Consider the following 57,671-nt stretch of genomic DNA (forward strand, 5'->3'; position numbering starts at 1 on the left):
TTGCCCTTTTGCCGGGGTGGCGGAATTGGCAGACGCACAGGACTTAAAATCCTGCGGTCAGTGATGACCGTACCGGTTCGATCCCGGTCCTCGGCATTTAACTTAATAATGATTATGCACCCATAGCGCAATTGGATAGAGTGTCTGACTACGAATCAGAAGGTTGTAGGTTCGACTCCTACTGGGTGCATTTTTGTTGCTTATAGATTTTCTATAGGCAGACTCGGGAAGTAGCTCAGCTTGGTAGAGCACCTGGTTTGGGACCAGGGGGTCGCAGGTTCGAATCCTGTCTTCCCGATTAACCGGTTAGCGGTTAGTGAACTAAATAGATTGATTATCGGGAAGTAGCTCAGCTTGGTAGAGCACCACGTTCGGGACGTGGGGGTCGCAAGTTCAAATCTTGTCTTCCCGATTTTTTAATCCTAAATCTACATATTATATACTGACAAATCATTGACGTCGGTCTTCCACCTAATTGTTTGGAAGCCGGCGTCTTTTTTGGTACTATAGATTACCAGGAGCTATCCTGGTACGGCAAGTCAATCATGCGAGACTAGGGACTGAAAAGACTAATCCATTGCATTTTTGAGGGAAGTTCGTATAATATTAGTCAACATTAGTCAAAAGAACTGCCGAAAGGGGGACGCGAATAATGGAGAATCAAAATATTTCAGATATTATTGAAGCTTACCTCAAGCAGATTCTAGCAGAATCCCAAGAAGTTGAGATTCGGCGTTCCGAGATTGCCAATCAATTTAATGTCGTCCCATCCCAGATCAATTACGTGATCAAGACCCGGTTTACGATTCAGGACGGTTACGTAGTGCGGAGTAAGCGGGGCGGCGGTGGCTACATTCGCATCGAGAAGGTCAAGTTATTGGATAACCTGGACTTTATCGATTCGCTAGTAGCGGCCGTGGGGGACCATATCACCCGACATGACGGATTAGCAGTTGTGCGGAGCTTATTTGAAGCGGGAACCATTAATCGGCGCGAGGCCAACATTATGTTAGCGGCGATCGATAAGACCGCTTTAAATACCGGAGATCGAGACTTAGACGAGCAAATTCGCGCGCAGATTTTAATCTCGATTTTAGATCATTTACGTTACGAGAGTTGAGAAAGTGAGGAGTTGCAATGGATAACCTATTTACGCCTAGTGCTAAGAGCGTATTAGTTTTGGCACAGGAACAGGCCAAGTATTTTAAGCATCAAGCGGTGGGTACGGAACACTTGCTGCTGGCCCTCACCATTGAAAAAAACGGGATTGCCAACAAGGTGCTCCAGCAGTTTTCCGTGACCGACGACGATGTTCGCGAAGAAATCGAACGGTTTACCGGTTACGGCACCCTGGAAAACACGGATAAGGATAGTTACTTGCCCTATTCCCCGAAAGCTAAGGCCATGTTAGCCTTAGCTGGCGACGAAGCCAAGCGGTTAGGGGCCACCAAGATTGGGACGGAACACTTATTGTTAGCGTTACTGAGTGACGAGACGATTCTGTCGTCACGGATCTTGAAGAACTTGAACGTTGAATTGACCAGTGCCCGGAAAGTTGTCCTCCGGAAGCTGGGGATTGCGGATACGCCTAAGCGCCGGAACGAAGGCCGCGCACGGCGGGCGGCCCAAGGCGGGACACCCACGCTGGATTCCTTGGCTCGGGATTTAACTCAAGCGGCTAAGGATGGCAAGATGGATCCCACGGTGGGCCGTGACAAGGAAGTTAAGCGGGTCATCCAGATTCTGAGTCGGCGGACCAAGAATAACCCGGTCCTGATCGGAGAGCCCGGTGTGGGGAAGACGGCGATTGCGGAAGGCTTGGCCCAACGCATCGTGGCCGGTGACGTGCCCGAAGATATGCAAAATAAGCGGTTGATGATGCTCGACATGGGCTCATTGGTCGCGGGGACCAAGTACCGGGGCGAATTTGAAGACCGGCTGAAGAAAGTGATCGAAGAAATCTACAACGATGGTCACGTGATCCTGTTCATCGACGAACTCCACACCTTGATTGGTGCCGGGGGCGCTGAAGGGGCTATTGACGCCTCGAACATTTTGAAGCCGGCGTTGGCCCGGGGCGAACTCCAAACCATCGGGGCCACCACGTTAGACGAATACCAGAAATATATCGAATCCGACGCTGCGTTGGAACGGCGGTTTGCGACCGTGCAAGTCGACGAACCAACTAGTGAGGAAGCCCTAGAAATCTTGAAGGGCTTACGGCCGCGCTATGAAGATCACCATCACGTCAACATTACGGACGAGGCTCTGGAACAAGCGGTCAAACTCTCCGTGCGTTACATTAGCGAACGCTTCCTGCCCGACAAGGCCATCGACTTGATGGACGAAGCTTCCGCGAAGGTCCGGATTGACCAGATGGATAAGCCAACGGCCACCAGTAAGTTAGCGGCCGACCTGGACCAATTGGCCAAGGACAAGGATACCGCAATCGAAAAACAAGACTTCGAACAGGCTGCGCAATTGCGGACCCAAGAGATCACACTCCGTGAAAAGTTAGCCACCCAGAAGGCGAAAGCCGCTGCGAAGGCGGACCAGGCCGACCAGCACTATACGTTAAACGTCACCGGTGAAGACGTGGCCCAAGTGGTCGCGGAATGGACCGGGGTACCGTTGACCCAGTTGAAACAAACCGATGCGGACCGGTTGGTCAACCTCGAAAAGATCTTGCATCAACGGGTGATCGGTCAAGACGAAGCGGTCTCGGCCGTGGCCCGGGCCATTCGACGGGCCCGTTCCGGGTTGAAGGACCCGAACCGGCCAATTGGGTCGTTTATGTTCTTAGGCCCAACCGGGGTCGGGAAGACCGAATTAGCCAAGGCGTTAGCCGCCGCGATGTTTGGGTCGGAAGACAACATGATTCGTGTCGACATGAGCGAATACATGGAGAAGTATTCCACCAGTCGTCTGATTGGATCGGCCCCCGGTTACGTGGGGTACGACGAAGGTGGTCAGTTGACCGAAAAGGTTCGGCAGAAGCCTTATTCCGTAGTCCTCTTCGATGAAGTTGAAAAGGCCCACCCGGACGTCTTTAACCTGTTATTGCAAGTGTTAGATGATGGGTACTTGACCGACTCCAAGGGACGGCGGGTCGACTTCCGGAACACGATTCTGATTATGACCTCGAACTTGGGGGCCACGAAGCTGCGGGACGAAAAGACCGTTGGGTTTGGGGCCGAAGACCTGGCCAACAGTTACCGGGCGATGGCCGACACCATCCGGCAAACGTTGAAGCAGTCCTTCCGGCCAGAATTCCTGAACCGGATCGATGAGACCGTGATCTTCCACTCGTTGAAGAAACCGGAACTACACCAGATCGTCAAGTTGATGGCGCAAAACATCGTCAAGCGGGTCGCGGACCAAAACATCAAGTTGAAGTTCACGCCGGCCGCCTTGGATGCCATCGCTCAGGCGGGCTACGATCCGGAATACGGTGCTCGGCCACTCCGGCGAGCATTGCAGAATCAGGTCGAAGACCAACTGAGTGAAGCCATGCTTTCGGGTGAAGTTAAGGCCAACGAACAGGTCACGATTGGGGCTACGAAGGGCAAGGTCACGATTAACGCCAAGCCCGCCACGTCCCGTAAAGCGGTCACCAGTAAATAACGACTGGCGACGCTAACGGTTAACCTGATGACTTAAACTAGTTTTAGGATGAGCAGTGCCACTGAGTAACAATCTCGGTGGGGCTGCTCTTTTGGTTGGTCCGGAGGTGTGGTACACTGACATTAATTTAGAATGAAGGGAACGGACAACGGGATGAAAAGAAAAGAGCAACTAACCCAAACGCATGCGGCGATTTTAGCGGCGGCCCGGGAGCAATTCTTGTCACGCGGGTATCAGGCCACGTCGACTCGGGAGATTGCTCGGCAGGTCGGAATTACGCAGCCGGCACTCTACCATCACTTTAACGACAAGGAGGCCATCTTCTTAGCCGTGGTGGAGGAGGTGGGTCACGAGACCCAAACCGGGATTACGCAGGTTAATGCTCAGGTTCAAGCCGGGACGTTGACGGACCCCGTAGAAGCCTTAGCGGCGGTGACCGAGGTCCTCTTGTCCGTTCATCCACGGGACGTGTTCAGTGTGTTGCACGGTAGCTTTCGGTATTTGGCTCCGAGCAATAAGGGTCAGCTCGGACAATTGCTGATGCAGGATTACCTGGGCCCGTTAGCGGCGTTCTTTGACTTAGGCCTCGTCACGTTGCGACCGCATTTGTCGGCGCAGGAGGCGGCCTCGTTTTATCTGACCAGTCTGAGCCCCTTGTTTAACAACTTCCATCAGGTGGGACCGGCGGATGCGTCCAAGCACGAGCAAATCGTCATTTTGCTGCGCTTAATTTTATTTGGGATTGCCACGGAAAAGTAAGCATAATATCTTGACAATCCGGCATTAGTTTTGTACTATATCATCTGTATGCAACTGTGAACTGAAATTGGGGTAGCCGATCTATTGTCCGGTGCACCCACTATAAGAAGCCAAAAGCAAATTTTGATTTGTTTTTGGATTTTTTTTGCCAAAAAACCGAGAAAAGATGCATTTGTAACCTAAATGTAATATTCGGTTTGGCCAGTCACAGAATAAATAGGAGAGGTGAACAACTTGGCAGGACACTTAGTGAAATACGGGAAACACCGTACGCGTCGTAGCTATTCACGGATCAAGGAAGTTCTGGACTTACCTAACTTGATCGAGATTCAAACCAATTCCTATAATTGGTTCCTCGATGAAGGGTTACGTGATATGTTCGATGACATCATGCCAATCGAGGATTTTCAAGGAAACCTTTCGTTAGAGTTTGTTGATTATCAATTATTAGAACCTAAATATTCGGTGGACGAAGCGCGGGAACATGACGCGAACTATTCGGCACCGTTACACGTCACCTTACGACTAACGAACCACGAAACGGGCGAAATCAAGTCTCAAGATGTCTTCTTCGGCGACTTCCCATTAATGACTCACCAAGGAACTTTCATTATTAATGGGGCAGAACGGGTAATTGTTTCCCAATTAGTTCGTTCGCCAGGCGTTTACTTTAATGAAGATACCGATAAGAACGGCCGGACCATCTTTGGTGCCACGGTCATTCCTAACCGAGGGGCTTGGTTGGAATTCGAAACCGACGCCAAGAACATTTCCTACGTCCGGATCGACCGGACCCGGAAGATCCCAATGACCGAATTAGTTCGGGCCTTAGGGTTTGGCTCCGATGACGAAATTCTGGACATCTTGGGCGATAACGAAAGCCTGATGGCCACGTTGGAAAAGGATATCCACAAGAATACCGACGACTCACGGGTCGAAGAATCCTTGAAGGACATCTACGAACGCTTGCGGCCAGGTGAACCGAAGACGGCTGACTCTTCTCGGAGTCTGTTGACGGCCCGGTTCTTTGACCCGAAGCGTTACGACATGGCACCCGTTGGTCGTTACAAGACCAACAAGAAGCTGAGCTTAAAGACCCGGTTACTGGGTCTGACCTTGGCCGAAACGCTGGCTGATCCGGATACCGGTGAAGTTATCGTGCAAAAGGGCACCATGGTGGATAAGGATGTCATGAAGAACTTGGCACCTTACCTGGATCGCGACGACTTTAAGATGGTGACTTTCCAACCATCTGACGAAGCCGTGGTCACTGAACCATTGAAATTACAAATCATCAAGGTACAATCCCCTGACGATCCAGAACAAGAAGTGCCCGTTATCGGGAACGGCAACATTGACTTGAAGCTGAAGCACATTCGCCCAGCCGACATCATTGCTTCCATGAACTACTTCTTCGATCTGCAGATCGGCATCGGTAACACCGACGATATTGACCACTTGGGGAACCGGCGGATTCGTTCCGTGGGTGAATTGCTCCAAAATCAATTCCGCATCGGGTTATCCCGGATGGAACGGGTGGTTCGTGAACGGATGTCCATTCAAGACGCCGCCACGGTAACGCCACAACAACTGATCAACATTCGACCAGTTGTGGCTTCCATCAAGGAATTCTTTGGGTCTTCCCAACTGTCACAATTCATGGACCAAACCAATCCATTGGGTGAATTGACGCATAAGCGTCGGTTGTCCGCCTTGGGACCTGGTGGGTTGACGCGTGACCGGGCCGGTTATGAAGTCCGGGACGTGCACTACACCCACTACGGTCGGATGTGCCCAATTGAAACCCCTGAAGGCCCGAACATCGGGTTGATCAACTCGTTGTCCAGTTACGCACGGGTCAACAAGTACGGGTTCATCGAAACGCCATACCGGCGGGTTTCTTGGGACACGCATAAGGTAACCGACAAGATCGATTACTTAACGGCCGATGAAGAAGATAACTACGTGGTGGCTCAGGCCAACACGCCATTGAAGGATGACGGGTCGTTTGATACGGATACAATCATGGCCCGGGCTAAGTCCGAAAACATTGAAACCACCGCTGACCGGATCGACTACATGGATGTCTCGCCTAAGCAAGTTGTTGCTGTGGCCACGGCATGTATTCCTTTCTTGGAAAACGATGACTCCAACCGGGCGCTGATGGGGGCCAACATGCAACGGCAAGCTGTGCCATTGCTGGACCCACACGCACCTTTGATTGGGACCGGGATTGAATACAAGGCCGCCCATGACTCTGGGGTCGCCATGATCAGTCAACACGACGGGACCGTTGAATACGTTGATGCTCGTGAAATCCGCGTACGGCGTGAAGACGGGGCGTTGGACACTTACAAGTTAATGAAGTTCCGCCGGTCTAACGGTGGGAAGAACTACAACCAACGGCCAATCGTTAAAGTCGGCGACCACGTCGATAACGACGAAGTAATTGCCGATGGGCCTTCCATGGAAAATGGGGAATTAGCCTTAGGGCAAAACCCATTAGTGGCCTTCATGACTTGGCAAGGGTACAACTTCGAAGATGCCATCGCCATTAACGAACGGTTAGTGCGTGAAGACGTCTACACGTCAATTCACATTGAAGAATACGAATCCGAAGCCCGGGACACCAAGCTCGGACCGGAAGAAATGACGCGTGAAATTCCTAACGTGGGTGAAGACGCCTTGAAGAACTTGGACGAAGACGGGATTATCCGTGTCGGTGCCGAAGTTCAAGACGGCGACATCTTAGTTGGGAAGGTCACGCCTAAAGGGGTCACGGAACTCTCCGCCGAAGAACGGCTGTTACACGCCATCTTTGGTGAAAAGGCCCGTGAAGTCCGTGATACGTCACTGAAGGTTCCTCATGGTGGCGGCGGGATCATCCAAGACGTGAAGATCTTTACCCGTGAAAACGGGGATGAATTATCTCCTGGTGTGAACATGATGGTTCGGGTCTACATCGCCCAAAAGCGTAAGCTGCAGGTCGGTGACAAGATGTCCGGTCGTCACGGGAACAAGGGGACGGTCTCCATCGTAATCCCACAAGAAGATATGCCATACCTGCCAGACGGGACGCCGATCGACATCATGTTGAGTCCCATGGGTGTGCCTTCCCGGATGAACATTGGGCAAGTGCTCGAATTGCATTTAGGGATGGCCGCACGGAAGTTAGGAATTCACATGGCAACGCCAGTCTTCGATGGGGCCCAAGATTCTGATATCTGGGACGCCGTTAAGGAAGCCGGCATGGCCTCTGACGCCAAGACGGTCTTATACGATGGCCGGACCGGTGAACCGTTTGATAAGCGGGTTGCCGTTGGGGTCATGAACTACCTGAAGTTGGCCCACATGGTCGACGACAAGATGCACGCCCGTTCCATCGGACCTTACTCCCTGGTTACGCAACAACCCCTTGGTGGGAAAGCGCAATTTGGTGGCCAGCGTTTCGGTGAAATGGAAGTTTGGGCTTTGGAAGCCTACGGGGCAGCTTACACGTTGCAAGAAATCTTAACCTACAAGTCCGATGACGTTGTCGGCCGGGTCAAGACTTACGAAGCTATCGTGAAGGGCGATCCGATTCCAAAGCCAGGCGTACCAGAATCCTTCCGCGTGTTAGTGAAGGAACTTCAATCCCTTGGTTTGGATATGAAGGTCTTGAACGGTAACAACGAAGAAATCGAATTACGTGACATGGACGATGAAGACGATGACGTCGTAAACGTTGATGCGTTGAGCAAGTACGCCCAACAGCAAGAAGAACAACGTAAGGCCCAAGCTAGTGATAGCAAGGATGCCAAGACGGCAGCGCCACAAAATGAGAGTCAACCGAATACGCAAGATTAATTCATAAGGGAGGTCGCTTCTTTGGTCGATGTCAATAAGTTCGAAAGCATGCAGATCGGACTCGCCTCACCCGATAAGATCCGTAGTTGGTCTTACGGTGAAGTCAAAAAGCCAGAAACCATTAACTACCGGACGTTGAAGCCGGAAAAAGACGGTCTGTTCGACGAACGCATCTTCGGTCCTACTAAGGACTGGGAATGTGCTTGTGGGAAGTACAAACGTATCCGTTACAAGGGTGTCGTTTGTGACCGTTGTGGGGTCGAAGTTACCCGTTCTAAGGTCCGCCGGGAACGGATGGGCCACATTGAACTGGCTGCCCCAGTTACGCACATCTGGTACTTTAAGGGAATCCCTAGCCGGATGGGCTTGGTTCTGGACATGAGTCCACGGGCGTTGGAAGAAATTATCTACTTTGCTTCCTACGTGGTCTTAGATCCTGGTGATACCGCTTTGGAACGCAAGCAATTGCTGTCCGAACGGGATTACCGTGATAAGCTCGCCGAATACGGCTCCAAGGCCTTCAAGGCTGAAATGGGTGCCGAAGCCATCAAGAAGTTATTGATGGCCGTAGATTTGGATAAAGAAGTTAAGGAATTAAAGGAAGAATTGAAGGAAGCCACTGGCCAGAAGCGGACGCGGGCCGTTCGACGGTTGGACATCTTGGAAGCCTTCGTCACGTCGGGTAACCGTCCGGAATGGATGGTCATGGACGCGATTCCGGTCATTCCGCCTGACTTGCGGCCGATGGTCCAGTTGGAAGGGGGACGTTTTGCGACGTCCGACTTAAACGACCTGTATCGTCGGGTCATCAACCGGAACAGCCGGCTCAAGCGCTTGCTTGATTTAAACGCACCAGGCATCATCGTACAAAACGAAAAGCGGATGTTACAAGAAGCCGTCGATGCGCTGATCGATAATGGGCGGCGGGGTCGTCCAGTTGCTGGTCCTGGTAACCGGCCACTGAAGTCCCTGTCACACATGTTGAAAGGGAAGCAAGGACGGTTCCGGCAAAACTTGCTGGGTAAGCGGGTCGACTACTCTGGTCGTTCCGTTATCGATGTCGGTCCTTCGTTGAAGTTCAACCAAATGGGTCTGCCAGTCCCAATGGCTTTGGAATTATTCCGGCCATTTATCATGAAGGAACTGGTTGCCCGGGGGTTAGCTTCCAACATCAAGAACGCTAAGCGTCAAATCGACCGTGAGGAAGACGACGTGTTTAACGTTTTGGAAGACGTCATCAAGGAACACCCTGTGCTGTTGAACCGGGCCCCTACGCTTCACCGGTTAGGGATTCAAGCGTTTGAACCCGTACTGGTAAGTGGGAAGGCCATGCGGCTGCACCCACTGGCCTGTGAAGCCTACAACGCCGATTTCGATGGGGACCAAATGGCCATCCATGTGCCGTTGTCGGACGAAGCACAAGCCGAAGCGCGGTTACTGATGTTAGCGGCGCACCATATCCTGGCACCGGCTTCTGGGAAACCAGTTGTGGCGCCATCTCAAGATATGGTTATCGGGAACTACTACCTGACGATGGAAGAAAGTAACCGTGAAGGTGAAGGCATGATCTTCACCGACTTAAACGAAGCGGTGCTGGCTTACAGAAACGGGCTAGTTCATTGGCACACCCGCGTTGGGGTCCAAGTGGCCTCGATGCCGGACAAGCCATTTACCGACGAACAACGCCAAAAGATCATGGTAACGACCGTTGGGAAGTTGATTTTCAACAACATCCTGCCGAAGTCGTTCCCATACTTGAACGAACCAACCAGTACCAACTTGAACGGCTACGTGCCGGACAAGTACTTCCTGGCACCGGGTGAAGATATTCACGACTACCTGCAAAATGCCGAACTCATTGGGCCTTTCAAGAAGGGCTTCTTGTCCGACATTATCGCGGCGGTTTACCAACAATACAAGGTGACGGCAACGTCCGAATTGTTGGACCGGATCAAGGACTTAGGGTACGACGAATCCACCAAGTCTGGGTTGACGGTCGGAATTTCCGACATCACCGACTTGAAGGAAAAGCCAGTAATCATCGACGAAGCCCACAAAAAGGTTAAGACGGTCACCAAGCAATTCCGGCGTGGGCTGATTACCGACCACGAACGTTACGAACGGGTCATTGGAATCTGGAACGATGCCAAGGACGACATTCAAAACGCCTTGATTCACAGTTTCGAACAACAGAACCCAATCTTTATGATGAGTGATTCTGGTGCCCGGGGGAACATTTCTAACTTTACGCAGTTAGCCGGGATGCGGGGCTTGATGGCCGCGCCTAACGGTGAAATCATGGAACTGCCAATCACATCTAACTTCCGTGAAGGTCTTTCCGTGATGGAAATGTTCATTTCAACCCACGGGGCTCGTAAAGGGATGACCGATACGGCCTTGAAGACTGCCAACTCAGGTTACCTGACTCGACGGTTGGTTGATGTGGCGCAAGACGTGATTATTCGGGAAAAGGACTGTGGGACTGACCGTGGTTTGAAGATTCGGGCCATCACTGATGGAAACGAAATGATCGAACCATTGTACGACCGGATTTTAGGTCGGTACACCCAGAAGTCCGTCATTGATCCGCAAACCGGTGACGTGATCGTACCGAAGAACCAAATGATCGTTGAAGACACCGCGCAAAAGATTGTCGATGCCGGCGTTCAAGAAGTCACGATTCGTTCCGCCTTTACTTGTAACACGGAACACGGGGTCTGCGAACACTGTTATGGTCGGAACATGGCTACCGGTGACGAAGTTGAAGTTGGTGAAGCTGTCGGAACCGTTGCCGCACAGTCTATCGGTGAACCAGGGACGCAATTAACCATGCGGAACTTCCATACCGGTGGTGTGGCTGGTAACGAAGATATCACCCAAGGGCTTCCTCGTGTTCAAGAATTATTTGAATCCCGGAACCCTAAAGGGAAAGCGGAAATTACCGAAGTTACGGGGACGGTTGAATCCATTGAGGAAAACCCGGCCGAACGGACTAAGGAAATTACCATTAAAGGTGAAGCCGATACGCGGAGTTACACGTTACCAATCACGGCCCGGATGCGGATCACGGAAGGTGACTTCATCCACCGTGGGGCAGCGTTAAACTACGGGTCGGTTGATCCGAAGGAATTACTGCGGGTTCGGGACGTGTTGTCAACGGAAACCTACATTTTAGGTGAAGTTCAACGTGTTTACCGGATGCAAGGTGTGGCCATCAGTGATAAGCACGTGGAAATCATGGTTCGCCAGATGCTACGTAAGGTCCGGATCATGGATCCAGGTGACACTGATGTCTTACCAGGGACCCTGATGGATATTCAGGACTTCCGTCGTGCTAACTACCAGACGTTGATCTCTGGTGGGATTGCGGCGACGGCGCGTCCGGTGATCCTCGGGATTACCAAGGCGGCTTTGGAAACTAACAGTTTCTTATCCGCCGCTTCCTTCCAGGAAACGACGCGGGTTCTGACCGACGCGGCTATCCGCGGCAAGAACGACCCGTTAGTTGGGCTGAAGGAAAATGTTATCATTGGGAAGATTATTCCTGCCGGGACTGGGATGCCAGATTACCGTCAGATCAAACCCAAGGAAGTCGGCAGTGCTTCAACGGAGGGCGTTTACTCAATCAGCGACCTCGAAAAGCAAATGCAAGAAGACTCCCAAGCTTAATCTCTGTGTGAGTGCGAGCCGATAAAAGAGTCACCCGCCATGATGGTGCGGGTGGCTCTTTTTGCGTTAATGACCGGGGAGAAGCCACCAGATCCAGGCGCTGACTGTCAGGGCGGGAATGAAGGGTAGTCGTTGGTGAGGCGTTTGCCAATGAGCCAAGAGGGCGAGTAAACACGCCAGACTGAGCCAGCGGCTGGTGGCTAAGGGACCCAGTGCGATGCCAAAACTACTGATGAACTCGAGATCGCCATCCCCAATCCAGGGACGGGACCAACGCGACCAGCCCCAACGAATCGCCGTGGTGGTGAGGAGGAGCCCGAGAGTTGTGGCCAGGGTGATAGGGTGGGGCGCTAAAACCAGGTTGACCAGGCCGACCCAGGCCGGAAAGCTTTGGGTCCGTGCATCGCAGAAAGCGGCGTAACTCCAGAGAAATAACCAGGCGAGCGGTTGGGTGCTCGCAGGACCGTGCCAGGTCGTGAGGAGCAAGCCACCGCCCAGTTCGGCAATCAGGGTGTCCACGGGAATCGGGGCCTGACAATAGGCACACCGCCCCCGTAAGCACCAATAGCTCAGCCCGGGAATGAGTTGCCAGTAAGCGAGCGGCGTTTGGCACCACTCGCAGTGGGATGCGGGGAACAGTAGGGATTCTTGAGTGGCGTAACGACTAGCGGCGGCACACAGGAAGGACCCCAGACAACAACCATAGATGAATAAGATTCCGGATAACATGTCGATCACCTCGTCGACAACTCCGCAAAGCGCGGCTGAAAAGTTTGCGCTTTTTCTAAACCGCGAGTTGACAAGGGCGAAGGGGGCATGTTATTCTATTCAAGGTGCTTTTCGCAGACAGGTCTCAGGTACTTTACCGGACATGCTGACTGGACGGCGAGGAGGACACTTCAATTGACACCTTTCTCGGTGGCTTTTTTCTTTAAGAAAAAATGAACCACCTGGATGTGTGGACTTAAATTTAGCAGATATAGAAAGGAGGACTATTTAGATGCCTACTATCAACCAATTGGTGCGTAAAGGTCGTAAATCTAAAAGTTCGAAATCAGATGCCCCAGCTTTAAACTACGGGTATAACAGTTACAAGAAGGTTCAAGTTAAGAATCCAGCTCCCCAAAAGCGGGGCGTGGCCACTCGTGTTGGTACGATGACGCCAAAGAAGCCTAACTCAGCCTTACGGAAGTACGCGCGTGTACGTTTGTCCAACTTAATTGAAGTGACTGCTTACATCCCAGGGATTGGCCACAACTTGCAAGAACATAGTGTTGTGTTAATCCGTGGGGGCCGGGTAAAGGATTTACCTGGGGTTCGTTACCACATCATCCGTGGTGCGCTTGATACGGCCGGTGTGACTGACCGTCGTCAGGGCCGTTCTAAGTACGGGACTAAGAAGCCTAAGGATTAAAAAGAATCAGTGCGGTAGCTGCACGGATGCCGTCAGCTATCCAGCATAGTTACTTCAAGGAGGATATTATACAATGCCTAGAAAAGGAAACGTACAAAAGCGTGAAGTCCTTCCTGATCCAATCTACAACTCAAAGTTGGTTACTCGTTTGATTAACCACACGATGATGGATGGGAAACGCGGGACTTCCACGAAGATTATCTATGGTGCATTTGACATCATCAAGAACGAAACTGGTAACGATCCAGTTGAAACTTTTGAAGAAGCAATGAAGAACGTTATGCCAGTCTTGGAAGTTAAGGCACGCCGGGTCGGTGGGTCTAACTACCAAGTGCCAATCGAAGTTCGGCCAGACCGTCGGACCACGTTGGGCTTACGTTGGATCGTGCAATACGCACGTCTGCGTGGCGAACACACCATGGTTGAACGGCTTGCTCGTGAAATCATGGATGCTGCTAACAACACTGGTGCGGCAGTTAAGAAGCGTGAAGATACGCACCGGATGGCAGATGCCAACCGTGCCTTCGCACACTACCGTTGGTAATCAGGCAGTTTTCGCCCTGCTTTACCGCCAATGTGCTAAAATACTAGGGCGGAATACGGTTACCGTATTCATGTCACTAGTTTAAAGGAGCAATCCTTTAATTAGAGGTGGCTACTAAATCAATAGATGATGGTAGTCACCTTTTGTTAAATCGACGATCATTTTTGAGAGGAGTTACACATTAATCATGGCTAATACTCGTGAATTTCCGCTTGAGAAGACGCGTAACATCGGTATCATGGCCCACATCGATGCCGGGAAGACGACGACTACTGAGCGTATCCTGTATTACACTGGTAAAATCCACAAAATTGGTGAAACCCACGATGGGGCTTCCCAAATGGACTGGATGGAACAAGAACAAGAACGTGGGATCACGATCACTTCCGCAGCCACTACGGCCGAATGGAAGAAGCACCGGATCAACATCATCGATACTCCCGGACACGTGGACTTCACTGTTGAAGTTGAACGTTCTCTGCGGGTCTTAGATGGTGCCGTTGCCGTTCTGGATGCCCAAGCTGGGGTGGAACCTCAAACCGAAACGGTTTGGCGTCAAGCTTCCGACTTCGACGTTCCCCGTATCGTGTTCGTTAACAAGATGGATAAGTTGGGGGCCAACTTCGACTTCTCCGTTAAGTCATTACACGAACGTTTGGATGCCAACGCGGTAGCCTTACAAATGCCAATCGGGGCCGAAGATGAATTCGCCGGTGTCGTTGACTTAATCGAAATGAAGGCTTACATCTACGACATGGATGACCTGGGTTCCAAGTGGGACACGGTTGACATCCCTGACGACATGAAGGATGAAGCTCAAAAGCGTCATGAAGAAATCATCGAAGCCGTTGCCGACGTTGATGACGAAATCATGGAAAAGTACCTTGAAGGTGAAGAAATCTCCAAGGCCGAATTAAAGGCCGCTATCCGGCGGGCAACCCTGAAGCTGGAAATGTTCCCAGTCTTCGCTGGTTCTGCCTTCAAGGATAAGGGTGTGCAGATGTTGATGGACGCCGTTGTGGACTACTTACCATCTCCATTGGATGTTAAGCCTTACAACGCCACTAATCCTGATACGGACGAAGCCGTTGAATTACGTGCCGATGACGACGCACCATTCGCTGCGTTGGCCTTCAAGGTGGCCACCGATCCATTCGTTGGTCGTTTGACCTACATCCGGGTTTACTCCGGGACTTTGGAAGCCGGTTCTTACGTCTTGAACTCTACCAAGGACAAGCGTGAACGGGTTGGTCGTTTGCTGCAAATGCACTCCAACCACCGTCAAGAAATCCCAGAAGTCTTCTCTGGTGATATCGCCGGGGCCATTGGGTTAAAGAACACCACGACTGGTGATTCCTTAACTGACCCTGATCACCCACTGCACTTGGAATCCATGGACTTCCCAGATCCAGTTATCCAGGTTGCCGTAGAACCTAAGACTAAGGCTGACCAAGACAAGATGAACACTGCCTTACAAAAGCTTTCTGAAGAAGACCCAACTTTCAAGGCTGAAACTAACCCTGAAACTGGTGAAACTCTGATTGCCGGGATGGGTGAACTTCACTTGGACATCATCATTGACCGGATGAAGCGTGAATTTAAGGTTGAAGCCAACATCGGTGCCCCTCAAGTGGCTTACCGTGAAGCCTTCACTAAGGCTACCAAGGCTCAAGGTAAATTCGTTCGCCAGTCTGGTGGTAAAGGTCAATATGGTGACGTTTGGATCGAATTTACCCCTAACGAACGTGGTAAGGGTTACGAATTCGAAGACGCCATCGTCGGTGGGGTTGTTCCTCGTGAATTTATCCCTTCAGTTGACCAAGGACTGCAAGAAGCTATGGCTAACGGTGTCTTAGCAGGCTACCCATTAGTCGACGTTAAGGCTAAGCTCTATGATGGTAGTTACCACGAAGTCGATTCTAGTGAAGCAGCCTTCAAGGTTGCCGCTTCCTTGGCTTTACGGAACGCCGTTAAGAGTGCCGGTCCAGTGATCTTGGAACCAATCATGAAGGTTGATATCCAAGTTCCTGAAGAATACATGGGTGACATCATGGGCCAAGTTACCGCACGTCGTGGTAAGGTCGATGGGATGGAAGCTCGTGGGAACGCACAAATGATTCATTCATACGTGCCACTTTCCGAAATGTTCGGTTACGCAACCACCTTACGGTCTGCTTCGCAGGGTCGTGGGACGTTTACCATGACGTTCGACCACTACGAACCAACGCCTAAGAGTGTGCAAGCTGACATTATCAAGAAGAACGGTGGGACTCCGGTCGAAGACTAGAGAACTCGGTTCTAACATCAGTCATTAAATCGTTAGATTGAAAACTGCTAAAACGACGCTTGATCAGCAATGATCCGGCGTCGTTTTTTGTTTGGTTTGAAACGGAGCCCCAGTCCTGATAGGCCGGCGGTTGTGAGCATTAGTCGGGGTGAAAATGGCCTCCAAAGCTACTATTATAATAGCGGGTGATAGCCATGCGAATGAGTGAGGGGCACCTTCAGTGATGAGTGAAGCGGTGAGCCACAAGTTACTTACTAAAATAAAGCATCAAAATAATTGACAGGGCACCCTAATTCGCGGTATTCTAATACGCGAGTTTTCAGAAGTTTTTTAGGTGACCGACCTAGCCAAATTCGGCGGGCCGTCTTAATAAAATTTAGGGAATTCAGCGAAAACCCTTGTCATACGGCGTTTTATTTAGTATGATAGTTAAGTGCTGATTTTCAGGGGTGTTTTTTGCACTTCTGATCCCGGCTCAAAAGTTTAAGCGATGATGTGGGAGATTGCGACACGCCCGGCCGCTTTGCCATGAGGGCGTGGCGGGAATTCACACGGAGTTAGTCTTATTTTTAAAATAGACGAAGGAGGGAACACAATGGCAAAACAAAAAATTCGGATTCGGTTAAAGGCTTACGAACACCGTATCTTGGATCAATCAGCGGACAAGATCGTTGAAACGGCAAAGAGAACTGGTGCCACTATTTCAGGCCCAATTCCATTGCCAACTGAACGGACGGTCTACACCGTGTTACGTTCACCACACAAGTTCAAGGACTCGCGTGAACAATTCGAAATGCGGACGCACAAGCGTCTGATTGATATCGTTAACCCAACGCCAAAGACGGTCGACTCATTAATGAAGCTTGACCTGCCTAGTGGTGTGGACATCGAAATCAAGTTATAATTTCTAGTTTCAAAATATAAAAACATTAAATCGGAGGTGTACTCATGACCACAAAAGGAATCTTAGGGAAAAAGGTCGGGATGACGCAAGTCTTCACTGATGCTGGCGAATTAATCCCCGTTACTGTTGTCGAAGCAACGCCAAACGTTGTGTTGCAAGTTAAGACGATGGAAAACGACGGTTACGAAGCCATCCAACTTGGTTACCAAGACAAGCGTGAAGTACTTAGCAACAAGCCCGAACAAGGTCATGTAGCAAAAGCAAACACGACTCCTAAGCGCTTCATTCGTGAATTCAAAGATGTTGAGCTGGGAGATTACAAGGTAGCTGACGAAGTTAAGGTTGACGTCTTCCAAGCAGGCGACATCGTTGATGTCACTGGTGTCACTAAAGGTCATGGATACCAAGGTAACATCCATAAAGACGGTCAAAGTCGTGGTCCTATGGCTCACGGTTCTCGTTATCACCGTCGTCCAGGTTCTCTGGGTGCCATCATTAACCGGGTTTTCCCTGGTAAGAAGCTCCCAGGTCGGATGGGTAACAAGCAAGTTACGATCCAAAACCTGCAAATCGTTAAGGCCGACGTTGACAACAACGTTCTGCTAATCAAGGGTAACGTGCCAGGTGCTAACAAGTCACTCGTCGTTGTGAAGAGTGCTGTTCGTCCTCCACGTCCTAAGCAATCTGAAAAATAAATCGGAAGGGAGGATAATTAAATGACAAGCGTAGCATTATACAAACAAGATGGTAGCCAAAACGGCGATGTTACTTTGAATGCTGATATCTTCGGCATCGAACCTAACGAAAACGTCGTCTTCGACACGATTTTGATGCAACGAGCTTCCTTACGCCAAGGAACGCACGCCGTTAAGAACCGGAGTGCTGTCCGCGGTGGTGGTAAGAAGCCATGGCGTCAAAAGGGTACTGGTCGGGCCCGTCAAGGTTCCATCCGTTCCCCACAATGGGTCGGTGGTGGTGTGGTCTTTGGCCCTACCCCTCGTTCCTACAGTTACCGCCTTCCTAAGAAGGTTGGTCGTTTAGCACTTAAGTCCGTTCTTTCCCAAAAGGTTCTGGATGAAAGCTTAGTTGTCGTAGACGCTTTGGCTTTCGACGCACCTAAGACGAAGGAATTTGCTGCCGTGCTGACTGGTTTGAATGTCACGACGAAGACGTTAGTTGTCTTAGAAGACGACAACACGACGGCTGCTTTAGCCGCTCGTAACTTAGCTAACGTTAAGGTTATCCCAGCCAAGAGCTTAAACGTGCTTGACGTTGTCGATGCTGACAAGTTAGTGATTACTCAACCAGCTCTTTCTCAAGTAGAGGAGGTGCTCGCATAATGGAAGCACGCGACATTATCTTACGTCCCGTTGTCACTGAAGCTTCAATGGCAACCATGGACGACAAGCGTTACACGTTCGACGTTGATGTTCGAGCAACCAAGACGCAAGTCAAGCACGCAATCGAAGAAATCTTCGGCGTGAAGGTTGTTAAGGTCAACATCATGAACTTAAAGGGTAAGAAGAAGCGTCAAGGACGTTACGAAGGCTACACTAAGAAGCGTCGTAAGGCCATTGTCAGCTTATCTGCCGACTCAAAAGAAATCAAATTATTCAACGAAGAATAATAATCTGATAAATATAGGAGGGAAATAACGTGGCGATTAAGAAATACAAACCAACAAGCAATGGTCGTCGTAATATGACGAGCTTGGTTTACAAAGACGTCATCACTAAGACGACTCCTGAAAAATCATTGCTGAGTTCACAAAGCCACACCGCTGGGCGGAACAACGCCGGTCATATGACTGTGCGTCACCGTGGCGGTGGTAACAAGCGCCAATACCGGATCATCGACTTTAAGCGGATTAAGGACGATGTTCCCGCAACGGTTAAGGCCATCGAATACGATCCTAACCGGACTGCTAACATTGCTTTATTAGTTTACGCTGATGGGGTTAAGTCCTACATCATCGCACCTAAGGGCTTAAAGGTTGGCGCTCAAGTGCAATCTGGCCCTGATGCTGATATCAAGGTTGGGAACACTTTACCATTGAAGAACATTCCTTTCGGGACTGTGATTCACAACATCGAATTAAAGCCAGGTAAGGGTGGCCAATTGGTCCGCTCCGCTGGGACTTCCGCACAACTTTTAGGTAAGGCTAACGATGACAAGTACGTCTTGGTTCGTTTGTCTTCCGGTGAAGTTCGGATGATCTTAAACGTTAACCGGGCAACCATCGGTGCCGTTGGTAACGAAGAACACGAATTAGTTAACGTTGGTAAAGCCGGCCGGAACCGTTGGGCAGGTCAACGTCCTCACGTTCGTGGGTCAGTTATGAACCCTAACGATCACCCTCATGGTGGTGGTGAAGGTAAAGCACCTGTTGGGTTACCATCTCCTCTGTCCCCATGGGGTAAGAAGACGGTTGGTAAGAAGACTCGTAAGAAGAAGAACCGGACCGACAAGTTTATTGTTCGTCGTCGTAAGGGTTCTAAGATGTAATCATCCGTTTTTTGGATGATTCGATACCCGGTGATCATCGTATTAAACGATGCGCCACAAGTAGAGGAGGTTTCATAAATGGGTCGTAGTTTGAAAAAGGGACCTTTTGCCGATGCGCACTTACTGAAGAAGATCGATGCGCAAAAAGACAATGACAAGAAGGCCGTTATCAAGACCTGGTCTCGCCGGTCTACTATTTTCCCTAGCTTTATTGGTTACACCATCGCTGTTTATGACGGACGGAAGCATGTCCCAGTTTACATTCAAGAAGACATGGTAGGCCACAAGTTAGGCGAATTCGTTCCAACGCGGACATTCCGTGGCCACGGTGGCGACGACAAGAAAACTGCACGATAAGGAGGATTAACTAATGGCTGAACAAGTTACATCAGCACAAGCGACTGCTAAGACGGTTCGGATTGCTGCACGCAAGGTCCGTCTGGTTATCGACCTTATCCGCGGTAAGAGCGTCGCTGAAGCGCTGGCTATCCTTAAGTTCACACCCCGCGGTGCTTCACCGGTTGTGGCTAAGGTTTTAAACTCTGCAATTGCAAACGCAGAAAACAATTTTGACTTAGATCGTCAAGATTTAGTTGTTAGCGAAGCTTACGTCAACGAAGGACCAACCCTCAAGCGGTTCCGTCCTCGTGCCAAAGGCTCTGCTTCACCAATCAACAAGCGTACGAGTCACATTACGGTTGTTGTATCTGAAAAAGAGGAGGGATAACGCGTGGGTCAAAAAGTAAATCCAACCGGATTACGTGTCGGGATTATTCGTGACTGGGAAGCAAAGTGGTATGCTGAAAAAGATTTTGCTGCTTACTTACGAGAAGACCTTCAAATCCGTAAATTCATCGAAAAGCGTCTGGAAGATGCTTCTGTTTCCACTGTTGAGATTGAACGGGCTGCAAACCGCGTCAACATCTCAATCCACACTGCTAAGCCAGGAATGGTAATTGGTAAGGGTGGTTCCGAAGTTGAAAACTTACGTAAAGAATTAAACGCTTTGACTGGCAAGCGAGTACACATCAACATTGTGGAAATCAAGAAGCCAGACTTAGATGCTAAGTTAGTCGGCGAAAACATCGCTCGTCAATTGGAAGGCCGGGTTGCCTTCCGTCGGGCTATGCGTCAATCCATGCAACGGACCATGCGTTCCGGTGCTAAGGGGATTAAGACGCAAGTTGCTGGTCGGTTAAACGGTGCTGATATGTCCCGTGTCGAAAGCTATGCTGACGGTACGGTTCCTCTGCACACGTTACGTGCTGACATCGACTATGCTTGGGTAGAAGCCCACACCACTTACGGTTCTTTAGGTGTTAAGACCTGGATCTACCGTGGTGAAATCCTACCTGAAAAGAAAAATAACGGACAAGGAGGGAAATAAGCATGCTGGTTCCTAAGCGAGTAAAGTTCCGTCGTGTCCACCGTGGTAAGCTCCGTGGCGAAGCCAAGGGTGGCAAGAGTGTCGCTTTCGGTGACTACGGTTTGCAGTCGTTAGATTCCCATTGGATTTCTAACCGGCAAATCGAAGCCGCACGTATTGCGATTACGCGTTACATGAAGCGTGGTGGGAAAGTTTGGATCAAGATTTTCCCTCACAAATCCTACACTGAAAAAGGTGTTGGGGTCCGGATGGGTAATGGTAAAGGTACGCCAGCTGGCTGGGTAGCCCCAGTTAAGCGCGGTAAGGTCTTATTCGAAGTTGGCGGTGTTGATGAAGCAACCGCTCGCGAAGCCTTACGTTTGGCTGCCATGAAGCTTCCCGTTCGTACCAAAGTTTTGACCCGAGAGGAAGTAGGTGGCGAATCTAATGAAGACTAAAGACATCAATGAATTAACCACTGCTGAAATGCTCGATAAAGAAAAGAGCTACAAGGACGAATTATTCAACTTGCGGTTCCAATTAGCTACCGGTCAATTGGAAAACACCGCTCGGTTGAAGCAAGTTCGCAAGAACATTGCGCGGATTAAAACCGCTCTTCGCCAACAAGACTTGAACAAGTAGAATACGATAAAGGAGGCCATTAATACATGAGTGATGTACGTAATCACCGTAAGGTATATCGCGGTCGCGTAGTGTCCGACAAAATGGACAAGACGATCACGGTCGTCGTAGAAACGACGAAGACTGACGCACGGTACGGCAAGCGGGTCAAGTACTCCAAGAAGTACAAGGCACATGATGAAAACAACGAAGCCCACACTGGCGACATCGTTGAAATCATGGAAACGCGGCCACTGTCTGCCACTAAGCGGTTCCGTTTAGTTGACATTGTTGAAAAAGCAGTCATTATTTAAGTGTCGTTTTTATCGTATTCTGAACTAGAACTGAAGGGAGGACACTAGCTGTGATCCAACAAGAAAGTCGCTTAAAGGTTGCCGATAACTCTGGCGCCCGTGAAATTCTAACGATCAAGGTTCTGGGTGGCTCGAAACGTCGCTACGCCGGAATCGGTGATATCATCGTTGCTACTATCAAACAAGCAACACCAGGTGGCGTTGTCAAAAAGGGTGATGTGGTGAAGGCTGTCGTTGTTCGGACGAAGTCTCGGATCCGTCGGACTGACGGAACTTACATCAGCTTTGATGAAAATGCCGCAGTGCTGATTAAAGATGACAAGAGCCCACAGGGGACTCGGATCTTTGGCCCGGTTGCTCGTGAATTACGAGATAACGACTTCATGAAGATTATCTCATTAGCACCCGAAGTACTGTAATTAAGAATCGTGTAAACAAGGAGGTGCCCACAGGAATGCTTATTAAAACTGGTGACAAGGTCCGCGTGATCGCTGGCAAGGATAAAGGCAAGGAAGGTACTGTGTCCAAAGTCTTAGCCGCAAAGAACCGCGTGGTTGTCAAAGGCGTCAACATGATTAAGAAACACCAAAAGGCTTCACAAACGAACCCTCAAGGTGGAATTCTTGATGTTGAAGCACCAATTCACGCATCCAACGTTATGCTTATCGATCCATCGAACAACGAACCAACCCGGCTTGGCGTTCGTATCGAAGATGGTCACAAGGTCCGGTTCGCTAAAAAATCCGGCGAAACCATCGATAAATAATCCACGAAAGGAGGAATAACATTTCATGTCAGCTCGTTTAAAAGAAAAGTACGTTAATGAAATCACGCCTTCATTGGTCGATAAATTCAACTACAGTTCTGTTATGCAAACCCCTAAGATCGATAAGATCGTTTTGAACATGGGTGTTGGGGACGCGGTTTCCAACGCTAAGAACCTGGACGAAGCCGTTGAAGAACTCGGATTGATTTCTGGTCAAAAGCCATTGGTTACTAAGGCCAAGAAGTCCATCGCGACCTTCCGTCTTCGTGAAGGTATGTCCATTGGGGCAAAGGTTACCCTTCGTGGTGACCGGATGTACGAATTCCTGGATAAGTTGATCAACGTGTCATTGCCACGTGTTCGTGACTTCCACGGTGTTAGCACCCGTTCCTTTGATGGACGTGGGAACTACACGCTGGGGGTTAAGGAACAATTGATCTTCCCAGAAATCAACTTTGATAACGTTAACCGTGTCCGTGGTTTGGACATCGTGATCGTTACGACGGCAAACACCGATGAAGAGTCCCATGAATTATTGGCTCAATTCGGCATGCCATTTGCACACTAATATAAGGAGGTTCACACAAATTGGCTAAGAAATCACAAATTGCTAAGAACAAGCGTCCCGCGAAGTTTTCTACTCAAGCATATACTCGTTGCGAACGTTGTGGACGTCCACACTCTGTTTATCAAAAGTTCCACCTCTGCCGGATCTGCCTGCGCGAATTGGCTCACAAGGGTCAAATTCCTGGCATGAAGAAGGCTAGCTGGTAAACCGATTTTTAAACAAAGGGAGGGAAAACGTTAATGTCCATGACTGATCCAATTGCAGACTTCTTAACGCGGATTCGTAACGCCAACATGGTTCGTCACGAATCACTCGAAGTACCTGCATCTAAAATTAAACGTGACATCGCTGAAATCCTGAAGCGCGAAGGGTTCATCCGTAACGTTGAATACATCGACGACGACAAGCAAGGCATCATCCGTGTCTTCTTGAAGTACGGTAAGGATAACCAACGCGTCATCAGTGGTTTAAAGCGTATTTCAAAGCCCGGCTTACGTTCATACGTTAAGGCCGACGCTGTACCAAAGGTATTGAACGGTTTAGGTATCGCCATTATCTCCACCTCTGAAGGGGTTATTACTGATAAAGAAGCGCGGGCCAAGAAAATCGGTGGCGAAGTTCTCGCCTACGTTTGGTAAAAATCTGATAAAGACAGGAGGTGCCTTACAGTGAGTCGTATTGGTTATAAAACGGTTGTTGTTCCTGCCGGCGTTGAAGTTAAGCGCGACGGAAACGAAGTCACGGTCAAGGGTCCTAAGGGTTCCTTAACTCGGACTTTTGCTGCCGACATTACTATGAAGATCAGCGATGGTGCGGTTGATTTTGACCGTCCAAGCAATGACAACAAAATGCGGGCTTTACATGGTACGCAACGGGCCAACCTTAACAACATGGTTGAAGGGGTTGTCAGTGGTTTTGCGAAGACCTTGAAGCTTGTCGGTGTTGGTTACCGGGTTCAATTGAAGGGTAAAGACCTGATCTTGAGCGTTGGTTACTCCAACCCTGTACACATGGATGTTCCTGAAGACCTTGAAGTTAAGGTTCCAGACAACACCACCATCAACATTGCTGGGATCAGCAAGCAAGAAGTCGGTGACTTTGCTGCCGAAGTTCGTGCCGTTCGTTCCCCAGAACCTTACAAGGGTAAGGGTATCCGTTACGAAAACGAATATGTTCGGATTCGTGAAGGTAAGACCGGTAAGTAAACTTAAAGCAGCTTAATTGCTGAAATTTTTCAAAGAGGTGACTATTTTGATTACGAAACCAGATAAAAACAAGACGCGTCAAAAGCGTCATGGACGTGTCCGGAACAAAATTTCTGGTAATGCAGAACGCCCACGCTTAAACGTATTCCGCTCTAACAAAAACATCTACGCTCAAGTAATTGATGACGTAGCGGGTGTAACGCTTGTTAGTGCCTCGACGTTAGACGACGGTGTTAATGGCGACAACAAGACCGAACAAGCTGCGGCTGTCGGTGCTTTAGTTGCTAAGCGTGCCGTTGAAAAGAAGATCGAAAATGTTGTGTTTGACCGTGGCGGGTACTTGTACCATGGCCGTGTTCAAGCGCTTGCGGAAGCTGCTCGTGAAAACGGGCTTAAATTTTAATAGTAAGGAGGAATAACCACACATGGCAAAGTTTATTGATCCCGACAAGTTGGAACTAGAAGATAACGTCGTTGCTATCAACCGGATTACCAAGGTTGTTAAAGGTGGTCGTCGTCTGCGGTTCGCTGCTCTTGTCATTGTCGGCGACAAGAACGGTCACGTTGGCTTCGGAACTGGTAAAGCACAAGAAGTTCCCGAAGCAATCCGGAAGGCTGTTGAAGCCGCTCGGAAGAACCTGATCGAAGTTCCAATCGTGGGAACGACCATTCCTCACGAAATTATTGGAAACTACGGTGGTGGGAAGATCTTGTTGAAGCCCGCTGCTGAAGGTTCTGGAGTTGCTGCCGGTGGTGCCGTTCGTTCCGTCATGGAATTAGCCGGTGTTGCTGATGTGACTTCAAAGCGTTTAGGTTCCAACACGCCAGTTAACGCTGTTCGCGCAACGTTTGAAGGCTTGACTCAATTAAAGCGTGCTGAAGAAGTTGCTGCCCTCCGGGGTGTCTCACTTCAACACTTAGCTGAATAAGGAGGAGTTCTAAGATGGCTCAATTGAAAGTTACTTTAATTCATAGTGCTGCTCACCGTCTCCCTAAACAGCGTAAAATCGTTGAAGCAATGGGTTTAAAGCGAGTTAACAGCTCTGTTTTACAACCTGACAACGAAGCTACTCGCGGTGCGCTTTTCCAAATCGCACATTTAATTAAGGTTGAAGAAGTTAAGTAGTATTCATATCATTAAATAAGGAGGTGCGCAATAGCATGAAGTTGAATGAACTAAAACCTGCTGAAGGCTCACGGAAGGTTCGTAACCGGGTTGGCCGTGGTGATTCCTCTGGTAACGGTAAGACCTCTGGTCGTGGCCAAAAGGGTCAAAAGGCGCGTAGCAAGACCCGTTTGGGCTTTGAAGGTGGCCAAATGCCATTGTACCGTCGGATTCCAAAGCGTGGGTTTACCAACATTAACCGTAAGGAATTTGCTGTCGTAAACTTGGCTGCTTTGAACGTCTTTGATGACGGTGCCGAAGTAACGCCAGCTGCCTTGGTAGAAGCTGGTATCGTGAAAAACGAAAAGGCGGGCATCAAGATCTTGGGTAACGGTGACTTAACGAAGAAGTTGACGGTTAAAGCCGCTAAGTTCTCCAAGTCTGCTGCTCAAGCCATTGAAGCCGCTGGTGGTAAGACTGAGGTGATTTAATGCTATCAAGCTTGAAAAACGCCTTTAAGATTAAAGACATTCGTAATAAGATTCTCTTTACTCTATTGGTTTTGATCGTCTTTCGTCTTGGGACCTACATTACGGTTCCAGGCATCAACGCGAAGGCCCTTCAAAGCGTTGCGTCTTCTGGATTGGTTAGTATTTTAGATACCTTTAGTGGTGGTGGGTTAACCAACTATTCCATCTTCGCGATGGGGGTTTCCCCGTACATCACGGCACAAATCGTTATTCAATTGCTACAAATGGACATCGTTCCACGTTTCGTGGAATGGAGTAAGCAAGGTGACGTTGGTCGTCGGAAGTTGAACCAAGCAACGCGGTATCTCGCGATTGTCTTGGCGTTCTTCCAATCCATCGGGATTACGGCCGGCTTCAGTGCCTTAAGTTCACTGAAGTTGGTTGAAAGTCCTAGTGTGGCAACGTACGTTTCCATTGGGTTGATCTTAACCGGTGGGACCATGTTGACCACTTGGATGGGTGACATGATTACCGACCGCGGATTAGGTAACGGGATTTCGATGATTATCTTTGCCGGGATTATTGCCCGGACACCGAAATCTGTCTACCAACTTTACCAAACTTACTTCGTCGATGCCGATAAAGGAACGTTATGGAAGAGTGTATTGTTCATCCTTGCCCTCATCGTGGTCGTTGTGGTCATCGTGACGTTTGTCACCTGGGTCCAACAGGCCGAACGGCGGGTGCCGATTCAATACACGCGGCGGGTATCTGGTTCGCCAGATAGCAGTTACCTTCCATTAAAGGTCAACGTGGCCGGAGTTATCCCCGTTATTTTTGCTAGTTCGTTTATTGCCACGCCACAAACTATTTTGATGGCGTTCCAAAATGCGCACTCACAAGACACGTGGTACCAAGTTCTGTCTGACATCTTTAACATGCAAACGCTGGACGGTGCGATTTTGTATACCGTTCTGATCATTGTGTTCACGTTCTTCTATGCGTTCGTGCAGGTCAACCCCGAAAAATTATCTGAAAACTTGCAAAAGCAGGGCAGTTACATTCCAGGTGTTTGGCCAGGACACGAAACACAATCATACGTTTCCAGTTTGTTGATGCGCCTCAGTACCGTTGGGGCCCTCTTCTTAGGATTCGTTTCCTTAATTCCGTTGTTAGCCCAAAACCTGTGGAACTTAGATGAATCCATTGGGTTAGGGGGAACTAGCCTCTTAATCGTGGTTGGTGTGGCCATCGAAACGATGCGTCAAGTTGACGGATTGATGATGAAGCGCGAATACGTTGGCTTTATCCAAGGTCCAGAACCAGCTTAATGAGTTTCCAGCGGGTGTGTTGAATCCTTTTGGCACACCTGCTTGTGTTTTTCAGGCGAAGTTTACGAATAAGGAGATTGAACATGACAGCAATGAACTTGATTCTCATGGGACTGCCGGGTGCCGGTAAGGGTACGCAGGCCCAAAAGATTATCGATGAGTTCCACCTACCGCACATTTCTACGGGAGATATCTTCCGTGATGCAATGAAGAACGAAACCGAAATGGGCGTTGCCGCTAAAAAGTTCATCGACAAAGGTGAATTGGTCCCTGATGAAGTGACCAACGGCATTGTCCGGGATCGGTTAGCCCAAGCGGATACCGAAAACGGGTTTATGTTGGACGGTTTCCCCCGTTCTTTAGCGCAAGCGGAGGCTCTGGATAGTTTTGGTCCTGAGTTGAACCGGACGATCAACGCCGTGATCAACATTCATGTTGAACCCGACGTCTTGATCGAACGGTTATCCGGCCGGTACATCTGCCGGACCTGTGGGGCAACTTACCACAAGCTCTACCATAATCCTAAAGTTGCAGGCACCTGTGATGTCTGTGGCGGGCATGACTTCTATCAACGTGAAGACGACAAGCCAGCAACGGTGAAGAATCGTTTGGCCGTGAACGTGAAAGCGAACACGCCATTGGTTGATTACTACACCAAGAAGGGCTTGTTGTTCACGGTTGATGGCAACCGCGACATCGATGACGTTTACGTCGACATTGAAAAGATCCTCAAGAACTTGAAGTAAACCTCAATCTTGCTTTGTTAAAGTAGATGTGGTAAGCTTATTCAGGTTTAGCCTGTAAATGGCGCGCTGTCGCAATTCGCAGGTGCTCGGTGGGAGCAAACGCTGTTCCCGCCGCTTTTCCGCGTAATTTATACGCAATTAATAAGGGAGGTACTTTCGTGGCGAAAAGCGATGTCATCGAGGTTGAAGGTAAAGTTACCGAAACATTGCCTAACGCAATGTTCCGTGTAGAATTAGAAAACGGTCATGAAATTCTCGCTCACGTTTCTGGGAAGATCCGGATGCACTACATCCGCATCCTGCCTGGTGATCGAGTAACTGTTGAAATGTCACCGTATGACTTGTCTAAAGGCCGCATTACTTATCGTTTTAAGTAATCGGTGAGACAAAAGTAGGAGGGTTATCATGAAAGTAAGACCATCAGTTAAGCCAATGTGCGAACACTGCAAGGTTATCAAGCGTAAGGGTCGAGTAATGATTATTTGCTCTGCCAACCCTAAGCACAAGCAACGCCAGGGTAAGTAATTTAATTTAAATAGGAGGTGCACAAGTAATGCCACGTATTGCAGGAGTGGATTTACCACGTGATAAGCGTATCGCTTATGGTTTGACCTACATTTTCGGGATCGGTATCAACACGGCACACAAGATTGTCGCTGCTGCCGGTGTTTCCGAAGACGTTCGGGTTCGCGATTTAACGCCAGACCAAGAAGACAAGGTTCGTGCCGAAGTCGACAAGTACAAAGTTGAAGGTGACTTACGTCGTGAAGTCAGCTTAAACATCAAGAACTTGCAAGAAATGGGTTCATACCGAGGCATGCGTCACCGTCGCGGTTTACCAGTTCGCGGTCAACACACCAAGAACAACGCCCGCACTCGTAAGGGTAAAGCCGTATCGATTGCCGGGAAGAAGAAGTAATCAAGTAAGGGAGGTCAAACACTTTTATGGCAACTAGAAGAACTAGTCGCAAGCGTCGGGTCAAGAAGAATATTGAATCCGGGGTTGCGCACATTCATGCTACGTTTAACAACACTTTAGTAATGATCACTGACGTTCAAGGGAACGCAATCGCATGGTCATCTGCTGGTGCTTTAGGTTTTAAGGGTAGTCGTAAGTCAACGCCATTCGCTGCACAAATGGCTGCTGAAGCTGCTGCCAAGGCTTCAATGGAACACGGAGTTAAGTCCGTTGAAGTTGCTGTCAAGGGTCCTGGTTCAGGACGTGAAGCCGCTATCCGGGCGATCCAAGCTGCTGGTATCGAAGTTACGGCTATCCGTGATGTAACGCCAGTGCCTCATAACGGTACTCGTCCTCCAAAGCGTCGTCGGGTCTAACGTGAGCGTTTCATTTATGAAGATTACCTTCATGATGGGATTGACTTATAGGAGCTCAACGCGGTTTGAAAGGGGTAAACGATAAGAATGATTGAATTTGAAAAGCCTAACATTCATAAAATTGACGAGAGCAGCAACTACGGCAAGTTTATTGTCGAACCGCTGGAACGAGGCTACGGGACAACCCTTGGTAATTCGTTACGTCGGATTCTGCTTTCATCATTACCTGGTGCAGCCGTTACCAGCATTCAAATCGACGGGGTTCTGCATGAATTTTCGACTATCGAGGGTGTCGTTGAAGACGTTACGCAGATCATCTTAAACGTCAAGAAGATCGCGTTGAAGCTTAACGGAGCCGATGATCAGGAAGAAACCATGGAGATCAACGTCAAAGGACCTGCACAAGTTACCGCCGGTGACATTGTTGCGGGGGCGGATGTCGATGTGTTAAACCCAGACCTGTACATTGCGACGGTCGCTGACGGGGCAACCTTCCACATGCGTATGACGGCAGATAAGGGTCGCGGCTACGTGTCTGCGGATGAAAACAAAACGCGGAACACGGAAATGCCAATTGGTGTTTTGGCCGTTGATTCTATTTATACCCCTATCGAACGGGTTAACTACCAAGTAGAGAATGCACGGGTTGGCCAACGGGCCGACTATGACAAATTGACCCTGGATGTTTGGACGAACGGTTCAATCAATCCAAGCGAAGCCATCTCATTGGCTGCTAAAATCTTGACCGAACACTTGGCGATGTTCGTTGATTTGACGGACGAAGCGAAGAATGCGGAAATCATGGTTGAAAAGGAAGAAACTCATAAGGAAAAGATGCTTGAGATGACCATCGAAGAGCTCGACTTATCGGTTCGTTCTTACAACTGTTTGAAGCGTGCTGGAATCAACACGGTTCAAGAATTGACTAACAAGACGGAAGCGGACATGATGAAGGTTCGTAACCTGGGTCGCAAGTCCCTGGAAGAAGTTAAGGCTAAGTTGGCTGATTTAGGCTTATCACTTCGGAAAGAAGACTAATTTTAGATACTCAAAGGAGGGTTTCTGGTTATGAGTTACCGTAAATTACAACGGACTAGTTCTCAACGGAAGGCTTTGTTACGCGACTTGACCACTAGTTTGATCTTAAACGGTCGGATCGAAACGACTGAAGCACGTGCCAAGGAAGTCCGCAAGACGGCGGATCAAATGATCACCTTGGGTAAGCAAGGCGACTTGCATGCACGGCGCCAAGCTGCTGCGTTCGTTCGGAACGTTGTTGCTGACGTGAAGGAAGACGGCGATGACATCAAGGTTACTTCTGCATTGCAAAAGCTGTTCAGCGAATTAGCACCGAAGTACGCGGATCGTAACGGTGGTTACACGCGGATCTTAAAGACGATGCCTCGTCGCGGTGATGGTGCTGCAATGGCTATCTTGGAATTCGTTGACTAATTTTTAATTAATCATCAGTTTCGGTCTGGTTACGCCGCCTTAGTGTGTAACAATAGGTAACACATAAATCACTAGAACCATGTGGTATAGAGCGCTATGATGATGGAATTCCCGAGTCTAGCTTGAATGGGGGCGAAAGCCTCAGCGCCGCTGGTTTGTTAGTGATTTTTTTGTACCCTTTTTTAGGAGGCGACCGTGAGATGCGGGTCACCCCTACGCGACAGCCCAATTCTCTGGTATAATTAGCGGTGACTTTTTAGAGGGAGCGGTGACGCAACGGATGGAAAATATAATTGAAGTACACGATCTCGCTTACCAGTATCCCGATGCGGACCAACGAGCGGCCCTCGACGGGGTAAGCTTTGACGTGCACCCGGGGGAATGGCTGGCCATTGTGGGCCACAACGGGAGCGGCAAATCGACGCTCGCCAAGGCCCTCGACGGGTTACTGCCCTTTACCCAGGGAACCGTCACGGTGGGGGGCGTGGTCCTGTCACCGGAGACGGTCTGGCAGGTTCGCGCCCAGATCGGCATGATCTTTCAAAACCCCGATAACCAGTTTGTGGGCGCCACGGTGGAAGACGATGTGGCCTTCGGGTTGGAAAACCGCCAGGTCCCGCGTGACCAGATGCTGACCAGGGTCGCGGCAGCGTTAGACCGTGTCGGCATGACTAAGTTTGCTAACCGGGCGCCCAGTTCGCTATCGGGCGGACAGAAACAGCGGGTCGCCTTGGCGGGTATCGTCGCCATGGCACCTAAAATCTTGATTTTAGACGAAGCCACCAGCATGTTAGATCCGCAGGGACGGCAGGCCATGTTGGCGTTGGTCAAGGAGTTACACCGTGAGCAACAGCTGACGGTGATCTCCATCACCCACGACATCGACGAAGCCGCTAGTGCCAACCGGATTCTGGTGATCGACGACGGTCACTTGATTGAAGAAAACGTCCCCGCGGCGATTTTTGCGCAGGGCGAACGCCTCATGGATTTAGGGCTCGACGTGCCGTTCACGGCAAAACTCGCGGCGGCGCTCCAACAACGGGGGATTACGCCGCCCACGGGGTATCAGACCACTCAGGAAATGGAGGAATGGTTGTGGCAATCACTTTCGAACACGTCGGCTACACCTACCAAGCCGACACACCCTTAGCGACACCGGCGCTCGACGACGTGTCGTTGACGGTGCCCGACCACGGGTATCTGGCCGTGATTGGCCACACGGGAAGCGGCAAGTCGACGCTGATTCAACAGCTGAACGCGTTGTTGAAGCCCACGACGGGGCAACTGACCGTCGACGAGTTCACGATTACGCCGACCACCACCAATGCGGATTTGAAGCCGTTACGGCAGCACGTGGGCATGGTCTTTCAGTTTCCCGAAAGCCAGTTGTTCGAGGAGACCATTCAAAAAGACATTGCCTTTGGGCCCCAGAACTTTGGGATGGCCGAAACGGACGCTTTAGCGTTAGCCGACCAGATGTTGACGCAGGTGGGGCTAGATGCCAGTTACGCCCAACGCTCGCCGTTTGAACTCTCCGGGGGACAGATGCGCCGCGTCGCGATTGCCGGGGTGCTGGCCATGCATCCTCAGGTCCTGGTGTTGGACGAACCGACCGCGGGGCTGGATCCCCAGGGACGCCAAGAGATGATGGCCTTATTCGACCGGTTACACCGCGAACGGGGGCTGACCATTGTCCTGGTGACCCACCAGATGGAAGACGTTGCCCAATACGCCGAACAGGTCGCCGTCATGCGGCAGGGCAAGCTGGTCAAAGAGGGCACCCCGCAGGAGATCTTTGGGGACCCCGACTGGTTACGCGCCAATCAACTGGACGTTCCTCGCGCGGCGCAATTCGCGCAAGACTTGACGGCCCACGGGGTGACCTGGCCGCAGGGATTGCCGTTAACGGCTTCGGCGTTAGCGGATCAATTGGCGGCACAATGGCCGAAGGGGGGCGCGGCCCATGTCTAAATTTCTCTTTGGACGCTACCTTCCGCTAGATTCCATCGTGCACCGCTTGGACCCCCGGAACAAACTCATGCTGAGCTTTTGCTATATTATTTTAGTTTTTCTCGCCAATAACTGGTTGAGCTACGTGATTTTAATTGCCTTCACCCTGGGGGCCATCCGGGCCTCCACGATTCGGCTGGGGTTCTTTTTACGGGGCATTCGGCCACTGATCTGGTTGATCCTGTTCACCGTGGACCTGCAATTACTGTTCAGTCCTGCGGGGGGGCACGTTTATTGGCACTGGGCCTTCATCAACATTACCCAGTTCGGGGTGATCAACGCCGGATACATCTTTATCCGGTTCCTCTTGATCATCATGATGTCGACCCTGTTGACGCTGTCGACGCAGCCCTTAGATATCGCGACCGGATTGGCCTCCCTGATGAAGCCGCTACGGTGGGTCAAGGTCCCCGTTGATACCCTCGCCATGATGCTGTCGATTGCGTTACGGTTCGTGCCGACCCTGATGGACGAGGCCCAAAAGATCATGAACGCTCAGCGGGCCCGGGGAGTGGACTTCGGCGAAGGGGGCCTGTTCAAGCAGGCTAAATCCCTGTTACCGCTGATGGTCCCCCTGTTTATGAGTGCCTTTAACCGGGCTGAAGATTTGTCGATTGCGATGGAAGCGCGGGGGTATCAGGATAGCGACCATCGGAGTCAGTACCGTATTTTAACTTGGCAACGACGGGATACGGTCACTTGGGTGCTCTTTGCAGTGGGCTTAGCCCTGATTTTGATTTGCCGTCGTTGGTAGGAGATTAAACATGCAACGTTACAAAGTAACTTTAATGTACGATGGCACCGCCTTTGCGGGTTTTCAACGTCAGCCGGATAAACGGACCGTCGAAGGGGTCTTGACCAAGATCGTCAACAAGATGGCCAAGCAACCCGACCCGGCCATCGTGGTCTACGGTTCCGGGCGCACCGATGCCGGGGTCCACGCGTTAGCGCAGGTGGTCCATTTCGACTTTCCGTTCGAGATTCCCGCCGAAAACATGCACAAGGGCCTCAACAGCATGTTGCCGTTAGACATGGAGATCACCAAGGTCGAAATAGCCGCCCCGGACTTTCATGCCCGCTACGACGTGTCGGGGAAACGCTACCTGTACCGGATGGACCTAGGCGAGTTTCGGAACCCGTTTAAGCGCAACTATACCGGGCACTGGAAGTTTCCGGTCGATTTAGCCAAGATCAACGTGGCTTTGCAGGATCTGGTGGGCGAACACGACTACACCAGCTTCGTGGCATCGGGGGCCCAGACTAGGACCTTCGTGCGGACCATTTACGAAGCCACTTGCCGGATCGACGAACACAATAATGAATTGATCTTTGAGTTCTACGGCAACGGGTTCATGTATAACCAGGTCCGCATCATGGTGGGCGTCTTGGTGGAGATTGGGTCGGGGACCCGGCCCGTCCACGACATCTTACGCCTGTATCAGGTCAAGGACCGCAAGCAGGCGCGCCGGACGGCCCCGGCCGCGGGCCTATATCTCAAACACGTCTATTATTTAGGGGAAGACCCCGCTCATCCGACGAAATTACCGCCACACCAACGTTAATTTTAGCTGAGGGGGCAAACAATCATTGACTTTATCCCGAAAACTTTGTATCATGGTTGTTGGTATTGTTTGCCCCACGATAAGCCCCGGAAAGTTTACTTGGTGTCAGACAAACACAGATTTATGGAGGAATTTAACGTGCGTACAACATATATGGCAAAACCAGGCGACATTGACCGTAAATGGTATATCGTCGACGCAACCGATGTTAGTTTAGGTCGTCTTGCTTCCGTCGTAGCAACTATCTTACGTGGTAAGAACAAGCCAACGTTCACCCCTAACGTGGACACTGGTGATAACGTGATCGTTATCAACGCCAGCAAGATTGCTTTGACTGGTCGTAAGGCTACCGACAAGATTTACTACCACCATACTCACTTTGCTGGTGGTTTGAAGTCACGGACTGCCGGTAACTTCCGGGATGAAAACCCAGAAAAATTGATCGAAACTTCTGTTCAAGGGATGCTTCCTAAGGGTTCATTAGGTCACCAAATGGCATTAAAGCTTCACGTGTATGCTGGTGCAGACCACAAGCACGAAGCCCAAAAGCCAGAAGTCTTAGACATCACGAACCTAATTTAAGGAGGAAACCCAATTGGCACAAGTTCAATATCGCGGCACTGGCCGTCGTAAAAACTCTACTGCCCGTGTACGTTTAGTACCCGGTTCAGGTAAGATTGTCATGAACAACAAGGCAATCGAAGATTACATTCCATTTGCAAGTATCCGTGAAGTGGTTTTACAACCATTTAACGTGACCGAAACCCTCGGTAACTACGATGCATTAGTTACTGTTCGTGGTGGCGGTTTCTCCGGCCAAGCCGGTGCAACTCGTCACGGGATCGCGCGGGCATTGCTCGACGTTGACCCAGATTTCCGTGGTCCGCTGAAGCGTGCGGGTCTGTTGACTCGTGACGCCCGGATGAAGGAACGGAAGAAGCCAGGTCTCAAGAAGGCCCGGAAGGCTTCCCAATTCTCCAAGCGTTAATCTTTGGATTACCTTGGCGACAACAAAGACACTCACAGCGATGTGGGTGTTTTTTTGTGGCCTTTTTTCCCCAAAACAGAGTACCATCTTGAGCTGGTCGGGGGAGTTGCACCGGGACAATTGGCCCCTGGTATCAAGGGGGAAATGGCCATTTAGCACCGGGCACCGCCACTCAGTGTACTCGAAGTAGGCGCACTAAATGTGAATTAATTCTCATGAAAGCGTTGTCGGGGTCCCGGAAAAATGTTAATCTGATGATAGGTTTTATAAAATATCTAATTATCGGTGAATTTTTGATAAATGCTCAATTTGCCGACTAATCATGCGGGAGGTGCGTTTGTGCAAAAACAGTATCGGTACCCCTTAGGGCCAGACCTGGTGAAATACGGTGGTTGTGTGTTGCTGATTTTTGTAACCGGTGTCATTCTAGCGGGGTCCTACATGGCCGAATACCCATCGTTACTGTCGATGGCGTTTCTGGCCTTTGCCTTTGGGATGCAACACGCCTTTGATGTGGACCACATCACGGCGATCGACAACATTACCCGGAAGATGATCAATGAGGGACGCAACACTCACGGGGTGGGCTTCGCCTTTTCGTTGGGGCATTCCTCGGTGGTCATGTTGATGGCAATCGTGACCATTCTATTCGTGGAATGGTCGAAAAAGGCCCTCCCCAGCCTGCAAAGTGTCGGCGGGGTGGTGGGAACCACCTTTGCCGGTGTCACGCTAATCTTGCTGGCCGGCGTCAACCTGGTGATTTTGACCGGTATCTGGCGGGAATTTAATCACCGGGACCAACCGGCGACCACGGTGCGGTTGCGTCAGTCGCGGATTTACCGGGCCTTTGAGCGGGGGCTGCACCTGATTAACCATAACTGGCAGGTCATGGGCATCGGGTTTCTCTTCGGGCTAGGGTTTGATACGGCCAGTCAGATCGCCATTTTGGCCACGTCGGCGATCACCACCAGCCAGGGCGTGCCCTGGTACGCGGTGTTGGCCTTCCCGTTATTGTTTATGGCGGGGATGTGTCTACTGGATACCAGCGACGGACTCTTCATGAGTACCGCATATGCCTGGGTCTTCGCGTCTCCCGTCCGTAAAGTCTATTACAACCTGATCCTAACGGGCTTATCGGTGCTCGCGGCCCTATTTTCCGGTGGCGTGAACCTCCTGTTAGCGGCTAAGCTGATTTTCAAGGTCCACGGACCATTGATTACTTGGGCGGCGGGGTTGAACTTCTTCCACCTGGGACTCGGGTTAGTGGGGCTTTTCGTGGGACTCTGGGCGTTGGCCCTGTTTGGCTGGTACTATTTCGGGTTGAATAAACGCGATAAGCAGGTTCGTAGTTAGGTGTCATCAAATTAAGGAGATGGTCTTTTGCAAGTGAAAGTGCCTTATGGAAAAGATGAACAGTTTGCAATCGAGGTGCCCCAGCAGCAACTCACGGGGGTGTTTAACCCCAACAAAGTCGAACGGGTGGACGCGGATGCCGCCATCGATCAGGCCCTCGCGCACCCGTTTGACGAAGCCTCGTTCGCGCAGTTCATGGACACCGACGAGCGGGTGGTCTTCATCGTCAACGACGGGACGCGGCCCACGCCCACGGCCAAGATTTTGAGTCACATCTACCCGCAGATCAAGGATAAGAATATTTACTTCATCATCGCCACGGGAGTCCATCGGGAGCCGACCGAGGAGGAATACGACTTCATCTTCGGTCACGACATCTACCAGGACCTTAAGGCCAAGCACCGGGTCCACAGCCACGATTGTCACCACGACCCCATGGAATTTCTGGGGAAATCGACCAACGGCACGGAGATGTACATCAATAAAATCGTGGCCGATGCCGACAAGGTGGTGCCCATCAGTTCGATCGAACCGCACTACTTTGCGGGGTATACCGGGGGGCGGAAGTCGTTTTTACCGGGAGTCGCGTCCTACGACACGATTTCGGAGAACCACTACCTGGCCCTGCAGGACTCGGCCCGGGCGCTCAAGTTGAAGGGCAATCCGGTCCACGAGGACATGATGGACGCCATGCACGTCTTGAAGGATATCAATATTTTTGCCATCGAAATGGTCCTCGACAGCCACCACGACATCTACGCGGTGACTACGGGGGACCTCTCAAAGTCATTTTACGCCGGCATCGATAAGGCCAAGGAGGTCTACGGGGTGCAGATTCCCCATAAGGCCGACATTGTGATCTCGGTGGCACCGTACCCGATGGACGTGGACCTTTATCAGTCGCAAAAGGCCTTAGATAACGGAAAATTGGCGTTGAATCAAGACGGTATCTTGATTTTGGTAGCCAAGTGTCGGACCGGAATCGGCCCCAAACCGTTCTACGACCTCTTAAGCTCCGAAAAGGACGCCCAAGCGGTCCTCGATAAGATTCACCACAGTTGGAAATTGGGGTACCACAAGGCCGCTAAAATGGCGCAAATCGATACCTGGGCGCAGACTTGGGCGGTCACGGATCTGACCGACGACCAGATGCGTAACGTCCACTTCAAGCCGTTCCACGACCTAGCCACGGCTTACGCGGCGGCTGTAGCCGAAAAGGGGACCGACGCCAGTGTGATCGTCTTACCGGCCGGGTCGATGACCGTGCCCGAGGTCGTGAGCCAACCATGACTCCCGCAGAACAACGTGACCTGTTACAGGCCGTAGCCGATCACCGGCTGGACGTGGCCGCGGCTGACCAACAATTGACCGCGGCCCAGCAACCGTTAGACTTTGCGAACTTGGATCTGGAACGCCCCCAGCGCACGGGCTACCCGGAGACCGTCTTCGGTGAAGGGAAGACGGCCGAGCAGATCAGCCAGATCATCCCCCGGTTGCGGGCCCAGACGCCCGTCGTCCTGTGTACCCGGGTCACGACGGCTAAGGCCCAGGCGGTTCAACAACGGTTGGCAGACCGCCAAGACGTTCGGTACGTGGCGGCGGCCCGGTGCCTGGTGGCTGGCGAAATCCCGACGCCCACCACGACCGGGACCATCGCCATCGTGACGGCGGGCACCTCGGACATCCCCGTGGCCGAGGAAGCCGCGGTGACGGCCCAGGCTTTCGGTAACCACATCAGTCGGGTCTACGACGTGGGCGTGGCCGGGATTCACCGGTTGTTCGCCAAGCTGGACGTGATTCGGCAGGCCAAGGTCGTCATCGTGGCCGCCGGCATGGACGGTGCGCTGGCCAGCGTGGTGGGGGGCTTGGTCGCCAGTCCGGTGATCGCCTTGCCCACCAGTATCGGGTATGGCAGTAGCTATCACGGCTTAAGCGCGCTACTGACCATGCTGAACAGTTGTGCGGAGGGCGTCACCGTGGTCAATATCGACAACGGCTTCGGGGCCGCCTACGCCGCCAGCGTTATGAATCATTTGTAAGGGGATGACAGCTTGAAAACACTTTACTTAGACGCCTTTTCGGGGGTCAGTGGCGACATGTTCATCGGGGCGTTGCTGGACCTGGGCGTCGACATCGCACAATTACGGACGGAATTACAAAAATTGCCGGTTCACGGCTATACGCTGACCGCCGACCGCGTGGCCAAAAGCGCCATCTACGGGACTAGCTTTGACGTGGTCTTAGACCACGGCGAAAAGGACCACGGGTTTATCGAACACCACCATACCCACGGACCGGGTGAGCAGCCCCATGCCCACCACGGGCGTCACCTGCACGACATCGTAGACTTGATTACGGCCAGTGAGCTATCGGCCACGGTCAAACGCCACGCTATCGCCATCTTTAACGATATAGGGGCGGCGGAATCGCGGGTCCACAACGTGCCGCTGGCGGAGGTCCACTTCCACGAGGTCGGGGCGTTGGATTCCATCGTCGACATCGTGGGGTCATGCATTTGCCTGGACCTCTTACACGTCGATCGGGTCAAGTGTTCGACGATTGCCGACGGGAGCGGCTTTATCGAGGTCGCCCACGGCAAGATGCCCGTTCCGGTGCCCGCGGTCGCCCAAATGCTTAGCGACCGGGCGATTCCGGTCCAACAGCACCCCGAAGTGCACACCGAACTGCTGACCCCCACGGGGCTGGGAATCGTCAAGGAATTCGTCACCGAATTCGGCCCCCTGGATGCACAGTCGGCGGTTCATAAGGTCGGTTACGGTTTTGGCAAACGCGAGACCGGGCAGTTCAACGCCTTACGGGCGATGTTGCTGACGACCGGCCAATCCCAAAAGCAGACCGCGGCCGGCCACGACCAAGTCACATTGCTGGAAACGAACCTGGACGACCAGACGGCCGAGGGGCTCAGCTTCGCGCAGGAACAATTACTCGCGGCGGGGGCTCTCGACGTTTACTTCACGCCGATCCAGATGAAGAAGAACCGGCCGGGCGTCAAACTCTCGGTATTGGTCACCCCGGCCGACCGCGACCGGTTCGTGACGTTGATGTTGAAGGACACCACGGCTAAAGGGGTGCGCTACACCGCGTTTGAACGGACGGTCATGCAGCGCCGGTTTGAGACGGTGACCTATCGGGGGTTACCGATTCGGTTAAAGGTGGCGACCTACCAAGATATTCGGCGGGTCACCCCGGAATTTGAAGATTGTAAACTCGCGGCGCAAAAGCTCGACGTGTCCCTAGAGACCGTCATGGCGGCCGCCACCGCGTTAGCTCGTTAGGAGGACTTAATATGGATGCAGTGATCAGTAAGACACAACAGTTACAAACGGTTTTGGGCCACTATCAGTCGGCCTTAGTGGCCTTTTCGGGGGGCATCGACAGTACGGTGGTCTTGAAGGCCGCCATCGATGCGTACGGTGCCGCTAACGTGCGGGCCGTCGTGGCCAATTCGGAGCTCTTTAGCGATACCGAATTTGACCAGGCCGTGGCGTTGGGGCAGAAGCTAGGCGTCACGGTGGTGCCGACCACGCTGACCTATTTGGCCGACGAAGACGTCCGGCACAACACGCCGAATAGTTGGTACGCCGCGAAGAAACTCTTCTATCAACGGTTGAACGGCTTAAAGGCCCAGTATCCGGCCGACGTGGTCTTGGACGGCATCATTGCTGATGACCTGAACGATTACCGGCCCGGTCTCAAGGCCCGCGACGAAGAACACGTGGTTAGTCCGTTAGCCTTGGCCGGCTTCACCAAGGCCGACGTCCGGGCGTTGGCGCAAGACTACGGGTTGACGAACTGGAACAAGGTGCCGTCTTGCAGCGTGTCGTCGCGTTTTCCGTATAACACCACGATAACGGTCGCGGCCATTAACCGGGTCATGCAGGCGGAAGCCTACCTCCGTGGTTTGGGCTTTGCGACGGTGCGGGTTCGGGTTCACGGCGATTTGGCGCGGATCGAAGTGCCGACTGACCGACTGGCAGACCTATTGGCCAATCGTGAGGCCGTCAACGACACGCTCAAGCAACTGGGCTACGATTACGTGTCGGTCGATTTGGGCGGCTTTATCAGTGGGCACATGAACGACGTCTTGACGGCTGCGGATAAGGCTTAGGCTGGCGCCGCAGCGGCAATAACGTTTTAAAGACTAGCAGCTACGGGTGCTAGTCTTTTTTGGGGCTAAATTTCGTAGTGGTGGCGGTTTCAAGGGGCGGTAGCCGGCATACGGTATGGTATGATATTTGGGATAAGCATTTTGGAAAGAAGGCCAACCGTGAGTAAACCTGAAACAGCCGAGCAACGTCTCTTTTCCCGGGACACGATTCTGCTCTTGATTTGTACTTTTTGTTATATGTGTTCGTCCATGTTGATTACGCCGTTGATCGTGGGGTTCACCCACAGTCTGGGGGCCAGTACGCTGGTAGCGGGAATCGTTGCCGCGGCGATGAACCTGTGTTCGCTGGTCTTTCGGCCGTTTGCCGGCCAATTAGTCGATGCCGTGACCAAATACAAGATTGCCTTGATTGGGGGGAGCCTGTTGCTGGTGGCGACCGTGGGGTACGCCGTTGCGGTGACTCCCTGGATGGTCGTGATTTTTCGAATCATCAACGGGTTCGGCTTCGCGTTAAGTTCGATTTGTCTGGCGACCTGGTTCTCTAGCTTGCTCCCCCGCGACCGCATCGGGGCCGGGATGAGCTACTACGGGATGATGAACGCCCTGGGGATGGCGGTGGCGCCGGCCTTAGGGATTTGGATCTTTCATCAGGTGAGTTACCGCGCCGCCTTCCTGTGTGGCACGGTGTTTAGCGCGACCATCGTGATCCTGATCCAGTTCGTCATTAATAAAGGCCGACCGTACCAGCGACCGAACCAGACTCAGGCGCCGACTGCCCACCACCGCATCGTCCAACCGCGGGTGGTCCCACTGGCCATTATCTTGATGCTCCTGTCGATCCCGTACTTTGCCACGCAGTCCTACATCGTGGAATACGTGGCGGTGCGGCATCTACAGGTGTCGGCCGGTAATTTCTTTATCGTCTATGCCATTATTCTTTTGGCGGTCCGGTTGGTCTTTAAGGACTACTTCGACCGGGTCCCGTTCAAATGGTTCCTCTTGATTGGGAGTTTTTGTAACCTGATTGGGATGCTGGGGTTGACCTACCTGGTGAACAACTGGATGATGGTGCTCGCGGCCGCCGGGTTAGCCGGGGGCTACGGCGTGATGTATTCGGTCTGCCAGGCCACCGCGTTGTTGCTAGCGCCACTAGATGAACAGGGGTTGGCTAACAGTACCTTTTACATCGGTATGGATACGGGGATGGTCTTAGGGCCAATTATTGGCGGTGCCTTGTTCGACGCCGTGCCCGTGACGTTGTTTTATCCGGCCTTATTGGTGACGATTCCCTTAACGGCCGTGGTCTACGTGATTTTTCACCGACAGTTGGCGGTGAAAGCCCAAAACGCGTAAACGCTGTTAAGCGGTCTGCACCGTTACGGGGGCGGACCGTTTTTCATCCCCACGATTAGGCCACGAAAATACCGGTGGACCAACAAAGTAAACGCTTTTGTTGTCAACGATGACTCCTAAGTTATACAATTAAAATTGTAATGAAATTGAGGAGGAATGAATTTTATGACGACAAGCTCAGTTTTAGATCAACGACTAACGTTAAACAACGGCTATCCCATGCCCCGCTTAGGGCTGGGGGTCTGGAAGACGTCCAACACGGATGCCGCGCACTCGGTCAGCCAGGCGATCCAGCACGGTTACCGGATGATCGATACCGCTAAACAGTACGGCAACGAACCCGGCGTGGGGGCGGGGATTCAAGACGGGTTGTTAAAGGCCGGCTTGAACCGCAAGGACCTCTTCGTCACCACCAAGGTCTTGAACGGTGACCAGGGATACGATTCCACGTTACGGGCCTTCGAAGCCAGCTTGAAACAGTTACGGTTACACTACGTCGACCTGTACCTGATTCATTGGCCGGTAGACGGTAAGTTTATCGATACCTGGCGGGCCCTCGAAGAACTCTACCGCAACGGCCAGGTTCACGCGATTGGGATTTCTAACTTTGATTCGGAACGGTTGACCGAGTTACTGGATAAGACCGCGATCACCCCGATGATCAACCAAATGGAATTTAACCCGTTGAACCAGGAAAAGGACTTACGGCAAGTGATGCAACTGGCCGGTATCCAATTAGAAGCCTGGTCGCCGTTGGGTGGCGGGGCTGCCTTGAGCAACCCGACGATTACCAAGTTAGCGACCAAGTATCAACGGTCGGCCGCCCAGATCATCTTGCGGTGGGATTACCAACACGGCATCATCACGATCCCCAAGTCGACGCACGTGGAACGGATCGTGGCCAACAGCCAGATCAACGATTTCACGTTAAGCGACGAAGACGTCGCCGCCATTGACGCTTTGGACCAAGGCAAGCGGGGCTTGTGGTACGACGATTTCGCTTGGCACAACCCGACGAACCCTAAGGCGTTGACCGGTGACGTGCAGGCCTGGGACGATACCGCGAAATTCTTACAAAAGTAATGATTCGATGACCATTTCCGCTGCGGGGATGGTCATTTTTTTGCCGAAAATCAGCTGAGATTAAGAAATTGATGAGGAGGCGGGTTGAATTCTGATTCCGGGTCAAAATGTGCTTGCTTTGCCGGTAGTCCGGGCTTAAGCTGGGGGGAGTAGATTGGAATATAGGACTGGGATAGACAATGAGTATTTGGCATTTAAAATTTTTAGACACGCTATCGAAGAAGATGGTGTTTGGGTTTATCCTGATTATCGCGTTGGGGACGCTTCTGTTGAGCTTACCGGTGGCCACGCGGGGCGGTCAGGGCACACCGTTGATCGACATTTTGTTCACAGCGGCCTCGGCCACCTGCATCACGGGGCTTACCGTGGTCAACACCGCGGCCCACTGGTCGGTCTTCGGGCAACTGGTGATTCTAGGAATGGCCGAGGTCGGGGCGTTGGGCTACATGACGTTTGCCGTGTTGCTGTTTAACCTGATTCGGCGGCACCGCCACATGGGACTATCGACCCAGCTCATGGTCAAGGAATCGTTGAACCTGGAAAATCTAAGCGACACCAAGAGCGTGATGAAGTACGTGGTCCAACTCTCGGCCATCTTCCAACTGGGCGGGGTCGCCTTACTAGCGGTCGACTTCATCCCCCGCTTCGGGTGGCGCCGCGGGCTGTACGTGTCGGTCTACCACTCGGTGATGTCGTTTTGTAACGCGGGGTTTGACGTTTTCGGTAATAGTCTGATGGCCTTTCGGGACGACACCTACGTGATTTTAGTGACGATCGTGTTGATCGTTGGCGGGGGCCTGGGTTTTCTGGTCTGGCGCGACGTGTTGTTGTATCACGAACGCCACCGGTTGAGCCTGAATTCGAAACTCACGCTGGTCACGACCGGGACCCTCTTCGTGGTCGGCTTCTTAGCGTTGCTGGTCACGGAAGGTAATCTGGCCTGCATCCCCGGCAACCCGACCTGGATCAACCGGGTGGTCAACACGCTGTTTCTTAGCGTCACGCCGCGGACGGCCGGTATCGTGACGTTGCCCACCAGTTCGTTACACGCCGGAAGTATTTTCCTGCTGATGATTTTGATGTTTGTCGGTGGGACGCCCGGGTCGACCGCCGGGGGGATCAAGACCACGACGTTTGGGGTCCTGATGTTACAGAGTATCGCCCAGATTCGGGGCAAGGACGACGTGGAATTTAGCCACCGCCGGTTCAGTCAGGCCAACATTAGCCGGGCCCTGTTGCTGGTTTTCTTAGCCAGCATCGTGATTACCGTGGCGACCTTGATTTTGACCCAGACCGAAAAGATTCCCCAAGGCTACGGCCTGGAATACATCGTGTTTGAGGTCTTATCGGCGTTTGGGACCGTGGGGTTAAGCCTGGGGTTGACCCCGCATTTGAGTGTGATTGGTAAATTGATTATTATCTTACTGATGTTTATCGGCCGGGTCGGGATCTTTACCTCCCTGTACTCGTTATCGAAGCGGCAGACCAAGGTCAGTCGCATCCGGTATCCGGAAGAAAACGTCTTAATTGGTTAAGGAGTGGCGAAATTGAAGAAGAACTTTGCCGTATTGGGTCTCGGACGGTTTGGTGAAGCCGTGGTCCGGACGCTTGCGGACATGCACCAAGACGTGCTGGCCGTTGATATTCACGAGGAACGGGTCAACGAGTTGATCGACGTGGCCACGCAGACGTTGATTGCCGACACCAGAGACGAAGAAGTGCTCCGGCGTCTGAACATCGATACCTTTGACTACGTGATCATTGGAATCGGTAATAACATGGAGGCCAGTATCCTCACGACCTTGTTGGCCAAGGAACAGGGGGCCAAGAAGGTGATTGCCAAGGCCGAAACCAGCGACCACGGCCGGGTTCTCCAACGAGTCGGGGCCGATCAGGTGGTCTTTCCCGAACGGGACATGGGGCGCGGCATCGCCCGCAAGCTCTTGTCGAATCACATCTTGAACTTCATCGACCTGAGTGAGGATTACACGTTGGCCGAAGTCGTGATTACCGACCCGACCTTCGTGGATCAGAATTTGATTCAACTGAACCTGCGACAACGGTTCGACCTGACCGTGATCGCCATTCAACGGGGACCGAAGATCGATATCTCGCCGGACCCGACGGCGATTGTGCGGTTGCACGACGTCTTGACCGTGGTGGGGCCGGTCAAGCAGGTCGAAGCCTTAGACGAGACCCTAAAAAAATAAGACGCTTAACGGTTCGGCCAGCTGGCTGAACCGTTTTTTACTGGGCGGCGCCACCGGCGCTTGACATTCGGACTAAACAAAATTAAAATATCATAATTGATTTAATCTAATTCTAATTTAGTGAACAGTACTTTAAGGGAGGAATCAGCTTGGGTCGTCGACCATTGCACCTATTTGTCAAGAAAGCCGTTCAAACCGATCTTTATCAAAAAACGGGGTTAGCGAAGACGCTGACCGCTTTTAGCCTGACCACGATGGGGATTGGGGCCATTGTCGGGTCCGGGATCTTCATTACGCCCGGCTTGATTGCGGCCAAGTATGCGGGCCCGGGCGTCATGCTCTCGTTCGTGATTGCCGTGGTGGTCTGTGCGTTAGCGGCGCTGTGCTATTCCGAATTTTCGTCGACGATTCCCTTGGCCGGGAGTGCCTACACCTACGTTTACGCGGTGTTCGGCGAATTTATCGCCTGGCTGTTGGGGTGGGCGCTGATTTCCGAGTACCTATTTGCCGTTTCCTCGGTGGCGGTGAGCTGGTCGTCGTACTTTCAAAACCTCCTGGCGGGCTTTGGGCTGAAACTCCCGGCGTTCTTCCAAGCCGCCGCGGGAACCGCCGGGGTCAAGGGCGGGGGCGTCGACATCATCGCGTTAATCATCACGTTGATTGTGGCGGGGCTGTTATCGCAAGGCATCCGGGAATCGGCCAAGGTCAACAACGTGATGGTCATCGTCAAGATTTTGGTGATTCTCCTGTTCATCGGCATCGCCGTCTTTTACGTGCGGCCGGCCAACTACCAGCCCCTGTTGCCGTTCGGGACCCAGGGCATCTTCAAGGGAGCGGCGGTCGCCTTTTACGCCTACATCGGGTTCGATGCCGTCTCGACGGCCAGTGAAGAGGTCAAAAATCCTAAGCGCAACATGCCCATCGGGATCATTGCGTCGCTACTGGTGGCGGCGGTGTTGTACATCGGCTTATCCGCCGTGCTGGTCGGCGTAGTGCCCTACACGAAACTCAACGTGGCCGATCCCGTGGCCTTGGCGCTGAACTTGATCCACCAGAACTGGGCGGCCGGCGTGGTCTCACTGGGGGCCATCGTGGGGATGACCACCGTGTTGATCGTGATGTCTTACGGGGGGACCCGCTTGCTCTTTGCCATCAGCCGTGACGGTCTGTTGCCACGACCGTTGATGCGGTTGAATCCCAAGACCCAGGTCCCGGTCGCAAACACCTGGATTTTCGGCATCATCGCCAGCCTGTTTGCGGCGGTGATTCCCATCGACAAAATCGCTGAATTAGTCAATATCGGGACGCTATCGGCGTTTGCCATGGTGTCCATCGGCATCGTGTTTTTGCGGCGGGACGCGCGGTTCAAGGATCTGGACACGGCGTTCAAAGTGCCCGGGTATCCGGTGGTGCCGCTGGTCTCCTTTGGGGCTTGCTTGTACCTGATGAGCCAGCTTCAGGCCTTCACCTGGGAGGCGTTTGGCATCTGGGTCGTGATCGGCCTGATCGTTTACGTGAGTTACGGGTACCGGCATAGCCGGGTCCGGCGTGAACTGACCGCAAACACTACTGAACGCTAAACCTTGCGAATTTCTTAAAGCGTTCCGGGGCTTAGGAAGTGTTAAGAAATGCCATTTATAATGGACGGGTTCAATCAATTTGAGATTAAATGTTCCGCGGTGAAGGGGACCCGTGGCTGAAAGGGTGGCAACATGCAACGTAAACGACTAAAAAAACGGCATCCGGTGTTTAAAACGGTGCTTTTCTTGATCCTGGCACTCCTGATTGGGGGCGGCGCGTACGGGATGCACAAATACCAAAGCCTCCAAAACTCGGTGAAGGGCTCGTATCAGGCGTCCGGTGTGAGTAAACTGCGGAACGTCAATCAACAATTAGCCCAGAAAAAACCGATCTCCATCTTACTGATGGGGACCGATACGGGGGCGTTAGGGCGAACCTTTCAGGGGCGGACCGACAGTATGATGGTCGTGACCATCAACCCCCAAACCAATAAGACCACCATTACCAGTATTCCGCGGGATACCGCCGTCAATATTCCGGGGTATGAAAGCCAATCACCGGCGAAGATCAATGCGGCTTATGCCTGGGGAAAATCGAAGACGGCCATCACCACGGTGCAAAAGATGCTGAACGTGCCCATCGACTTCTACGCCATTATCAACATGGGTGGGATGGAGAAAATCATTAACGAAGTGGGCGGGGTGACGCTCAAACCGACCCTGAGTTTCAGCTACGGCGGTTACACCTTTAAGAAGGGCGTGACCACCCACATGAACGGGAAAAAGGCCCTGGCGTACTCGCGGATGCGTGACGACGATCCCCAAGGCGATTACGGGCGGCAAACGCGGCAACGCAAGGTCATCATGGCCCTACTCAAGCAGAGTAATTCCATCAAAACTTTACTGAACGAAGATTTTATCAGCTCGTTATCGAAGCAGACCCAAACGGATCTGACCTTTAACGACTTAACGGCGTTGGCCCAGAATTATCGCTCGGCAATCAAGCACATTAAGACTACCCACATTCAGGGGACCGGCGAGACCATTAGCGGGCAAAGCATGGAGGTGGCCACGACCAGCGAACTGCAACGGGTCACCAACTTTATTCGGCGCGGTCTGGGGCTGAGTCACGCCACCACGGGGACCATTGCCGACATGACCGAGAGCACCACCACCGATACCACCGGCACGACCGAGACCACGATGGGGCCGGGTAACGGACAGTAAAAATGGTTAACCCGTTAAAACAAGGCTTGCTTTATTCGTGAATTACGTTAAAATGGCACCTGGTCATCACTAGCAGTGATGAGCAGATGCCATTTCTTTAGTCGGTGGCCTCTAATTTGAATAGGTGGGGCTTGCCATAGAACCACCCTTGGCGCAGGTCAATCTGTAAGTCATTGGCCATGTCGTGTTCCTCCTGGTTTTCCACCCCTTCGAGGATCAAACGCAGGTGGTGCTGGTCCGCGACTTGTTTCCAGAACTTCAGGTTAGCCGGGATCTCGGCCTCCCGTTTTTCTTGGCGGAAGTTTTGCATCGCAAACTTGATCTCACTGGCGTAAGGTAACACCGGCTTTAAGTGATCATAAGTGTTGATCCCGGTGCCCACGTCGTCCAGACTGAGTTGAATACCATGCTGATCGAAGAAGTGGACCTGATCGATGATTTGTTGGTCCGTGATGGCATCATCGGTTGCTTCTTCCGTGACCTCTAAAACGAGATTTAGGGGATAAATTTGTTGCTGAGCGGATAGAATCGCCTGCGCAATGGTATTATCAATGAACTGACTGCGGTTGGTATTAAACGAAACGGAGCCAATCTTTAACATGAGTTTTTGCGCGGTACGGCGGATGAGATCCGCTTGGACGTCAATCGGAATTGACGCGAAATTATGGGGTAAGACCCATTTATCAGCCACTTTCTGACGAATGAGCAACTCGTAGCCAATGAGCGAGTTGTTGGAGACGTCAAGTTGCGGCTGTAAAAAGTAACGGTACATGGCGCAATTCCTCCTTACATGCGGTTTCATTTACCATCATACTGTATTTTTGAGCTAAACAGTAGGGGCAGTCCCCAATTTGTGCGCAGAATGTGACGGGCTCAGTAATGGTTAGCAGTCTAACATAATATATTATATAAATTTTTATGGTTTTATTATATGAATTGATTTATAGTAGAAGTAGTCAGTCAACTCAAAGGGGCTTAAGACGATCAATTTGATTGTTAGGTTTAATTATTAATCAATTAGATTGATTAGGAGAGTTGACAAGTGTTCATTAGAACTTATGAGGAGTCTGATTAAATGACTTGGTCAATGTGGCTGGTACCACCCTTCATTACGAGTATTTTCTTTGTCCTCGGGGTCATCACGCTCTACTGGTCAATCTTTAACTGGATTACCACAAAGATTGAATCGCAGAGCAAACCCGTTAATGTCAAACGCGTCCAGGCATGGGTCGGGGCCATTTGTTCCGGGGTAGCCATTTTTGCGTTACAACTATTAGTGCGGGATAGTCACCTATCCTGGACCTTCATGAACTTTCAATTGTTGATCTTAGTTTTTGCCGCCTATTTCTTACAAATTCGCATTCCGTACTGGTTGATCTTTATCTTCGGAATCGGGTTCATGCTGCTCAACGGGAACGTGGACCAGCCGTTATCGTGGTTCTACACGGGGGTTTTGCGTTATTCTACCTGGAATCCCACGTTCAAAGTGTCCACATGTGGCGGTGGCCGTTTACCCGCTACATCTCGTTGGCCATGGTCAACGCCACGATTTTATGGATCGTGGTCAAGATTCGCTTGAACCTAGCCTGGACCACCGTGGCCGAAGAACTCTTAAACTTTGCCATTTTGGCTGTGCTGATGTACGGGTATTTCAAGATTCAGGATAAGGACCGGCGGATCAAAGACCGATTGTTCCAATCGGCCAACTGGGATGCGTTGACCAACGTGCAAAACTACGCGGCTTACGATCGGGCCATCGGGTACGAGTTCTATCACAGCGTGGGGCAACACCGTAACCTGTCGATGATCATGTTCGATATCGACCACTTTAAGCACGTTAACGATACCTACGGCCATTTAGCCGGGGATGAAGTTTTAAAAGGTGTGGCCAAAACGGCGAGCACAACGCTGAAACAAATCGATCCGAAAATCATTTTGTACCGGACCGGGGGCGAGGAATTTAACGTCCTCCTGCCGAACTATACCATGGAACAAACGCAGCCAATCGCCCAGCAGATTTTTGATGCCGTGGCGCAAAATGAGGTCGAGTATAACGGGCAAACGTTACGGGTCACCCTGTCGATCGGGGTCTCCGGCTTAACCGTGCAGGACCGTAACCCGTTGGACTTTTACAAGCGCGTCGACGCTAATTTATACCACTCCAAGAAAAACGGCCGGATGCAGATTACCACGGCGTAAGGCCGAACCCGTCTGAGGTTAAGTGCTTTTTAAGCCAGAATCGTGTACACTACGGGGTAGACCTAAATTAGTGTGAGGGGGGATCAGCATGATTCTGGGTCTCTTATTACTGTTACTTCTATTTCCCATTCTCCGGCTCGTGTTTGGCTTAGCCGGCTGGCTATTGGGCCTGGTGGGAACGTTGGTCATTGGGGCCATCGTTCTGGTGGCCTTCGCGGCACTCTTTAAGTTCTTTATCGTCGCCGTGTTGGTCGTCGGGGGACTGTGGGCCTCTAAAGCCATTTTTAGTTAACCATCAAAATAGGCACCGCAAGAGTGACTCACTCGTGCGGTGCCTTTTCGTGACTTATTCAAAGGATAATTCTACCAGGTAAGCGTGCTGGCCGGGGACGTAGCCCGTGGTGACCCACACGTCTTGGTAGTCTAGCTTGGAGCTTTTGGTCCGGTCGAAGAAATCGTTTAAGAGGTCGCCGTGCATGGCGAGAAAGTCCTCATCTAGTCGGTTGACCACTAAACGATCCGTGGGGAAGTACAGCTCGACGTTGGCCACGGGGACCGTATCGGGGACCCCAATCGAGACCACGTTACTGTTGCGTTGCGCAATGAAATTGACGCGTTGCGGGTGTCGGTGAATATAGGTTAAAACGTTATAGATCGAATCAGAATTACTAGCCACAAGTCCTTGCTCCCTTCGGTGCTTACATTGTAACAAATTTTGACCGGATTACCAGTCTCACCGGAATCATTGCTGGTGATGCGGCGGCTGAACCGAGATCAGCTTGACCATCTGGGCCGTTCAAGGGCTAGGGTCGCAATTAACCGAATGGTCGACGTTGGTCTGTGCGCCTGGTCAGTTAGCGCCGTCGATGGTCAAAGATTATCATTAATTCAAACGACCATCTATGGTTTTTAGTGACAAAGAACGTCCCTGAGTTGCCATGATGACCAGCCCGTTGCTGACTGGAGCGGAAGCGCTGGCGCCCCTAGATTAGGTCTATATGTATTGATGATTGCAAACGTTAAAGAGACGAGTATAATTGCCACATATGCAGTTTTTTGTCAGCATTGTTAACAAACTTATGAGAAAGAAGGCCAAAATCAAATGATGCGACTTGCCCGAAAACACCTGGACTGGTGGGCAGTAGTCCTGGCAGTGGGCTTTATGATGATTCAAGTTGCCTGTGACCTATCGTTACCCACGTTAACCTCCAATATCATTGATAAGGGGATTGCGAATAACGACATTGGGTACATCTGGCGCACCGGGGGGCAGATGCTCCTGCTGAGCTTTATCGGGGTGCTGGGCGCGGCCGGTAACGTTTATTACGCCGCCACCCAATCCCAGAAGATGGGGCAACGAATCCGAACCAACCTTTTCAAGAAGGTCACCTTGTCGTCCACGGAAGAGTTTGAGACCGTGGGGAACGCGTCTTTGATCACGCGGACCACGAACGACGTGGTGCAGATTCAAAACGTGATGGTCCAAATGTTACGGATGATGTTAATGGCGCCCATCATGTTAATCGGGGCCGGGATCCTGGCCTACCTCAAGAGCCCGCGCCTGACGCTGGTCTTCTTGGTGGCGTTACCCGTCTTGGCCCTCTTTACCGTTCTGGTCATGTATTTTGCGGTACCGTTATTTAAGAGCTTACAAAAGAAGATTGACCGCATTAACTTAATCTTTCGCGAAGGCCTGACGGGGGTCCGGGTCATCCGGGCCTTCAACCAAGATAAATTTGAACAGGACCGCTTCGAAGGGGCCAACCAAGACTACACCCAAACGGGGATTAAGGTCTTCATGATCGTTTCTTTGATGTTCCCGGTCATCACGCTGATCATTAGTGGGACCAACATCGGGATTGTCTGGTACGGGGGACAATTGATCGCTCACCAAGCTCTGGAAGTGGGGAACTTAGTGGCCTTCATGACTTACGCGACCCAAATTCTGATCAGTTTCATGATGGTGTCGATGGTCTTCGTCTTCGTGCCCCGGGCCCAAGCTTCGGCCGCCCGGATCAACGAAGTCATGGATTTGAAATCGAAGATCAACGACGCCGACCAACCCGTTACGTTACCGGATAGCCCGGTCAGCTTAGAGTTTGACCACGTGGATTTCCGCTATACGGGCGCGGAAAAGTTGGCCCTGACCGACGTGCACTTCCTGGCCAAGGCGGGGCAGACCGTGGCCATCATCGGGGGGACCGGGTCGGGGAAATCGACTTTGGTCAACCTGATTCCGCGGTTATTTGACCCCGAGAGCGGACAGATTCGCTTAAACGGGGTGGCCTTGCCGGCGGTGAGTCAGCGTGACTTACACCAAGCTGTTTCGATCACCCAACAAAAGGCCGTCCTGTTTGCCGGCACGATCCGGAGCAACATGGTGACCGCCAAGGCCGACGCGACCGACGATCAGATTTGGCACGCCCTCGACGTCGCCCAAGCCACGGACTTTGTGAAGGAGACCGGGGGCTTAGACGCCGTGGTCGAACAAAACGGGGATAACTTCTCTGGGGGCCAACGGCAACGCTTAGTCATTGCGCGCACCATTTTGAAGCGCGCCAGCGTCTACGTCTTTGACGACTCGTTCTCCGCGCTAGATTTCAAGACCGACGCGTTATTGCGGCAACAACTGCGGCAAGATGCGCAGGTCCAAGCCGGCGTGACCGTGATCGTCGCGCAACGGGTTTCCACCGTGGCCGACGCCGACGTGATCTTAGTGATCGACGGCGGTAAGATCGTGGGTCAGGGGACCCATGCGGAACTCAAGGCCACGAACAAGACCTACCAAGAAATTCTCGACTCACAATTACGGAAGGGGGATGTCGTCGATGCGTAACGGACGCGGTTCGGCCACCAAACAACGGCCACAAAGCTTCTGGAAGACCACCGGCCGCCTCTTCCGGTATATGAAACATTGGATTCCCGGCATCATCGTCGTGATGATTTTCGCGGCGGCGTCCGTAATCTTACAGATTCGGACCCCCAAGATCTTAGGGGAAGCCACCACGGAACTCTTTAAGGGCGTCATGAAGGGGACCGCCGAGCTCAAGGCGGGCATCAACCTGACCAGTCTGCCAATCAACTTCGGTAAGATTGGGCACATCCTCCTGATCGTCGGTATCCTGTACGTGGGTGCGGCGCTGTTCGGAATCGTCCAGCAGGTCATCATGAACTGGATCGCCCAAAAGGTGGTTTATCAGTTACGGCGGGACCTCAAAGATAAGATGCAACACCTGCCAATCAGCTATTATGATACCCATAGTAACGGGGACTTGATGTCCCGGATGGCCAACGATATGGATAACATCGGGGGTACGTTACAACAGACGCTGTCCCAATTGGTCACCAGTGTGCTGACCTTCTTCGGGGTGCTGTACATGATGCTGACCATCAGTGGCTGGCTGACGTTAGTGGCTCTGATTTCGGTCCCCCTGAGCCTGGTGGTCGTGATGCTTGTGGCGCCCCGCTCACAGAAGTTCTTCGCCAGTCAACAGAAGAATCTGGGGTTACTGAACAACACGGTCGAAGAGACTTACGCGGGGCATACCGTGGTCAAGACCTTCAACCAGGAAGCCGACGTGCAGGACCAGTTTGAAGAACACAACGAAAAGTACTATAAATCGGCCTGGAAGGCGCAGTTCGTCTCCAGTCTAATCTTCCCGTTGATGAACTTCGTCAAGAACCTGGATTACCTGGCCGTGGCGGTCATCGGGGGGATTCAGGTCGCCAACGGGACGGTGAGCTTAGGGAACGTGCAGGCCTTCCTGCAATACACCAACCAGTTCTCCCAACCCATCACCCAGATGGCGAACCTGACCAACACGATTCAGGCCACGATTGCCTCCGCCGAACGGGTCTTTGCCGTTCTCGACGAAGACGACATGCCGCAAACGGTCCACGACCAGTTACCGGCACAGACGGCGCAGGCGGGGAACGTGATCGAATTCGACAACGTGAACTTCCAGTACGTTCCGGACAAGCCGTTGATTGAAGACTTCAATCTGGCGGTTAAGCCGGGTGAGATGGTCGCCATCGTTGGGCCAACCGGGGCCGGGAAGACCACCATCATTAACCTGTTGGAACGCTTCTACGACGTGGCCGGCGGGCAGATCAAGTACCGCGGCCAAGCGACCAATACGGTGGCCAGAGCGGACTTACGGAAACACTTCGCGATGGTGCTGCAGGAGACCTGGCTCTTTACCGGAAGCATCTTCGACAACATCAAGTACGGTCGGGAAGATGCGACGGCCGACGAGGTCTACGCGGCGGCCAAGGCGGCCCACGCGGACACCTTTATCCGGCAGTTACCGGACGGTTACGACACCATTCTGAACGAAGCGGCCAGCAACATTTCCCAGGGACAACGGCAGTTATTGACGATTGCCCGGGCCTTCGTGGCCGATCCCGACGTGTTGATCTTGGATGAAGCCACCAGTTCCGTGGATACGCGGACGGAAATGCTGATCCAACAAGCCATGGAACGCCTGCTAGCTGGGCGGACCAGTTTCGTGGTGGCCCACCGGTTATCGACGATTCAAAATGCCGAGAACATCGTGGTGATGGACCACGGGCACATCGTGGAAACCGGGAACCACGACAGCCTATTGGCCGCCAACGGGTTCTACGCGGACCTGTACAACAGTCAGTTTGCGGGAAACAATTTAGCTTAAACTACCAGCATGGATTTTAGCGGTCGGGACGCCTCAGCGCGGTAACGGCCGCTTTTTCTATGCTACACTAAGGCCAAAGGAAAGGGATGGTCGCATGGCTCAAACGGTGCACTTCCGGTGGCAGCCCCAACGGGAAAGTGGCACGCCACTGTATCAACAACTGATCACCTATTGCGTCACCCAGATTCGCCAAGGCAACTGGTTAGTCGGCCAGCAACTGCCACCACAGCGGGAATTGGCGCGGACTTACCAGGTAAATCGCAGTACCATTCACGCGGCCATCGCCGAATTACAAGCACTGGGGGTGGTGACCACCGCCCACGGCCGCGGGACCCGGGTGACCAGTAACTCGTGGTCGACGCTGCTGGGCGCCACGCCGGACTGGCAACGGTGGGTCCACGCGGGTGAGTTTAGCGCCAATCAGCCCACCATTCAGACCATCAATCAACGCGAGTTTGCGACCCCGATTCGGTTGAGTACCGGCGAACTGGGCCCGGACCTGTTTCCCCGGCAAGCCGTTCAGACGGCCATGCACCAAGCCGCCGACCAACTGACCACGTTAAACTACCTACCGGCGCGCGGGTCGTTAGCCCTGAGAGAGGCGTTGGTGCGGCGCTTGGCAACCTGGGGCGTGCAAACCACCCCGGAGAACATCTTGATCACCTCGGGGTCCCTGCAGGCGCTGCAGTTGATCACGGCGGCGTTACTGGAACCGGGGACCACGGTCTACACGGCCCCGGCCAGCTATTTGCGGTCACTGCGGGTCCTAGAATCGGTTCAGGCCAAGTGGGCGCCCGTGCCGGTCGACGAGCAGGGGTTGGCTTACTGGCAGATTCCGGTGAGTTCGCAGCCGCAGCTTCTTTACACGGTGCCGACCTTCGATAACCCGTTGGGCACCGTGATGTCGGCCCAACGACGGCAGGACCTGTTGGCCTTTGCCCAGAAATACCAACTGCCAATCATCGAAGACACGGCCTACCAGGAACTCTGGTTGGACCAGCGACCGCCGCTGCCGTTAAAGGCCCACGATACCCAGGGCAACGTCTTATATCTGGGGACCGTTTCCAAGGACTTGGCGCCCGGCTTGCGAGTCGGGTGGTTGGTCGGGCCCCAGGCCGTGGTCGCCCGGTTGGCCGACGTGAAGATGCAAATGGACTACGGGGCCAGCACGTTGTCGCAACAAACGTTAGTCAACCTGCTGACGGCCCCGGATTACCCGCAAACGCTCCAGCGGTTACGCGACCAGCTGCGGGCGCGGCGAGAGGCGGCACTGGCGAGCTTAGCGGCCACGCTGGGGGACTTGGCGACCTGGCAGCGACCCGCGGGAGGCTTTTACCTCTGGGTCCAGTTACCCGCCAAGGTCGATTTATCCCGGCTGTTTCAAGCGGCGTTAGCCCAAGGCGTCTTGGTGAACCCGGGAACGGTGTATGGTGCGCGGACCAACGCCGTTCGGTTGTCGTACGCCTACGCGACGCCGGCCGAATTTCGCCAGGGGGTCACGGTACTGGCAACGCTGATTCGCGACCAATTAAGTCGGTGACCTAATTGGCCGTGGGGCGTTGCGCTCCCTCGGCATTTGCGGTTAAATGGAAAGCAGAGAGAAGGGATACCATGGCTTATCAGGCAACTAAGACCGCTTTACGGCGACTGGTCTCGGCGGGGGTGGTCCCCGGCGTGAGCTACGCCTTGATCGACGGTGACCGAGTCGAAACGGGCCAATTCGGACAAGCCGCGTTGGTGCCGACCGTCGAACCGTTGACCGCGGGGATGACCTATGATTTAGCCTCGTTGACCAAGGTCGTGGGGACCCTGAGCGTGACGCTCCAGCTCCTCGCCACGGGGCGGTTACGCCTGACGGACCCCATCACGACCTGGCTGCCCGCGTTTGGGGATTCACGGGTCACGATTCAACACCTATTGACCCACACCTCGGGCATCACGGGCTACATCCCCAACCGCAACCAGTTGAACGCCGCGGAGCTGACCCGGGCGTTACTGGGGTTGCACGTTGGCCCGACCTTTAACGTCAAGATGGTCTACGCCGACGTGAACTACATCTTCATGGGCTGGATCATCGAAGCGATTTTGGGCGAACCGGTCCAGGTGGCCGTGCAAAAACGGGTCCTGGACCCGTTGGGGATGACCCACAGCACCTTTACGCCCGCTGATTCGCACGCCTGTGTCCCCACGGCCATCACCCCCAGTCGGGGCTTGGTCCGCGGCGTGGTCCACGACCCCAAGGGGTACGTCTTACAGCGGCGGTGCGGGTCGGCCGGGCTGTTTAGTACGGTCGATGACCTGGTGCGCTTCTGTCAGGCGTATTGCCGTCCCGAACGGGTGGCGGCCGTGTTGCCCCCGACCTGGCTTCACCGGTTAGTCGCCGATTGGACGCCTAACGGTCGGGCCGGACGCTCCCTGGGCTGGGCGTTGACGGCCACCCAATGGCCGACTCCGCACCGGGTGCTCTGGCATTCCGGGTTCACGGGAACCTACTTGGTCATTGATCCGCAGACCGCCCAAGCGATGGTCTTCTTGA

Annotated in this window: 63 protein-coding genes and 4 tRNA genes (1 of these 67 only partly in view); 64 read left to right on the forward strand and 3 right to left on the reverse strand. The window is 52.2% G+C overall.

Going from position 1 to position 57,671, the window contains the following annotated elements; genetic code table 11:
• Positions 1–10: 10 nt before the first annotated feature.
• The 9 genes from FD38_RS08065 (at position 11) to rpoC (ending at position 11,898) form a co-directional block, all read left to right on the forward strand.
• Positions 11–96 (forward strand) — tRNA-Leu (locus FD38_RS08065).
• Between the two features lie 20 nt (positions 97–116).
• Positions 117–190, forward strand: a tRNA-Arg gene (locus FD38_RS08070).
• A gap of 34 nt (positions 191–224) precedes the next feature.
• Positions 225–298: transfer RNA gene (locus tag FD38_RS08075), tRNA-Pro, on the forward strand.
• Between the two features lie 40 nt (positions 299–338).
• Positions 339–412, forward strand: a tRNA-Pro gene (locus tag FD38_RS08080).
• Between the two features lie 240 nt (positions 413–652).
• Complete coding sequence (locus FD38_RS08085; protein WP_057733081.1) at positions 653–1,120, forward strand: CtsR family transcriptional regulator; 468 nt, start codon at positions 653–655, stop codon at positions 1,118–1,120.
• A gap of 17 nt (positions 1,121–1,137) precedes the next feature.
• Positions 1,138–3,624: an ATP-dependent Clp protease ATP-binding subunit gene (locus FD38_RS08090; protein WP_057733083.1), complete on the forward strand. Its 2,487-nt coding sequence runs from the start codon at positions 1,138–1,140 to the stop codon at positions 3,622–3,624.
• Between the two features lie 153 nt (positions 3,625–3,777).
• Positions 3,778–4,383, forward strand: coding sequence for a TetR/AcrR family transcriptional regulator (locus FD38_RS08095; protein WP_057733410.1), 606 nt, complete (start codon positions 3,778–3,780; stop codon positions 4,381–4,383).
• 234 nt (positions 4,384–4,617) lie between these two features.
• A complete protein-coding gene (gene rpoB, locus FD38_RS08100) occupies positions 4,618–8,229 on the forward strand; it encodes a DNA-directed RNA polymerase subunit beta (protein ID WP_057733085.1) in 3,612 nt (1,203 codons plus the stop codon).
• 21 nt (positions 8,230–8,250) lie between these two features.
• Entirely contained in the window at positions 8,251–11,898 is a 3,648-nt protein-coding gene (rpoC, locus tag FD38_RS08105; protein ID WP_057733088.1) for a DNA-directed RNA polymerase subunit beta', read from the forward strand.
• A 66-nt stretch (positions 11,899–11,964) separates the two neighbouring features.
• Here rpoC and FD38_RS08110 read toward each other — a convergent pair whose 3' ends face one another.
• Positions 11,965–12,627: a prepilin peptidase gene (locus FD38_RS08110; RefSeq protein WP_057733090.1), complete on the reverse strand. Its 663-nt coding sequence runs from the start codon at positions 12,625–12,627 to the stop codon at positions 11,965–11,967.
• A gap of 271 nt (positions 12,628–12,898) precedes the next feature.
• On the opposite strand from FD38_RS08110, the gene rpsL reads away from it, so the two are divergent.
• The 49 genes from rpsL to FD38_RS08345 all read left to right on the forward strand — a co-directional run bounded on the left by rpsL (position 12,899) and on the right by FD38_RS08345 (position 48,266).
• Positions 12,899–13,312: a 30S ribosomal protein S12 gene (gene rpsL / locus FD38_RS08115; protein ID WP_057733092.1), complete on the forward strand. Its 414-nt coding sequence runs from the start codon at positions 12,899–12,901 to the stop codon at positions 13,310–13,312.
• A 73-nt stretch (positions 13,313–13,385) separates the two neighbouring features.
• Positions 13,386–13,856: a 30S ribosomal protein S7 gene (gene rpsG / locus FD38_RS08120; RefSeq protein ID WP_057733093.1), complete on the forward strand. Its 471-nt coding sequence runs from the start codon at positions 13,386–13,388 to the stop codon at positions 13,854–13,856.
• A 187-nt stretch (positions 13,857–14,043) separates the two neighbouring features.
• Positions 14,044–16,143 (forward strand): elongation factor G, encoded by a 2,100-nt coding sequence (gene fusA, locus FD38_RS08125; protein ID WP_057733095.1) that lies wholly within the window; start codon positions 14,044–14,046, stop codon positions 16,141–16,143.
• 595 nt (positions 16,144–16,738) lie between these two features.
• On the forward strand, positions 16,739–17,047 hold the full coding sequence (gene rpsJ, locus FD38_RS08130; RefSeq protein ID WP_057733097.1) for a 30S ribosomal protein S10: 309 nt from the start codon (positions 16,739–16,741) through the stop codon (positions 17,045–17,047).
• A 44-nt stretch (positions 17,048–17,091) separates the two neighbouring features.
• Positions 17,092–17,742: a 50S ribosomal protein L3 gene (rplC, locus tag FD38_RS08135; RefSeq protein ID WP_057733099.1), complete on the forward strand. Its 651-nt coding sequence runs from the start codon at positions 17,092–17,094 to the stop codon at positions 17,740–17,742.
• A gap of 21 nt (positions 17,743–17,763) precedes the next feature.
• Entirely contained in the window at positions 17,764–18,387 is a 624-nt protein-coding gene (rplD, locus tag FD38_RS08140) for a 50S ribosomal protein L4 (RefSeq protein WP_057733101.1), read from the forward strand.
• Entirely contained in the window at positions 18,387–18,674 is a 288-nt protein-coding gene (rplW, locus tag FD38_RS08145) for a 50S ribosomal protein L23 (RefSeq protein ID WP_057733103.1), read from the forward strand. Before rplD ends, rplW begins: the two co-directional genes overlap by 1 nt.
• Positions 18,675–18,703: 29 nt before the next feature.
• Positions 18,704–19,552 (forward strand): 50S ribosomal protein L2, encoded by an 849-nt coding sequence (rplB, locus tag FD38_RS08150; protein ID WP_057733105.1) that lies wholly within the window; start codon positions 18,704–18,706, stop codon positions 19,550–19,552.
• 78 nt (positions 19,553–19,630) lie between these two features.
• Positions 19,631–19,909, forward strand: coding sequence for a 30S ribosomal protein S19 (rpsS, locus tag FD38_RS08155; protein ID WP_057733107.1), 279 nt, complete (start codon positions 19,631–19,633; stop codon positions 19,907–19,909).
• A 13-nt stretch (positions 19,910–19,922) separates the two neighbouring features.
• On the forward strand, positions 19,923–20,279 hold the full coding sequence (rplV, locus tag FD38_RS08160) for a 50S ribosomal protein L22 (RefSeq protein WP_024746872.1): 357 nt from the start codon (positions 19,923–19,925) through the stop codon (positions 20,277–20,279).
• A gap of 3 nt (positions 20,280–20,282) precedes the next feature.
• Entirely contained in the window at positions 20,283–20,939 is a 657-nt protein-coding gene (gene rpsC / locus FD38_RS08165; protein ID WP_057733109.1) for a 30S ribosomal protein S3, read from the forward strand.
• 2 nt (positions 20,940–20,941) lie between these two features.
• Complete coding sequence (gene rplP, locus FD38_RS08170) at positions 20,942–21,376, forward strand: 50S ribosomal protein L16 (RefSeq protein ID WP_057733110.1); 435 nt, start codon at positions 20,942–20,944, stop codon at positions 21,374–21,376.
• The gene (gene rpmC / locus FD38_RS08175) at positions 21,366–21,560 is read left to right on the forward strand and encodes a 50S ribosomal protein L29 (protein ID WP_057733112.1); all 195 of its coding nucleotides are present in this window, start codon (positions 21,366–21,368) and stop codon (positions 21,558–21,560) included. The genes rplP and rpmC overlap by 11 nt, the downstream gene beginning before the upstream one ends.
• A gap of 26 nt (positions 21,561–21,586) precedes the next feature.
• Positions 21,587–21,853 carry a 30S ribosomal protein S17 gene (rpsQ, locus tag FD38_RS08180; RefSeq protein ID WP_057733114.1) on the forward strand — a complete coding sequence of 89 codons (267 nt, stop codon included), beginning with the start codon at positions 21,587–21,589 and terminating at the stop codon, positions 21,851–21,853.
• 50 nt (positions 21,854–21,903) lie between these two features.
• Entirely contained in the window at positions 21,904–22,272 is a 369-nt protein-coding gene (gene rplN, locus FD38_RS08185) for a 50S ribosomal protein L14 (protein WP_057733116.1), read from the forward strand.
• A gap of 35 nt (positions 22,273–22,307) precedes the next feature.
• Positions 22,308–22,619 carry a 50S ribosomal protein L24 gene (gene rplX, locus FD38_RS08190; protein ID WP_057733118.1) on the forward strand — a complete coding sequence of 104 codons (312 nt, stop codon included), beginning with the start codon at positions 22,308–22,310 and terminating at the stop codon, positions 22,617–22,619.
• 25 nt (positions 22,620–22,644) lie between these two features.
• A complete protein-coding gene (gene rplE / locus FD38_RS08195) occupies positions 22,645–23,187 on the forward strand; it encodes a 50S ribosomal protein L5 (protein WP_057733120.1) in 543 nt (180 codons plus the stop codon).
• A 20-nt stretch (positions 23,188–23,207) separates the two neighbouring features.
• On the forward strand, positions 23,208–23,393 hold the full coding sequence (locus tag FD38_RS12610; RefSeq protein ID WP_011668486.1) for a type Z 30S ribosomal protein S14: 186 nt from the start codon (positions 23,208–23,210) through the stop codon (positions 23,391–23,393).
• Positions 23,394–23,426: 33 nt separating this feature from the next.
• Complete coding sequence (gene rpsH, locus FD38_RS08200; RefSeq protein ID WP_024746880.1) at positions 23,427–23,825, forward strand: 30S ribosomal protein S8; 399 nt, start codon at positions 23,427–23,429, stop codon at positions 23,823–23,825.
• A 30-nt stretch (positions 23,826–23,855) separates the two neighbouring features.
• On the forward strand, positions 23,856–24,392 hold the full coding sequence (gene rplF / locus FD38_RS08205; protein ID WP_057733122.1) for a 50S ribosomal protein L6: 537 nt from the start codon (positions 23,856–23,858) through the stop codon (positions 24,390–24,392).
• 37 nt (positions 24,393–24,429) lie between these two features.
• Complete coding sequence (rplR, locus tag FD38_RS08210; protein WP_057733412.1) at positions 24,430–24,795, forward strand: 50S ribosomal protein L18; 366 nt, start codon at positions 24,430–24,432, stop codon at positions 24,793–24,795.
• Between the two features lie 22 nt (positions 24,796–24,817).
• Positions 24,818–25,321, forward strand: a complete 504-nt coding sequence (gene rpsE, locus FD38_RS08215; RefSeq protein ID WP_057733123.1) for a 30S ribosomal protein S5 — start codon at positions 24,818–24,820, stop codon at positions 25,319–25,321.
• A 14-nt stretch (positions 25,322–25,335) separates the two neighbouring features.
• Positions 25,336–25,518, forward strand: coding sequence for a 50S ribosomal protein L30 (gene rpmD / locus FD38_RS08220; protein ID WP_024746884.1), 183 nt, complete (start codon positions 25,336–25,338; stop codon positions 25,516–25,518).
• Positions 25,519–25,553: 35 nt separating this feature from the next.
• Positions 25,554–25,988: a 50S ribosomal protein L15 gene (rplO, locus tag FD38_RS08225; RefSeq protein ID WP_057733125.1), complete on the forward strand. Its 435-nt coding sequence runs from the start codon at positions 25,554–25,556 to the stop codon at positions 25,986–25,988.
• Complete coding sequence (gene secY / locus FD38_RS08230; protein ID WP_057733127.1) at positions 25,988–27,298, forward strand: preprotein translocase subunit SecY; 1,311 nt, start codon at positions 25,988–25,990, stop codon at positions 27,296–27,298. Before rplO ends, secY begins: the two co-directional genes overlap by 1 nt.
• 92 nt (positions 27,299–27,390) lie before the next feature.
• A complete protein-coding gene (locus FD38_RS08235) occupies positions 27,391–28,044 on the forward strand; it encodes an adenylate kinase (protein ID WP_307724761.1) in 654 nt (217 codons plus the stop codon).
• 158 nt (positions 28,045–28,202) lie between these two features.
• The gene (gene infA / locus FD38_RS08240; RefSeq protein WP_011668477.1) at positions 28,203–28,421 is read left to right on the forward strand and encodes a translation initiation factor IF-1; all 219 of its coding nucleotides are present in this window, start codon (positions 28,203–28,205) and stop codon (positions 28,419–28,421) included.
• Between the two features lie 28 nt (positions 28,422–28,449).
• Positions 28,450–28,569 (forward strand): 50S ribosomal protein L36, encoded by a 120-nt coding sequence (gene rpmJ / locus FD38_RS12615; protein WP_008855781.1) that lies wholly within the window; start codon positions 28,450–28,452, stop codon positions 28,567–28,569.
• 28 nt (positions 28,570–28,597) lie between these two features.
• A complete protein-coding gene (gene rpsM / locus FD38_RS08245) occupies positions 28,598–28,963 on the forward strand; it encodes a 30S ribosomal protein S13 (protein ID WP_057733131.1) in 366 nt (121 codons plus the stop codon).
• Positions 28,964–28,989: 26 nt separating this feature from the next.
• Entirely contained in the window at positions 28,990–29,379 is a 390-nt protein-coding gene (gene rpsK / locus FD38_RS08250; RefSeq protein WP_057733133.1) for a 30S ribosomal protein S11, read from the forward strand.
• Between the two features lie 87 nt (positions 29,380–29,466).
• Positions 29,467–30,417, forward strand: coding sequence for a DNA-directed RNA polymerase subunit alpha (locus FD38_RS08255; protein ID WP_057733135.1), 951 nt, complete (start codon positions 29,467–29,469; stop codon positions 30,415–30,417).
• Positions 30,418–30,447: 30 nt separating this feature from the next.
• Positions 30,448–30,831, forward strand: coding sequence for a 50S ribosomal protein L17 (rplQ, locus tag FD38_RS08260; RefSeq protein ID WP_057733138.1), 384 nt, complete (start codon positions 30,448–30,450; stop codon positions 30,829–30,831).
• Positions 30,832–31,111: 280 nt separating this feature from the next.
• Entirely contained in the window at positions 31,112–31,981 is an 870-nt protein-coding gene (locus tag FD38_RS08265; RefSeq protein WP_057733139.1) for an energy-coupling factor ABC transporter ATP-binding protein, read from the forward strand.
• Complete coding sequence (locus FD38_RS08270; RefSeq protein ID WP_057733141.1) at positions 31,927–32,802, forward strand: energy-coupling factor ABC transporter ATP-binding protein; 876 nt, start codon at positions 31,927–31,929, stop codon at positions 32,800–32,802. Before FD38_RS08265 ends, FD38_RS08270 begins: the two co-directional genes overlap by 55 nt.
• The gene (locus FD38_RS08275; RefSeq protein ID WP_057733143.1) at positions 32,795–33,595 is read left to right on the forward strand and encodes an energy-coupling factor transporter transmembrane component T family protein; all 801 of its coding nucleotides are present in this window, start codon (positions 32,795–32,797) and stop codon (positions 33,593–33,595) included. Before FD38_RS08270 ends, FD38_RS08275 begins: the two co-directional genes overlap by 8 nt.
• 10 nt (positions 33,596–33,605) lie before the next feature.
• A complete protein-coding gene (gene truA / locus FD38_RS08280) occupies positions 33,606–34,403 on the forward strand; it encodes a tRNA pseudouridine(38-40) synthase TruA (RefSeq protein WP_057733144.1) in 798 nt (265 codons plus the stop codon).
• Between the two features lie 138 nt (positions 34,404–34,541).
• The gene (gene rplM, locus FD38_RS08285) at positions 34,542–34,985 is read left to right on the forward strand and encodes a 50S ribosomal protein L13 (RefSeq protein ID WP_057733147.1); all 444 of its coding nucleotides are present in this window, start codon (positions 34,542–34,544) and stop codon (positions 34,983–34,985) included.
• Positions 34,986–34,998: 13 nt separating this feature from the next.
• Complete coding sequence (gene rpsI, locus FD38_RS08290) at positions 34,999–35,391, forward strand: 30S ribosomal protein S9 (protein ID WP_057733149.1); 393 nt, start codon at positions 34,999–35,001, stop codon at positions 35,389–35,391.
• 339 nt (positions 35,392–35,730) lie between these two features.
• Complete coding sequence (locus FD38_RS08295) at positions 35,731–36,744, forward strand: HoxN/HupN/NixA family nickel/cobalt transporter (protein ID WP_057733150.1); 1,014 nt, start codon at positions 35,731–35,733, stop codon at positions 36,742–36,744.
• A gap of 33 nt (positions 36,745–36,777) precedes the next feature.
• The gene (locus tag FD38_RS08300; protein ID WP_225430767.1) at positions 36,778–38,034 is read left to right on the forward strand and encodes a lactate racemase domain-containing protein; all 1,257 of its coding nucleotides are present in this window, start codon (positions 36,778–36,780) and stop codon (positions 38,032–38,034) included.
• The gene (gene larB / locus FD38_RS08305; RefSeq protein ID WP_057733155.1) at positions 38,031–38,783 is read left to right on the forward strand and encodes a nickel pincer cofactor biosynthesis protein LarB; all 753 of its coding nucleotides are present in this window, start codon (positions 38,031–38,033) and stop codon (positions 38,781–38,783) included. The genes FD38_RS08300 and larB overlap by 4 nt, the downstream gene beginning before the upstream one ends.
• Positions 38,784–38,795: 12 nt before the next feature.
• Positions 38,796–40,040, forward strand: coding sequence for a nickel pincer cofactor biosynthesis protein LarC (larC, locus tag FD38_RS08310; RefSeq protein ID WP_083485319.1), 1,245 nt, complete (start codon positions 38,796–38,798; stop codon positions 40,038–40,040).
• Between the two features lie 11 nt (positions 40,041–40,051).
• Positions 40,052–40,873 carry an ATP-dependent sacrificial sulfur transferase LarE gene (gene larE, locus FD38_RS08315; RefSeq protein WP_057733157.1) on the forward strand — a complete coding sequence of 274 codons (822 nt, stop codon included), beginning with the start codon at positions 40,052–40,054 and terminating at the stop codon, positions 40,871–40,873.
• Positions 40,874–41,032: 159 nt separating this feature from the next.
• A complete protein-coding gene (locus tag FD38_RS08320) occupies positions 41,033–42,226 on the forward strand; it encodes an MFS transporter (RefSeq protein WP_225430764.1) in 1,194 nt (397 codons plus the stop codon).
• A gap of 165 nt (positions 42,227–42,391) precedes the next feature.
• Positions 42,392–43,309, forward strand: coding sequence for an aldo/keto reductase (locus FD38_RS08325; RefSeq protein ID WP_057733161.1), 918 nt, complete (start codon positions 42,392–42,394; stop codon positions 43,307–43,309).
• 179 nt (positions 43,310–43,488) lie between these two features.
• Positions 43,489–44,844: a TrkH family potassium uptake protein gene (locus FD38_RS08330; RefSeq protein WP_057733163.1), complete on the forward strand. Its 1,356-nt coding sequence runs from the start codon at positions 43,489–43,491 to the stop codon at positions 44,842–44,844.
• Positions 44,845–44,856: 12 nt separating this feature from the next.
• Complete coding sequence (locus tag FD38_RS08335; protein WP_057733165.1) at positions 44,857–45,519, forward strand: potassium channel family protein; 663 nt, start codon at positions 44,857–44,859, stop codon at positions 45,517–45,519.
• A gap of 149 nt (positions 45,520–45,668) precedes the next feature.
• Positions 45,669–47,099, forward strand: coding sequence for an APC family permease (locus FD38_RS08340; protein ID WP_057733167.1), 1,431 nt, complete (start codon positions 45,669–45,671; stop codon positions 47,097–47,099).
• Between the two features lie 132 nt (positions 47,100–47,231).
• The gene (locus tag FD38_RS08345; protein WP_057733169.1) at positions 47,232–48,266 is read left to right on the forward strand and encodes an LCP family protein; all 1,035 of its coding nucleotides are present in this window, start codon (positions 47,232–47,234) and stop codon (positions 48,264–48,266) included.
• Positions 48,267–48,363: 97 nt separating this feature from the next.
• Here FD38_RS08345 and FD38_RS08350 read toward each other — a convergent pair whose 3' ends face one another.
• Entirely contained in the window at positions 48,364–49,038 is a 675-nt protein-coding gene (locus FD38_RS08350) for an EAL domain-containing protein (RefSeq protein WP_057733171.1), read from the reverse strand.
• Positions 49,039–49,700: 662 nt separating this feature from the next.
• Between FD38_RS08350 and FD38_RS08355 the strand changes: the two genes are divergently transcribed.
• Together FD38_RS08355 and FD38_RS08360 are read left to right on the forward strand one after the other, a co-directional pair.
• Entirely contained in the window at positions 49,701–50,465 is a 765-nt protein-coding gene (locus FD38_RS08355; protein WP_225430763.1) for a GGDEF domain-containing protein, read from the forward strand.
• A gap of 88 nt (positions 50,466–50,553) precedes the next feature.
• Positions 50,554–50,757 (forward strand): hypothetical protein, encoded by a 204-nt coding sequence (locus FD38_RS08360; protein ID WP_057733173.1) that lies wholly within the window; start codon positions 50,554–50,556, stop codon positions 50,755–50,757.
• Between the two features lie 54 nt (positions 50,758–50,811).
• On the opposite strand, the gene FD38_RS08365 is transcribed toward FD38_RS08360, so the two are convergent.
• Positions 50,812–51,141: a hypothetical protein gene (locus FD38_RS08365; RefSeq protein ID WP_057733175.1), complete on the reverse strand. Its 330-nt coding sequence runs from the start codon at positions 51,139–51,141 to the stop codon at positions 50,812–50,814.
• Between the two features lie 426 nt (positions 51,142–51,567).
• On the opposite strand from FD38_RS08365, the gene FD38_RS08370 reads away from it, so the two are divergent.
• The 4 genes from FD38_RS08370 to FD38_RS08385 all read left to right on the forward strand — a co-directional run.
• A complete protein-coding gene (locus tag FD38_RS08370) occupies positions 51,568–53,301 on the forward strand; it encodes an ABC transporter ATP-binding protein (protein ID WP_057733177.1) in 1,734 nt (577 codons plus the stop codon).
• The gene (locus FD38_RS08375; protein ID WP_057733179.1) at positions 53,294–55,135 is read left to right on the forward strand and encodes an ABC transporter ATP-binding protein; all 1,842 of its coding nucleotides are present in this window, start codon (positions 53,294–53,296) and stop codon (positions 55,133–55,135) included. The genes FD38_RS08370 and FD38_RS08375 overlap by 8 nt, the downstream gene beginning before the upstream one ends.
• A 94-nt stretch (positions 55,136–55,229) precedes the next feature.
• A complete protein-coding gene (locus tag FD38_RS08380) occupies positions 55,230–56,675 on the forward strand; it encodes an aminotransferase-like domain-containing protein (RefSeq protein ID WP_057733180.1) in 1,446 nt (481 codons plus the stop codon).
• Positions 56,676–56,746: 71 nt separating this feature from the next.
• Positions 56,747–57,671, forward strand: partial view of a serine hydrolase domain-containing protein gene (locus FD38_RS08385; RefSeq protein WP_057733182.1) — the 5' portion only. The gene runs 95 nt beyond the window's last position; 925 of the gene's 1,020 nt are visible here — the first part of the coding sequence; the start codon lies at positions 56,747–56,749; its stop codon lies beyond the right edge, outside the window.

This window comes from Levilactobacillus zymae DSM 19395, from assembly GCF_001434115.1.
Taxonomy (GTDB): Bacteria; Bacillota; Bacilli; order Lactobacillales; family Lactobacillaceae; genus Levilactobacillus; species Levilactobacillus zymae.

Excerpts from the sequence above, each read along its gene's own strand:
- FD38_RS08085 (WP_057733081.1), top strand. The coding sequence starts at position 653 with ATGGAGAATCAAAATATTTCAGATATTATTGAAGCTTACCTCAAGCAG.
- FD38_RS08090 (WP_057733083.1), top strand. The coding sequence starts at position 1,138 with ATGGATAACCTATTTACGCCTAGTGCTAAGAGCGTATTAGTTTTGGCA.
- FD38_RS08095 (WP_057733410.1), top strand. The coding sequence starts at position 3,778 with ATGAAAAGAAAAGAGCAACTAACCCAAACGCATGCGGCGATTTTAGCG.
- FD38_RS08110 (WP_057733090.1), bottom strand. The coding sequence starts at position 12,627 with ATGTTATCCGGAATCTTATTCATCTATGGTTGTTGTCTGGGGTCCTTC.
- rpsL (WP_057733092.1), top strand. The coding sequence starts at position 12,899 with ATGCCTACTATCAACCAATTGGTGCGTAAAGGTCGTAAATCTAAAAGT.
- rpsG (WP_057733093.1), top strand. The coding sequence starts at position 13,386 with ATGCCTAGAAAAGGAAACGTACAAAAGCGTGAAGTCCTTCCTGATCCA.
- fusA (WP_057733095.1), top strand. The coding sequence starts at position 14,044 with ATGGCTAATACTCGTGAATTTCCGCTTGAGAAGACGCGTAACATCGGT.
- rpsJ (WP_057733097.1), top strand. The coding sequence starts at position 16,739 with ATGGCAAAACAAAAAATTCGGATTCGGTTAAAGGCTTACGAACACCGT.
- rplC (WP_057733099.1), top strand. The coding sequence starts at position 17,092 with ATGACCACAAAAGGAATCTTAGGGAAAAAGGTCGGGATGACGCAAGTC.
- rplD (WP_057733101.1), top strand. The coding sequence starts at position 17,764 with ATGACAAGCGTAGCATTATACAAACAAGATGGTAGCCAAAACGGCGAT.
- rplW (WP_057733103.1), top strand. The coding sequence starts at position 18,387 with ATGGAAGCACGCGACATTATCTTACGTCCCGTTGTCACTGAAGCTTCA.
- rpsS (WP_057733107.1), top strand. The coding sequence starts at position 19,631 with ATGGGTCGTAGTTTGAAAAAGGGACCTTTTGCCGATGCGCACTTACTG.
- rplV (WP_024746872.1), top strand. The coding sequence starts at position 19,923 with ATGGCTGAACAAGTTACATCAGCACAAGCGACTGCTAAGACGGTTCGG.
- rplP (WP_057733110.1), top strand. The coding sequence starts at position 20,942 with ATGCTGGTTCCTAAGCGAGTAAAGTTCCGTCGTGTCCACCGTGGTAAG.
- rpmC (WP_057733112.1), top strand. The coding sequence starts at position 21,366 with ATGAAGACTAAAGACATCAATGAATTAACCACTGCTGAAATGCTCGAT.
- rpsQ (WP_057733114.1), top strand. The coding sequence starts at position 21,587 with ATGAGTGATGTACGTAATCACCGTAAGGTATATCGCGGTCGCGTAGTG.
- rplX (WP_057733118.1), top strand. The coding sequence starts at position 22,308 with ATGCTTATTAAAACTGGTGACAAGGTCCGCGTGATCGCTGGCAAGGAT.
- rplE (WP_057733120.1), top strand. The coding sequence starts at position 22,645 with ATGTCAGCTCGTTTAAAAGAAAAGTACGTTAATGAAATCACGCCTTCA.
- rpsH (WP_024746880.1), top strand. The coding sequence starts at position 23,427 with ATGTCCATGACTGATCCAATTGCAGACTTCTTAACGCGGATTCGTAAC.
- rpsE (WP_057733123.1), top strand. The coding sequence starts at position 24,818 with ATGGCAAAGTTTATTGATCCCGACAAGTTGGAACTAGAAGATAACGTC.
- rpmD (WP_024746884.1), top strand. The coding sequence starts at position 25,336 with ATGGCTCAATTGAAAGTTACTTTAATTCATAGTGCTGCTCACCGTCTC.
- rplO (WP_057733125.1), top strand. The coding sequence starts at position 25,554 with ATGAAGTTGAATGAACTAAAACCTGCTGAAGGCTCACGGAAGGTTCGT.
- secY (WP_057733127.1), top strand. The coding sequence starts at position 25,988 with ATGCTATCAAGCTTGAAAAACGCCTTTAAGATTAAAGACATTCGTAAT.
- FD38_RS08235 (WP_307724761.1), top strand. The coding sequence starts at position 27,391 with ATGAACTTGATTCTCATGGGACTGCCGGGTGCCGGTAAGGGTACGCAG.
- rpmJ (WP_008855781.1), top strand. The coding sequence starts at position 28,450 with ATGAAAGTAAGACCATCAGTTAAGCCAATGTGCGAACACTGCAAGGTT.
- rpsM (WP_057733131.1), top strand. The coding sequence starts at position 28,598 with ATGCCACGTATTGCAGGAGTGGATTTACCACGTGATAAGCGTATCGCT.
- rpsK (WP_057733133.1), top strand. The coding sequence starts at position 28,990 with ATGGCAACTAGAAGAACTAGTCGCAAGCGTCGGGTCAAGAAGAATATT.
- FD38_RS08255 (WP_057733135.1), top strand. The coding sequence starts at position 29,467 with ATGATTGAATTTGAAAAGCCTAACATTCATAAAATTGACGAGAGCAGC.
- rplQ (WP_057733138.1), top strand. The coding sequence starts at position 30,448 with ATGAGTTACCGTAAATTACAACGGACTAGTTCTCAACGGAAGGCTTTG.
- FD38_RS08265 (WP_057733139.1), top strand. The coding sequence starts at position 31,112 with ATGGAAAATATAATTGAAGTACACGATCTCGCTTACCAGTATCCCGAT.
- FD38_RS08275 (WP_057733143.1), top strand. The coding sequence starts at position 32,795 with ATGTCTAAATTTCTCTTTGGACGCTACCTTCCGCTAGATTCCATCGTG.
- truA (WP_057733144.1), top strand. The coding sequence starts at position 33,606 with ATGCAACGTTACAAAGTAACTTTAATGTACGATGGCACCGCCTTTGCG.
- larB (WP_057733155.1), top strand. The coding sequence starts at position 38,031 with ATGACTCCCGCAGAACAACGTGACCTGTTACAGGCCGTAGCCGATCAC.
- larE (WP_057733157.1), top strand. The coding sequence starts at position 40,052 with ATGGATGCAGTGATCAGTAAGACACAACAGTTACAAACGGTTTTGGGC.
- FD38_RS08325 (WP_057733161.1), top strand. The coding sequence starts at position 42,392 with ATGACGACAAGCTCAGTTTTAGATCAACGACTAACGTTAAACAACGGC.
- FD38_RS08330 (WP_057733163.1), top strand. The coding sequence starts at position 43,489 with ATGAGTATTTGGCATTTAAAATTTTTAGACACGCTATCGAAGAAGATG.
- FD38_RS08345 (WP_057733169.1), top strand. The coding sequence starts at position 47,232 with ATGCAACGTAAACGACTAAAAAAACGGCATCCGGTGTTTAAAACGGTG.
- FD38_RS08350 (WP_057733171.1), bottom strand. The coding sequence starts at position 49,038 with ATGTACCGTTACTTTTTACAGCCGCAACTTGACGTCTCCAACAACTCG.
- FD38_RS08360 (WP_057733173.1), top strand. The coding sequence starts at position 50,554 with ATGATTCTGGGTCTCTTATTACTGTTACTTCTATTTCCCATTCTCCGG.
- FD38_RS08370 (WP_057733177.1), top strand. The coding sequence starts at position 51,568 with ATGATGCGACTTGCCCGAAAACACCTGGACTGGTGGGCAGTAGTCCTG.
- FD38_RS08375 (WP_057733179.1), top strand. The coding sequence starts at position 53,294 with ATGCGTAACGGACGCGGTTCGGCCACCAAACAACGGCCACAAAGCTTC.
- FD38_RS08380 (WP_057733180.1), top strand. The coding sequence starts at position 55,230 with ATGGCTCAAACGGTGCACTTCCGGTGGCAGCCCCAACGGGAAAGTGGC.